This window comes from Pseudomonas sp. MDV22-iso1 (genome assembly GCF_058145095.1).
Genome location: NZ_JBYVMF010000033.1, coordinates 1 through 57,671, shown reverse-complemented (window position 1 = coordinate 57,671; position 57,671 = coordinate 1). Strand labels below are relative to the sequence as shown.

The following is a 57,671-nucleotide window of genomic DNA, read 5'->3' as shown; positions in this document are numbered from 1 at the left end:
CACGCGCGCCAGGCGGCTTTGTTGCAGCGGGCGTTCCAGGTGGCTGGTGAGCACGATGATCTGGGGTTGGCGCGGCGGCATGGCGAGCGGTTCTCTGGAGTGTTTCAACGGGGTTTCACAGTTGAGCGCAGTCGTTTCATTAATGCAACGAAGTTCATCCGTCGAACGCCGCGCCATCACCACCATGAATGTATGCAGGCCACGTGTTTCAAGGGCTTAGGCCGTTGAGTGAACGGTGTCGAAAAAGCTGGCCCGGCATTTGCTCTCACTCTGTCTCAAGTGAAATGCAGCCATCTTCAAAACAATTTCAACAGGTCAGGTGCGGCGTCTAATGAGTGGTCCGAACGTAGCGGCGGCGAGCGTATCGCAGCCCGAAGCACAAGTGAAAAAAACCAGACTTGAATTGTATCTTTGCGCCCAGGCCGGCGCGCGACGGGTGACCGTCAACAATCAGCAGCGCCTGTCTGGCGGCGCTATCCAGGAAAACTGGTTACTCGAGGTGAGCGTGGAGGGCGGTGGTTATGCCGGCAATCAGCGCTGGGTCCTGCGCAGCGACGCACAGTCGGTGGTGCAGGGCAGTCTCAGCCGCGCTCAGGAATTCGCGGTGTTGAGCACCGTTCACCGGGCCGGGGTCAAGGTGCCCCGACCGCTCTGGTTGTGTGAAGACACCTCGATCCACGGGCGGGCATTCTTCGTCATGGAGTGGGTGTCCGGGATCACCAGCGGCCATCGGCTCACCAGCCAGTTGGGCGCGCAAGGCGATCTGCAATTGGTGACTGACCTGGGGGCCAATCTGGCGCGTATCCATTGCATCCAGCCCGGCGAGGCCAGCCTGGCATTTCTGGGCAACCCGCAGCAGGTCTCGGTGCAAACGTCGATTGATGTCCTGCGTGCCGTACTGGATCGCCTCGGGGCGGCTCAACCCGTGCTGGAGTGGGGCCTGCGCTGGTGTGAGTCCAACGCGCCGAAAAGCACGGCCCGCTGTTTGCTCCATGGTGACTTTCGCACCGGCAATTACCTGGCCGAGTCCGGTAGCTTGCAGGCGGTACTGGATTGGGAGTTCACCGGCTGGGGCGATCCCCGTGAGGACATCGGCTGGTTCACCGCCCGCTGCTGGCGGTTCGCCCGGCCCGACCTGGAGGCGGGCGGCATCGGTACGCTGGAGCACTTCATGCGCGGCTACACCGAGGTGTCGCCCCTCACTATCGAGCCTGAAGAATTGATCTTCTGGCAGGTCATGGCGACGTTGCGTTGGGCGGTCATTGCCCAGCAGCAGGCCCAGCGGCATTTGTCCGGTGAAGAACCTTCGCTGGAACTGGCCCTGACCGGCAGGCTGGTGCCTGAGCTGGAACTGGACATATTGCGGTTGACCGGAGGACTGCGCTGATGACTATCCGTCCCGATGCGAGTGAACTGTTGGCGATTGCCCGCCAGACCCTGCTCGACGAATTACTGCCACAACTGCCGGCCAACCTGCGTTACCAGGCGCTGATGATCGCCAATGCCATGGCCATTGCCGGGCGCGAATGCGTTCAAGGTGAACCCGCTCAGGCCGCTGAAATACAGCGAATGGCGGAGTTGCTCGAGAAGGACCCGACACCCTCGACGGATGTCCGTCAGTCCCTGTGCCGGGCCATTCGTCAGGGCGATTTCGATACGCCCGGCGATGATCAGGAACGCCTGTTGTCGGCGCTCTCGGCGATCACCCGGGCGCGCCTGTCCATCAGCAATCCGAAGGTGCTGGGTCAATGAGTGCCGCAGCGGTTATGCGTCGTCGTTGCTACCTGGTCCGCCATGGTCATGTGGATTATTTTTCTGCCGATGGCCAGCCGCTGGACCCGCGCAGCGTGCCGCTCTCCGACCTGGGCGTGGAGCAGGTGCGGCAGCTGGCGCAAGTGATGGAGCCGATCAGCTTCGACCGTGCGCTGTGCTCCGATTACCCGCGCGCCGGCCAGACCGCTAAAGGGCTGCTGGGCGATCGCCCAATCGAACTCCAGGCATGCGCGCAGCTACGGGAAGTGCGTGCCGGGCGTTTGCGCGAGATTGCTCCGGAGCAACTGCAGCAGATGGTCGGCTATGCCTACGACAGCTTTACCGATCCTGAAGGCAGTTTCATGGGCGGGGAGCGCTGGAGCGATTTCGAGCGTCGCGTCGTGACGCGTTTCGAAGAAGTCCTGGCCGAGCCCGACTGGCAGAGCTTGCTGCTGGTCAGCCACGACGCAGTCAATCGGCTGTTGCTCGGCTGGGCGCTCGGCGGCGGGCGCGGATGCGCCGGTGCCCTGGAGCAGGACAACGCGTGCCTGAACATCATCGATATCGACCTGCAGGCCGGGCGCGTTCTGCGCTGCCACGTGCGTGTCGTGAACCTCACGCCTTACGACCTTCCCAAGACCCGCCAGCGACTCACCGTGATGGAGCGCATCTACGCGCAACTCGCACCGCTCGCCGAACAACGAACCTAGTCGAACAGACACCAGGACCACCATGAACTTTACGATCCCCCCAGAGTTGCTCGAACTGCGCGAAAAGACCCGCGCCTTTATCGCCGAACAGGTGATTCCGATGGAGACCGACCCGCGCCTGACCGCCCATGGTCCCACCGAAGAACTGCGCCAGGAATTGCTGGCCAGGGCCCGTGATGCCGGTCTGTTGTGCCCGCATGCCAGTCGCGAAATGGGCGGCGCAGGCTTGAGCCATGTCGCCAAGGCCATCGTCTTCGAAGAGGCGGGTTACTCGCCGTTAGGTCCGATTGCACTGAATATTCATGCCCCGGACGAGGGCAACATTCACCTGATGGACGAAGTGGCGACCGCGGCGCAAAAAGATCGCTGGTTGCGGCCACTGGTCAGTGGCCGGATCCGCTCCTGCTTTGCCATGACCGAACCGGCGCCCGGCGCAGGCTCCGATCCGTCGATGATGCAAACCGTTGCCGTGCGTGACGGCGACCATTACGTCATCAATGGCCGCAAATGGCTGATCACCGGGGCCGACGGTGCCGGGTTCGCCATCATCATGGCGCGTATGGAAGACGGCTCGGCGACCATGTTCCTGACGGACATGAGCAACCCGGGGATTATCCACGAGCGTCAACTCAAGACGCTGGACAGCTGTTTTTCCGGCGGCCACTCGGTGCTGCGTTTTGAAAATCTGCGGATCCCGGCCACCGATGTGCTGGGTGAAATCGGCAAGGGCTTTCGCTATGCGCAAGTGCGTCTGGCGCCGGCGAGACTGACCCACTGCATGCGTTGGCTGGGGGCCGCCCGGCGTGCCCATGACATCGCCTGCGACTACGCGCGAACCCGCGCTTCGTTCGGCAAAACCCTGGGCGAACACCAGGGCGTTGGTTTCATGCTGGCCGACAACCAGATGGCGCTGCACAGCACCCGTCTTGCCATTTGGCATTGCGCCTGGGTGCTGGACGAGGGCGGTCGCGGCAATGTCGAGTCGAGCATGACCAAGGTGCTGAGTGCTGAAGCCTTGTGGCACGTGGTTGATCGCTGCGTACAGATTCTGGGTGGGCGAGGTGTGACCGGCGAAACCGTGGTCGAGCGCATCTTCCGTGACATCCGTCCGTTCCGCATCTATGACGGCCCGAGCGAAGTGCACCGCATGAGCCTGGCGAAAAAAATCCTCGACGGACACAAGGAGTTTTCCTGATGAAACCTGCAATTGCTCAGCTGTTTGATCTGACGGGCCGTCGTGCCTTGGTCACGGGTGCCTCGAGCGGGCTTGGCCGACATTTCGCCCGCACGCTGGCGGCAGCAGGTGCCGAAGTGGCGGTGGCGGCGCGTCGAGTTGAACAGTTGCAAACCCTGGTCGATGAAATCGAAGGCAAGGGCGGGCGGGCCCGAGCGTTCACTCTGGACGTGACCGACCGGAGCTCGGTCAACGCCTGCCTCGAACGGATCGCCGAGGAGCTGGGGCCGCTGGATATTCTGGTCAACAACGCGGGTGTCAGCGACAGCCTGCATGTGCTTGAGTACACCGACGATGATTGGGATCGGGTAGTCGGCACCAACCTCAAGGGCGCCTGGATCGTCGCGCAGGAAGTGGCGCGGCGGATGGTCGAGACGCAACGCGGCGGGAGCCTGATCAACGTGACGTCGATTCTCGCCAGTCGTGTTGCCGGCACCTTGAGTCCGTACGTCGCGGCGAAGGCCGGTCTGGGCCATTTGACCCGTTCCCTGGCCCTGGAACTGGCGCGCCACGAGATCCGGGTGAACGCTATCGCCCCCGGCTATGTGATGACTGAACTCAACAGTGATTTCTTGCGCGGCGAGGCGGGGGAAAAGTTGCGCGCGCGAATTCCCACTCGGCGTTTCTGCACGCCGGCCGATCTGGACGGCGCCTTGTTGCTGCTCGCGTCTGATGCCGGTCGTGGCATGACTGGCAGTGAAATAGTCGTGGATGCCGGTCACCTGTGCAGCACGTTATAGCGCGACCTTCAGCGAGCGCTGCAAGGGTGAACCGACCGATCAGGACTGGAAAACCAAGATGAATGTATTGCACGAAAAAGTCGCGGTGATCACCGGGGCCGCCAGCGGCTTCGGACGCGAACTGGCCATAGCCTGCGCCGATGAAGGCATGCGTCTGGTATTGACCGATATCGATGAAGTAAACCTGCATGGCACCGTTCAGTTGCTGCCATCGGGCACGCAGGTGCTGACGATGACCTGCGATGTCGCCCGTGCCGAACAGGTCGAGCAACTGGCGGTGGCCACGTACGCGCGCTTCGGCGCTGCGCACCTGCTGTTCAACAATGCCGGGGTATTGGTCGGCGGTCCGCTGTGGACCACCACCGAACAGGATTGGGCATGGATGTTCGGCATCAACGTGATGGGTGTTGCCCATGGCATTCGCAGTTTCGTGCCGCGGATGCTGGCGCAAAAGGACCCGTGCCACATCGTCAACACCGCCTCGGTCGCCGGTTTGCTGTCGGTGCCGGGCAACGGCATCTACTGCGCCACCAAGCACGCGGTGGTGACAATGTCCGAATGCCTGCAACTTGAATTGCAGGAAGAAAACGCTTCGATCGGCGTCTCGGTGCTGTGCCCGGCTTTTGTCCCCACGGGCATTGCCGATGCCGGACGCAATCGTCCGGTCGAACTGGCTGCGTCCAATCCACTCAAGGAAAAGTACGAAGAGCAGACGCGCAAGGCGACCCTGGCGGGCAAACTCAGTGCGACTGATATCGCGCGCATCACCCTCGATGCCGTGAAGGAAAACCGCTTCTATATCTTGCCGCACCAAAAGATCAAGCGCCTGATCGAGGTGCGCATGGCCGACATCCTGGAAGAGCGCAGCCCGCGCAAAACCTCTCGCTGAAACAGTGGAACTACTGTAGGAGCGAGCCCTGCTCGCGATGGACTAAAGAGCGTCGCGTTTTACCCGCAAACGCGCGTTATCGTTGAAGACCATCGCGAGCAGGCTCGCTCCTACAGGTTAATAGTGCAGGCAGATCTTGCCGAAATGCCTGGCGGCCTGTTGATGGGCAAAGGCTTCGGCGATCTGTTCCAGCGGATAGCTGCGGTCGATGACCGGACGCCAGCTGAAGGTTTCCAGCGCACGCACCATGTCCTGTTGCTGCTCGCGGCTGCCAACGATCAAACCACGCAGTGTTTGCTGTTTACGCATCAATTCCAGGGTCGGCACGCTGCCGGCAAAGCCTGTGAGCACACCGATCAACGCAATGTGGCCACCCGCCGCGCAGGCGCGAATGGATTGCGGCAACGTGCCAGGGCCACCCACTTCCACCACGATGTCGGCACCGTGGCCGTCGGTAGCGGCGAGTACGGCGTCACCCCATTCCGGCTGGTCCTTGTAGTTGATGACATGGTCGGCGCCCAGTGCCAGCAGCTTGGCTTTCTTGGCCTCGGACGACGTCGTCGCAATGACGCGTGCACCCATGGTCTTGGCCATCTGCAAGGCAAAGATCGAGACACCACCAGTGCCCAGCACCAGCACAGTATCGCCGGCCTTGATGCGACCATCGACCACCAATGCACGCCAGGCGGTCAGGCCTGCGGTGGTCAGGGTGGCGGCTTCTTCGAAGGTGTAGCCCTTGGGTGCCAGGGTGAATGCATCGGTTGGCAGGTTGATCAGCTCACGGGCAAAACCGTCGACGCCATCGCCAGGCACAGTCTGGAACGTCGTGGGCACCACGCGACCGGATTGCCAGTGGGGGAAGAAGCACGACACCACGCAATCACCCACGGCGAATTCCGTCACACCTTCGCCCACGGCTGTGACCACACCCGCGCCATCGGCCATGGGGATGCGACCCTCCGCTGCGCCGGCGTGACCGGTGACGACGCCGAGGTCGTGGTAGTTGAGGGAGCTGGCGTGGAGGCGTACCTGGATCTCGCCGGCGGCGGGTGTGCCGGGGGCTGCCATGTCGACCAGGCGCAAGTTGTCCAGGCCGGCAGGGTGTTGGAGCTGGATGGCTTTCATGAGTGTCCTTGAGTCAGTCCGTGTGTCGTTAGGATCGGGCCTTGTTCGCCTGCGACAGCCACGTCTGCGTGCAGCATCTTGCCTCAAGGGGAGGCTGCGGTGATGCGCACCGCAGCCTCGGCATGATCACTGCGCTACGTCACGCAGGGTCGTCATGTCGATCACGAAGCGGTACTTCACATCGTTGCGTTGCAGGCGGTCGAAGGCCGTGTTGATGTCCTTGATATCAATCATTTCGCAGCTGGGCAACACCTGATGTTCAGCGCAGAAATCCAGGAGTTCCTGGATCGCCTGGATGCCACCGATCAGCGAACCGACCAGGCTGCGGTTGTTGCGAATCAGCAAGCCGCCATGGATGGGCTCAAGGGGTTCGATGGCGCCGACCAGCACCAGTACGCCCTCACGCCCGAGCAGCATCAAGTACGGGTTGACGTCGTGCCGTTTCGGAATGGTGTCGATGATGAACTCGAACCCGTTGGCTGCCGTCGCCATTGCCGCCGTATCGCTGGACAGCAGCACGTGATGGGCGCCGAGGGCGATGGCGTCATCGATCTTGCCTGCCGACGTGGTGATAACGGTGACATCGGCGCCCAGGGCTGCCGCCAGCTTCACCGCCACGTGTCCCAGGCCACCGAGGCCGACCACGGCAATTTTCGAGCCCTTGCCCACGTTGTAGCGGCGCATCGGGTTCCACACGGTAATGCCGGCGCACAGCAGCGGCGCGGCGAAGCGCGGATCGAGGCTGTCCGGCATGCGCAGCACGAATTGTTCGCGCACCACAATGTGCTCGGCGTAACCGCCATAGGTGATGTCGCCGGTGTGCCGATCCTTGCCGTTGTAGGTCGTCGTCGGACCGTGAATGCACAGTTGTTCCTGATGCTCGGCGCAGGGCGCGCATTGCAGGCAGCTGTCGACCTGGCACCCGACGGCAACCCGATCGCCCACCTTGAAGCGGCTGACGTTGCTGCCGACGGCCGTGACGTGTCCGACGATCTCGTGGCCGGGCACGATGGGGTAGACCGTGTTGTTCCAGTCGTTGTGTACCTGATGCGCATCGGTATGGCAGACGCCGCAATAGGCGATGTTGATGGCGATGTCGTCGGCACGCAGCGCCCGGCGTTCGAAGCGAAACGGGGCGAGTGGGGAGTCGGCGCTGTGTGCGGCGAATCCGAGGCATGTGGTCATGGCGAATTCCTGTAGAAATCAGTGCGTGCCCCTGGCGTTGACCAGGGGCACAAGGAAGGTCAGATCGACGGGCGCAGCCAGGGCGCAGGGGTGGTTTGCGGCGAAGCGATCTGGTTGACGATCCACTTACCCATGCGCCGCAGCGGCTCGATGGAATCTTGCGGTCCAGCCCATTTCAGCCCCGCCGCGTAGCCCAGCGAGACGATGCGCTGGGCGCCATACAGCGGCAGGATGTCCTTGAGCTGATCCTTGATGCTTTCCGGATAAACGCCGACGGTCTGGGTGTAGGCATCCACCGCGTCCAGCATCTCGCTGAGGTCATCAACCGGCACCAGGTTGGCGGTGCGGTCGTCGAGCCGGGGGGCGAAGGACACCGCTTCCGGAATCTGCGAGCAGATCACCGCACCTTCGCCGTCCTGGCCCCCGATCACGTGATACCACTCGTCATCCAGGCGCAGCGCATCGACCTCGGCCTTGAGGCCCTGGTCGTAGCGCTTGGGCACTGTGCTAAGGGTGTTGGGCAGCGTCTGCATGGCGTCGTAGACATAGCGACCGAAGGTGTTGAGCTGCGTCAGGCCTGCCTCGTCAGTGCCGCTTTGCACGTAGACCACACGGGCGCATACGCAGGCTTTCTGGTTCAGTGCGCCGATATCGCTGGCCAGGCGCACGGCGGCTTCGCGCATGGTCGCTTCGCTTTCAAAGGTGTCCTTGCCGATGATGCTGGCGCTGCGTTTCGGGTCCAGGGAAATCAGTTCCAGGCCCGGCTGGATGTAGCGGGTGACGTGCTTCATCGCCGCATAGCCGCCCCAGGCCACGATCTTCTCCAGGTTCTGCGGTTGATACAGACGTTCCTCGAACGCCTGATCGCCACCTTTCCAGTAGGCGACGCTGAGGTGTTTGGTCAGTGGATGGTCGGGCGCCATTTCGACCATCGTGCGGGCGATGGCGAGCGCGGTGAACGGGTCGTTGGACGGCGCCTTGATGATCGCGTCGCTGCGCAGGACCATGTTGCGCAGGATGGTCAGCAGTGACAGCCCGGTGGCATTGCCGGCGACGATATGCAGGGTTCGCGCGCCGAAGCAGCGCACCTCCAGTTCGGTACCGTCGAGCAACTGCTGCTTGACCCAGCTTTCCAGGTATTTGACACCTACCGAGTTTTCCACCTGCTCGGTGACTGACTCGCGGGTGAGCATATGGCGCAGTCCCATGTAGCTGCCCTTGACCATGCTCGGGGTGACGGGCGCAGTCAGATAGGACAGCTCGCAGGCTTCCTGCAAAAAGGGATTTTTATCGAACTCCAGGCGTTCACCGAGGGCTTCGGCGTAGTCGAGGATGTCCTTGAACGTCAGGGTGTACAGGTCGGCGAGCCGGGCCGGATTACCGAGGGGTAACTGGTCGATGTACTTGTGCGCATCCGGCGTCTGGAAAATCAGGTCGCCGCCACGGCCGCCCACGTCGATCAGGTTGTCGGTAATGACTTTGCCGCGGATGATCATCGGCGCGATAGGTTTGCTCATGGGGTCAGCCCTCCAGTGTGTTGAGGAAATCCATCGCCTGGCGATGGGAGTCTTCTGTTGCCGCGCAGGTGATCTTGTCGTCACCGCCATTGAGTTCGCTGTAGCGCTGAATCGGCCCGACCACATAGCAACTTGGCCGACCGCAGCTGCACGGCTTTTCCCATTCGATAGTGATTTCATCGCCGGTGATAAAACCGCCCCAGCGAATCTCCGCGCCGAGGTCGAAGAACGCCGCACGCCCGGTGATGCGACCATGGCGCGGCAGTGGCTTGCTGGTTTCGGGATCGAGCAGGTAAGGGATGACGGTCGGGGCGAAATGGAAGTGGCCTGCTTCGCAACGAGCGTGGGCGCCGCCGACGATTTCCGACATGGCATAGGATTCGTTGAGGGTTTTGGCACCGGTGAAGCGCAGCACCTCTTCGCGCCAGCCCTCGGGTTGCACCACACCCTTGCCACCGCCGGAGGTGTGCACGAAGGAATCCGGATGGAAGACGCCTTCCAGTCCGCGCTCAAGCCCGGCCTTGGCCATGCTGTGCAGCAGGTTCCAGGTGGCACCGACGTACACACGCTGGCCCTTGAGTTGGGTGGACATGTGATCGAAGAAGGTCGCCAGATGCTGAGGCATGTCGGCCTGCAACCGGTCGAACGCCTTCTTCTTTTCCAACAGCTCCGGGCTGATCACCAGGCGATCGAGGGTGCCTTTGGACTGTGCCGCGCGCAGCTTGGCGCCGAGGTGCAGCACGTCGGTGCTGAGGGTGGTCGGGTACGCCGCGTGGAAATGTGATTCGTCCGGCAGCAGTGCCGGGATCATCGCGGCGTGGACGCGCACATGGCTCAGGTAGCCCTTGCGGTAGTACGGGTAGATCGTGTGCAAGTTGGGCGAAGGCGTGTCCGGCCTCTCCATGTTCCACACCACCATCTTGCGCAGCTGGGCGAATTTGTCCCATTCGTGTACGCCCTGGGGCAGGAACGACAGGGTCCCGGAAGTGCCCGAGGTGTGGCTGATGCGCAGTTGCGGCACGCCTTCATCCATGGTTTCGAACCAGTCATCCAGGCCCTCGCAATCGCTGACGTTGACGGCGGCAATGGCCTCGGCAACTTCAGGGATCACCAGTTTGCCCATCCACTTGTTGATCTGGGCGAAGCTGCGTTTTTCCAGCAACGATGGCGGGTAAGACTTGTAGACCGTGTGTTCGAACAGCAGCGGTACGACGTCATCGAGTTGCTCGATCTGATCGATGCCCTGGGCATCGGCGAGTTTATTCAGCACCGGGATGCGCTGGCGCAATTCGGCGAAACGCTGCTTGAGTCCATTGAGCTGCAGGGCGTCGATGTCGGCGCGGGGCATCTCGTTCCAGGCTTGCTGGGAATAGTTGACCAAGGCTGCCGGATTGTTCAGCAGCAGCTGGGTTTTTTGTTCTATCGACAGGGGTGATGTGGGCATTGACTGGCTCGCTACTCGTTGGGTGGGACCCGGAGAGGCCGGGGGAGAGTGCGGCTCAAGTATGGGGAAGCCGTCGGGGATTTTGTTCCGGATTCCAGTGTTTGATGCGTCGTTTCAAGCTATTGATAAATAACGATAAAAAATCAAATTCAGGGCGGCTTTGCGGAGCATTCCGGATTCGCCGTGGGCGAGGTTTTTTCAGGCGAAATCCGGCGGTTTGCCGGCATACACTCAGGCTTTCTCCACCTGTTCATGGGCGAAAAATCTGCCAGCCGGCCCAAGGGTTGCGGTTGGCTCAAGTGATGTCTCGGCACCCTGAAAAAACTTAATGCAACACACCCCTTCGTGAGGTTTCCCATGTTGAAAATGGTATTTCAGACCACTCCATCAATGATCATCGAACGCGGTGCTGCGACCCGGCTCGCCGCGCATGTTCGCGCCATGGGTTGCAGGTCGGTTCTGGTGGTGACGGATGCGGGGGTTATTGCGGCCCGGCTACTGGAGGCGGTGCTCGCCGGGCTGGAGGGGCACGAGATAACCGTCAGCGTTTTTTCCCAGGTACAGGCCGACCCACCGGAGTCCGTCATCCTGGCCGCGGTGGATGCGGCGCAAGCCTGTGACGCCGATTGCGTGGTGGGGTTGGGCGGTGGCAGTTCGCTGGATGCCGCCAAGTTGGCTGCGCTATTGGCGCGCAGTGGCGAGTCGCTGGAACAGGTGTATGGCATCAACCAGGCCAAGGGCCCGCGCCTGCCGTTAATTCTGGTGCCGACCACCGCCGGAACGGGCTCGGAGGTGACGTCGGTATCAGTCGTGACCACGGGGGCGGGGGAGAAGAACGTGGTGTATTCGCCGATGCTGTTGCCGGACCTGGCCGTGCTGGACGCAGAACTCACCCTTGGTTTGCCGTCCCACGTCACGGCGGCAACCGGTATCGATGCCATGGTCCATGCCATCGAGGCCTACACCAGCAAACATCTGAAGAACCCGATTTCCGATTGCCTGGCGCGTGAGGCTCTACGGCTGTTGTCCGGCAGCCTTTTTCAGGCCTGTCAGGACGGACGCAATCTGCAGGCGCGGGAGAACATGTTGCTGGGGGCTTGCCTGGCCGGCATGGCGTTCGCCAATTCCCCGGTGGCCGCGGTGCATGCGCTGGCTTACCCGCTGGGCGCGCGCTTCCACATACCCCATGGCCTTTCCAATGCGCTGGTGCTGGGGCCGGTGATGCGTCTGAACCTCTCGGCGGTGGCGCCTTTGTACGCACAGCTGGCAAGCATTGTCCTGCCAGGCTTTCGTGGTTCCGATCAGGACAAAGCCCTGGCCCTGGCCGACTACCTCGGTGGCCTGGCGGGTGAGTTGGGCCTGCCGACCCGCTTGCGCGATCTGGGCATTGCCGAGGCCGACATCGAGCCGCTGGTGGTCGATGCCATGCGCCAGTCACGTCTGCTGGGCAACAACCCACGAGCCGTCAGTGAAGCCGATGTGCGCTCGATCTACCGGGAAATCCTGTGAGCGGCAAGGTCAACCGGCCACGCCGGGAACAGTTTCGGCGCTTCACCCAAATGCCTACGCGCTGGGGTGATCATGACGCCTATGGGCACGTGAACAACGTGGTCTATTACTCGTACTGCGAGTCGGCGATCACCGCGTTCCTGGTCGAACAGGGCACCCTGGACATTGCCGTCAGCCCGGTGATCGGCTTGATCGTCAACTCGGGCTGTACGTACTTCTCGTCCATCGCGTTTCCCGACCAGATCACTGTGGCGATGAAAATATCCCACCTGGGCAACAGCAGTGCGCGATACGAACTGGCACTGTTTCGCAACGACGAGAACGAAGCGTGCGCGGCGGCGCATATCGTCTATGTGTACGTCGACCGGGTCAGCAACAGGTCGGTGTCCATCCCGCCAACCATTCGAACGGTGCTCGCCAGGCTCGCTGACTAAGCGAGCGTGCTCGGTCATACTCCGGTTTGCCGCCGTGCAAAGGGCGGCATTCTGGAGAGGGCAACGTGATCAAACCACCCCAAGACAAGATGGCTGTGCAGGTCGAAATACCTGCACAGCCGCGCAAGGAACCGCGTCAGGCGCGCTCGATTGCGCTGGTCACGGCACTCAAGCAAACCGGTCGGCAGATACTCGAAAGCGAAGGGCGGGACGCCTTGAATGCCATGCGCCTGGCCGAAGATTCCGGCGTGGCGATCAGCTCGATCTACGAATACTTTCCGACGATGGAAGCGTTGATCGCTGCCGTATTTGATGATTATCGATCTGAAGCCCGCAGCGAGTTGTTTGCCGACATCATGGCCTTGCCGCCAGAGGTGACCTTGTTCGACGGCATTTTGCTGGCCTTTCGAGCCGTACTGGCCAGCCACCAGAAGAAGGCGTTGTTCGATTCGGCATTCAGCGTGCGCTCCACTCATTACGATGAGCTGGTGCGGCTGGATGTGGTCAAGGCCAAACAGCTGTGGACCACCACGGCCAGCTCAGCATTGATGACACGTTTCGCTGGCGAGATTCGGGTAGAGAATCGCGAGAAGGCTGAATTTCTGGTCTACCAGACGTTGATGGCGCTGCCTCGGGCAATCCTGCTGGAAAAACCCAGCTATCTCAGTGACGAGGACACCCCCAAGCTGATGGCGCGGATGCTTCACGCGATGCTGACGGACCCTGTGCCCTGACGGTTGGCCAGAACCCGGTGCTTACATGGCGCGGGGTGTGTGCGGGCTTTGTGTAGCAGCTGCCGAAGGCTGCGTTCGCTCCGGGGTCGCGCTCGACCGTAGCAGTCGCTTTCCAGCCCCTTTGGTGTTCGCTTGAAAAGCAGGGCCGCTTCGCGCCCCAACGCAGGCTTCGCCAGCTGCTACAAGGGGGCGGGGTGTGTGCGGGCTTTGTGTAGCAGCTGCCGAAGGCTGCGTTCGACTGCGAAGCGGTCGCTGTTCAGGCGCTGCGGTGTTCGCTTGAAAATCGGGGGCCGCTTCGCGCCTCAACGCAGGCTGGGCCAGCGGCTACCGAACACACCCACAGGCCACGCAAGAACGCTGTCACGCGTCAGCCGGCAGCCCAATCCATTTCTCGAAGCCGTCCAACAGGATCTCGATACCTGCGTCGTACGCAGCCGGACTGTCGAGTGCCGCGAACGGCGCGGCGAGATAGGCCGCGCCAGGAAAGCTGTCCTGGGGGAATTTTGCGACATATCCGCTGATGAAATCGCCGTGGGTCTGGGGCGATTGGCGGTTCTCTTTTTCGGCCGCGATGACCGAGACAAACAGCAGTAACAGGTGATAAACCATGGCGGCCATCGGACCTGGCAGGCCCATGGCTTTGAGGATTCTTCCGACGTGATCGAAATACGCCAGACCGTAATCCACTTCGCCTGACTGCACCCGCTGGAACAGCCTGAATTTGTTTTCCGTGAGGATATAGGTTGCCAGTCCCGGCCAGCGTCCCATCGTTTCCAGCGAGGACAGTGCGAACTGTTCAAGGTCCGTTCGCCACTTGCCTGTCGGCGGAGGCAATCGCTCCAGGCGCTCCTTGAAAGCTGCATTGATGACTGAGCTGATCAATTCATCCCGGCTACCCAGATGATAGTGAACCATGCCCGCAGCCACCCCAAGCTCCTTGCCGATTCTGACCATGCTGACCTCGGTCAGGGATTCGGTTCGGGCAATGTTGATGGCGCACTGGATCATTGCGTCCCGCGAAACATCCTGGCCGCTTTTTGGGCGACGACCGACTCTCTTGGTCGGAGACGCCTTGGCGATAGCAGCTGTTTTGTTTTTCTCAGACATCCGGTCTTTCCCTGGGTTTAATTGATACCGCCTCAGATTATCACCTGTTGCGGGATTTTCTAAACCTAAAACGCTAGGGCATGCCGGATTCTGTTAGTCCGGAATTATTTCCCTGCGGCTAATTGACACCCTCTCAGATTGTGATCTATCTTTGTTTCAGGGTTAATTGAGGCTATCTCAAAAAACGTCTTCAACGGTCCCCTCGGGATCATGCAGGAGGGCACCTGATGCCTAATCCCAATAACAAGAAAGTCGCGGTTACGGCAGGTTTACGCGGCGCGTCCTGGCAAGCAGAGCGAATGACCACGCCGTTCAGCTCGACTCCCACTCCGCTCACGACGCAGGACGGGCAAGGGGCTTTGGGCGTGCTGTTTTCCAGAGGAGGCGAGCGCAAAGTCGTCTTCATCATGCATCCCCGAGAGTTGGTGGTGACCCACTATCTGGTTCCGGATGCTCTGGATGCGGGCTGGGCATGCTGGGTTCAAGGCGCCCGATCCATCGGCAATGATCTGCGACTTGAGCACGAGTTTGCGCTGTATGACGTGGCTGCCGGCATGCGTCACCTGAGAGCGCTGGGCTTCGAGACGATCGTGTTGCTGGGCAACTCCGGTGGTGCTGGCCTGTTCGCTTTTTACAACCAGCAGTCGGTGTGCGCACCGGAAAAACGTATCGGCAAAACACCCGCCGGGCGTGCGACCAGATTCGAGTTTGCAGATTTTCCGGTGGCGGACGGAATCGCCTTGGTATCGCCCCATCCTGGGCAGGGTGTTTTGCTGATGAATTCGCTCGATCCTTCGGTGCTCGATGAGCGGGATCCGTTCTCCGTCGACCCTGAGCTGGACCCCTTCAATGAAGCAAACGGTTTCCGCCTGCCTCCAGACTCAGCAAGCTACAGCGCGGCGTTCATCGACCGCTACCGGGTGGCGCAGCGTCAGCGTGTGGCGCGCATCGATGTGCAGGCCAGGGCGCTGGTTGAGCGGCGCCAGGCAGCTCGCAATCGCTTGAAGTCCACAGGCGCCAAAGAGGACAGGGCGTTGGCAGGGCATAGCCCTATTTTTCAGGTGTGGCGTACTGACGCTGACCTTCGCTGCTGGGATACCTCGCTCGATCCCTCTGACCGTTTTGTGGGGTCCCTGTGGGGTAGTGATCCATTTGTTTCCAACTTGGGCAGTGTCGGTTTCGGACGAATTGTTACCCCGGAGTCATGGCTGTCGACGTGGTCGGGCCTCTCATCCAACGCCTCACTCGACAAGTGCGCCGCTGCCATCGAACAACCGACATTGCTTATTGAATACACCGGGGACAACTGCGTGTTCCCGGCAGATGCAAACAGCATTTACGAGGCAATCCCGGCTTCGAGTAAAGAGCGGCATCGCGTGCGTGGCAACCATCATGGTCAGGCGCTGAACGAGGGTGAGACGTCCGGCCAGATCCTCGCCGGAAACCACTTGGGACGTTGGCTTCAAGACAATTTCTAATAAAAAGAGCGTTCAATCATGACAATTACAAAAAATGAATCCGCTACCTCTTCATACGCTTTGAGTAACGAGAGGGTGAATCGCGTCAAGGCGCCGATCCCTGGGGTTGTCTACCCGAAGCAAAGCGAACTTGACCGTTACGTTGCGCAGGGTGCCCTGGGTTTCGAAACCCTCGTAGACGGGTTTCGTTCAGTTGTTCGTCAGTACCCCGACAATGTCGCTCTGCTGGGGCCGGACCTTCGAATCACTTATCGTGAACTTGATGGACGCTCCACGCGCCTGGCGGCGGCGTTCCTCAAACAGGGCTTGAAGCCTCTGGATCGCGTCATCTTCCAGCTGCGCGACAGCGAACAACTGGTCATTGCCTTTTTTGCCTGCCTCAAGGCCGGGCTGATTCCGATCTGTACGATGGCTGCTCACCGTGAGCGCGAAATCGGCTACCTGGCCGAACTGGGCGAGGCCAGGCTGCACATCGTGCAAGGTGACGACCCGAAATTCGACAGCATTGCGTTCGCCCGCAAGATGCAGGCGTTAACCCCGTCGTTGAACCTGATCATGCAGGTTCGTGGCGAACCGCAAGATGGCGTACTGCACCTGGATTCGCTGATCGCCGATATTGAGCTGGCCGACGCCGAGTCCCTGTTGCAACCCATTGAGCTGGATCCTTTCCAGGTTGCTGTCTTCCAGTTGTCGGGTGGCACCACCGGCGTGCCGAAGATCATTCCGCGTTTCCATAACGAATACCTTTACAACATGCGCAGCGTGGCTGACTGGCTGGGCTTCAAGCCGGACGACACGTTGTTCATGCCGCAACCCATGGTCCATAACCTCAACATGGGGTGCTGTTTCGGTCCGTTCCTGATGACCGGGGGCACGGTCACCGTCACGCCCGATCTCATGCCCGAGACACTCATCTCGCTGATTGCCGCCACCCAGCCGACCTGGTTGATGCTGGGCGGGCCAATCATTGCGCGTCTCGAGTCCGCCATCCAGGAAGGGGACGTCAGCCTGACGAACGCTCGTGGCGTGATCGTGGCCAACAGTGCAGCCAAGTTGCAGAAGCTGTTGGGTGTTCGCACGCACAACATCTTCGGTATCACCGAAGGGATCATCACGCTCACCCACAAGGATGACGCCGACGAAGCACACGACACCACCAACGGTCGTCCGGTATCAGCGTTCGACGAAATCCGCATTCTTGTGCCAGGTACCGAGCAGGACGCCAAGCCGGGAGAAATCGGAGAACCGGCGTTCAAGGGCCCCTACACCATCCACGGTTACTACAACGCCGAAGAGCGTAATCGCGAAACCTTCACCAGCGACGGGTACTACCGCTCCGGGGACCTCATGTACACCAAGGTTATCGACGGCAAGACTTATTACGTCTTCTGCGGTCGCCTCAAGGACCTGGTCAGTCGCGGTGGCGAAAAGATCAACTGCGAAGAAGTGGAAATGGCCGTGTCGGGTCATCCGGCGGTCGCCGCCATCGCGGCAGTGGGTTACCCGGACCCGGTTTTCGACGAGCGCCTGTGCGTGGCGATTGTCTTGCGCGACGGCTTCACCGCACCCACGGTCGCGCAGCTGGGCGAGTTTCTCCAGGACTACGGGTTGGCCAAGTTCAAGTGGCCGGAACGTATAGAGGTGCTGGCGACGTTCCCCCTGAGTGCTTCCGGAAAGCTCAGCAAAGAGAAGCTTCGCGAGATCGTTAAAGAAAACGTCGAGCGCGAGCGGGCTCAACAAGCCAATTGAAACGCCTTTCAGAGGAGTAGTTCACATGACTGTAAAACAGCCTGTTCTAAAAGGCGTCCACCATAGCGCCAGGCCCACCTGGAAGCTGCGTGAAACGGTGGAATTCTATCGGGACAAACTGGGCCTGCCGTTGGTACATGCCATCTCGGCGCGGGCCTGGGGGCCAGCCAATCACCCGGACTTCCTGCACTTCTTTTTTGACAGTGGCAACCACAGCACCATCGCGTTTTTCTACTACATCAATACCGAACAACCGGATTTCACACAGCCGGTGGACGATTACCGCTTCGAGGCAACCCACACAGCATGGCGCGTGGACACTCGCGAGGAATTGCTTGAATGGCGTGATCGCCTCGAGCGCCACGACATCCCGCTGATCTTTCAGATCCGGCACGAGTTGATCGAGTCGATCTACTTCAACGATCCAAACGGGTACTACCTGGAAATCACCATCCAGGAACGTCCGATGAACGCTCTCGACGCTGAAGATGCGACCCGTACGTTAGAGTCAGCGATGTCCAGGGAAGATGCGCACCTGAGCGGTGGAGTGCCTTTCAGCTGCATCGATCAGGTCTGGCTGGACAAGGCTGACGGGATCGCGCCAGACAATACCGATCAAGTCGTGTTGTACGTGCTCGATGCGCCCGAGTTCGCGCCGCTGGTGGACGCTGCCCGGCAGAACGCCGAATACGGTCTGGAGCGTCTCGAAAATGGCTACTGGAAAATCAGCGCCCAGGATGCCTTGGTGTTCGAGCGCAAGAAGCTGGGCTTTGTCCCGGCGCTGTGGAATGCCGCGCTGACCGGTGGTTTTGTGGGTGAAGTCACTGAGTTCGATCGCTATCGGCTGCAAATCAGCCCGGGAGCACGCTGATGAAAGTGGCGATTGTGGGCGGTGGTCCGTCGGGTCTGTATCTGGCCTTGTTGCTCAAGCGCAGCGAGCCGCAGTGGGTCGTCGAAGTTGTCGAGCAGAATGCGGCGGATGCCACTTTCGGTTTTGGTGTCGTGCTGGCAGATACCGGGCTTCAGCAACTGCGCGATGCCGATGCCGGCTCCTACGATGCGTTGTCCGCGGCCATTCGTCAGCACCAGCATCAGGTCATCGTGCAGGCGGAAACGCCCATCGGTTTCCGCCTGCCGGTCAAAGGTGGCGCGATTCCCCGGCTCACGCTGTTGCAGATACTTGAGCAGCATGCAGAACAGGCCGGCGTGGTCATTCATTACCGTGAGCGCATCGACAGCACCGAAGATCTGGCCCGCCTGGGCTTGCAGGACGCCGATGTGGTGGTGGGCGCCGACGGGATCAATTCGGTGATTCGCCGGGAGTTCGAGCAGGGCTTCGGCACCACGACCCAGACGCTGGGCAATCACTTTGCCTGGTACGGCACGCCGAAGGTCTTCGACGCTTCGGCACTGGTCTTTCGCAAGTATGAGGGCGGTCATTTTGTAGCGCATTACTACGCCTACAGCGATGAGATGAGCACCTTCGTCGCCGAGTGTGACGATGCGACCTGGGCGCGTCTGAACCTGGGTAGCCTGAGCGAGGAACAGCGCCAGACGCTCATGGAGAAAATTTTTGCGCCTGAGCTTGAGGGTGCGCCGCTGATCAGCGGTAACGCGCGTGTGGTTTGGCGTCAGTTCCCGGTGATCCGCAATGAACACTGGACCCACGGCCGCCATGTACTGGTGGGTGATGCGTTGGCGAGCGCGCATTTCTCCATTGGCTCCGGCACTCGTATCGCGATGAACGACTCCATCGCGTTGGCCAACGCGCTTCTGGCAAGTAACGGTGACGCTCTGGCAGGACTCGACGCCTATGAAAATACGCACCGGTCCAGCAAGCAGAAGCTTATCAGCGCCTCCGAGCGTTCCTACCTCTGGTACGAGCGCATGGGGCAGTGGATGGACAATTACTCGCCTGAGGAATTCGTCTATCAGTTCATGACTCGCACTGGCCGGGTGAATGAGCAGCGTCTGCGCGAACAATACCCCGAACTGATGGTTCGCTTGGGGCGTGCGAAATGAACGAGAGCACCGAGTTCGTCATCGCCCGACAGCCCTTCACGGTGCGGCGCACAGTGCGTTGGGTTGACTGTGATCCGGCCGGGGTCGCTTATACCGGCCGTTATACCGATTACCTGATTGGCGCTGTCATGCATTTCTATGCGCACATCGGCTGGGGGCCGGAATCAGAAAACGGCGGTAATGGAGGGCTGGCCTGCAAGCATATGTCTCTGACGTTTCACAAGAGTCTGCCGCCGGGCTCTATTGTCGACATGCGTATTCAAGTCGGGGAAATCCGCGGACGAACTTTCGACCTGCATGTGCAGGCGTTTTTGCCTGATGGCCAGCTGGCGTTCGAAGGCGTCTTCTCGCCCATCTGCATAGCGCCTGATGAGAGGCGCAGCCTGTCGTTACCTCAGGCATTGCGTGAGGTCTTGGGCGCGCACCAAAGGGCAGGGGCCGGAGGCGATCATGCGTGAAGCCGTGATCGTTTCCACCGCGCGGACCCCCATTGGCAAGGCGACAAGGGGTTCGCTGAACAACATCAAATCGCCGACGTTGATGGGGCATGCCCTGCGTTATGCGGTGGAGCGGGCGGGTATCGATCCGGCACTGATCGAAGATGTGGTGATCGGGACCGTTCTGGGCGCTGGCACTGCCGGGTCGAACCTGGCCCGTCATGCCGTGTTCGCCGCCGGTCTGCCGCTCTCGGTTAGCGCGATGACACTCGATCGCCAATGCTCGTCCGGGCTCATGGCGATCGCAACAGCCGCCAGGCAAATCGTTCACGACGGCATGCAGGTTGTTGCGGCGGGAGGGCAGGAAAACATCTCGGCCGTGCAGGCGCAGTATTTCCAGTGGGTCGCTGACGAACTGGATCCTGCGGTCCTGCAGGCAGTGCCTCATGCCTGCATGCCGATGCTGCAAACGGCAGAACACGTCGCGCTGAAGTACGGCATCTCCAGGGAGGCGCAGGACCAATACGCGCTGACCTCGCAACAGCGCACTGCCAACGCACAGGCGCATGGCCGCTTGCGCGAGGAGATTGTGCCGGTCAACGCCTTGCAACGTTTCGTCGACAAGGTGTCGGGCGCGATCAGCCTGCAACCGGTCTTGCTGGAGCGCGACGAAGGCAACAGGCCGAACACCACGCTCGAGAGCCTGTCGCGTCTTGAACCGGTAATTGCCGGCGGCAGTGTCACAGCGGGCAATGCCAGCCAATTATCCGACGGCGCCAGCGCGTGCGTGCTCATGGACAGCCGTCTTGCCATAGAACTTGGCATAACGCCACTGGGTCTCTATCGCGGGATGGCGGTTGCCGGGGTGGCGCCGGAAGAAATGGGCATCGGCCCGCTGTTTGCCATCCCCAAGCTGCTCAAACAGCACGGACTACGGGTTCAGGACATCGACCTCTGGGAGCTGAACGAAGCATTCGCCTGTCAGGCTCTCTATTGCCAGCAACAACTGGGTATCGATCCTGAACTGTGCAATGTCAACGGCGGTGCCATCTCCATCGGGCACCCCTATGGCATGACCGGGGCGCGCCAGGTCGGCCATGTCCTGATCGAAGGTCAGCGCCGAAAAGCGCGCTACGCCGTGGTGTCGATGTGTGTCGGTGGCGGGATGGGCGCTGCGGGGTTGTTCGAAATCGTCTGACCTGCCAAGTCGGCGAGTTTCCTGAGGTGGATTTTTGCGTGCATGAAGAATGCCGTGGACCTGCACGGTGAACCTGAAAACACTATCCAACAACAAAGGTGGTATGCGACATGTCCTCACAACAACAAGAATACAAAGTGGAAACGCTGGCCAGCGGTCTGTTCTTCGGTGAAGGCACGCGTTGGAGAGGAGGCAAGTTGTATGTCTCCGACATGCTGGGCAAAAAGGTCTACACCATCGACGCGGCAGGCAACAAAACCGTTATCGCCGAGCAGCCGCACAAGCCTAATGGCATGGGTTTCCTGCCCAATGGCGACCTCATTCTCAGCTCGATGCACGAGACCAAACTGTACCGCTACCTGCCCGACGCACCGGTTGGCAACAACCTGGAATTGTATGCAGACCTGTCCAGCCTGTTCACCGGTTACATCGGTGACATGGTGATCGATGACAACGGACGCATCTACGTCGACGACGTCGGCGCACGTGTCTTCGAAGGCGAAGGGCTGAAACCTGGCCGTATCGTCGTCGTAGAGCCCGATCGGACGATTTCGGTGGGGCTTGAGGATTGCCAGTTTCCGAACGGCATCGTGATCACGCCGGACAAGAAGCGAATCGTGTTCGCTGAGACCTTCCTCGAGCAGCTGACAACGGTCGACATCGTCGACGGGAAACTGGTGAACCGACGGGTCTTCCTGGACATGACAACAATCTTCGCCAGCGAAGAGGATCGAGCCCAAAAACGGGGTTGCGTGGACGGCATTACCATCGACGCCGAGGGCGGTATCTGGCTGAGCGTTTTGCGAACTGGAACGTACGTGCGCGTCGACAGTGAAGGGAACGTCACGGACCGGGTACATGTTCCAGGCCATGAAGCGGTGGCCTGCACCTTGGGCGGTGAGGACGGCAAGACCCTGTTCATGTCTGCCACCCGGCTCAAAGGCAATCACAAGACCATTTTCGAGGCCATGGTCGCACTGGATGTTGAAACCACGATCTTCACCACTCGTGTTGCAGTGGGCCGTGGTGACGGGCGTCCATAAACACCTGTGATTGCCAAGGGGCAGTGTTGCGAACTACCCCGCTCTAAAACCTTGAATCGTGTCCAACGGCGCCCGCCCTCAAGCAGGTGTTGCGGGTTCGGCTTGTCCGACGCAAGGCCACGGACATTGACCTGTTCACAATAAAAATAAGGAATCAGGGGTCATGAAAAAGTTGTTTGGACTCGTCCTTGCGAGTGCGATGGTTCTATCGGCCCGTGTTGAGGCTTCCAATGGTGATCAGTACGCAGGTTATGGTACTCAGGCCATGGGTATGGGAGGCGCGTCCATTGCCAACCCCACGGATTCAACGGCCGCTATCAACAACCCGGCCGGCATGGGCGCAGTCGGAACCAGGGTCGACGGCAGCCTGATGGCAACGGCTGGACAATTACGCTCCAATGTTCACGGCTCGAAAAACAGCGACGACGTCCTGGTGTTCCTCCCGGGCTTTGGCGTGAACTATCAATACAGCCAAGACATCACGCTTGGACTCGCGGTCTCCGGTTACGGCGCCGGGGTCGACTACGGAAAACCTATCCCGGCCTTCGGTACATCGAACGTCAAATCAACGCTGGCTCAGATGCTGATTTCCCCGACAGCCACGTATGAGTTTGCGCCAGGTCACTACTTTGGATTGTCGGTGAAGCTTGGTTATGAAAGCTTGATGTTGAATGGTCTGGAGAACTTTGGCGCGACCAACGACACCGATCATGCATTGGGAGTGGGTGTGGGGGTCGGCTATCTGGGGACCGTCGCACCAGGACTCAGGGTCGGCGTTACCTACTCATCCCCCGTATGGTTCCAGAAACTGGATGCGCACGAAGACATCATCCCTGATGGGCGTTTGAACGCGCCGCAACAGGCGGGTGCGGGACTGGCCTATGACATGGGCGACTGGACGTTCGCCTTTGACTACGTCTGGATCAACTGGGCCAGCCAGAAGACGTTCTCCAACTCTCTGACGCAAGGGGGCGCGCCGGGTGCCGGTAATGGTCCGGGGTTTGGCTGGCGTGACCAGAATATTTTCCGGTTCGGGGTCAATTACACAGTCAACGAGCGCCTGCAGGTCCGTACCGGTTTGTCGCTGGCCAACCACCAGGTGCCTGATGGTGAAGCGACATTGATTGCCGTGGCGCCATGCAACCAACCCAAAAGCGCCCATCTCGGCCTGACGTACCAGGTCAATGACGACATTGAGGTCACCGGGGCCTATATGTACGACTTCCGTCATATCACCAAAGGGACCGGCGCCAGTGAAGGAACCGAGGCGGGAGGGGAGTTGCACATGCTGGCTGTGGGAGTTGGCTACACGTTCTGAGGTAATACATGCCAGTGTCCGGCGCCACCTGCGCCGGACATTTTTTCTTTACGGTCTTTCTGGATGGTCCGCTGTATTCGTGAGGACTTATTGCCCTTTGAGCAAGTGCTCCAGGAACAATCTGGCAGCACCCGACAAAGCCTCTTGCGACCTCACACACACGCAGAGCTCCCGAGCCGCCCAGGTCTCATCCAGGCTTATCACCGTCGCCCCGTCCATCTTGTAAAGCTGCGCACTTCCGGCAGGCATGATGCCAATGCCTAATCCGGCCTGAACCATCAGGCACAGCGCATCGTAGCTGGAAACTTCCATGCGTATTTTCAGCGAGCGCCCCAAGTCGTTGGCCGCTTTGATCAACTGAAAATTGAGGTGGGTGCCGCTGCGCAACGCGATGTATTCGTGCTCGAGGGTTTCACTGAACTTGACGGATGAGTGCTCAGCCAGTGGATTGCCATTGGGCACCAGCAGCACCAGCCGATCCGTGCGAAAAGGGAAGACCTCAATGTCGGCGCCATGGGGCAGGCGCGTGAAAATACCGATATCGGCCTGGTTCTCCGCCACGTTTTTTATCACGGCCAGGCTGGTTTTTTCTTCGAGGCTGACGTTAATCAGTGGGTACAGATCCATGAACGACCTGATCAGATCGGGCAGGAATTGGGTCATGGCGGAAATGTTCGTCACAACGTTCACCGAGCCACGGCGCCCGTGAGAGTAGTCGCGCATCTGCACGACAATCTCATTGAGGTTGTTGAGCGCACTGCGCGCCATGTACAGCAGTGACAGACCGGCGTCGGTCGGGGTGATGCCCTTGTTGGTGCGGTTGAGCAGTTTCGAATCGAGCAGCTCCTCCAGCTCGCTGAGCCGCTTGCTGACCGCCGCCGCCGCGATGTGCTCGCGCTTGGCGGCAGCCGCAATGGTGCCTTCTTCGACGACGCTGACGAAGAGGCGCAACGAGACCGGATCGAGTTTCATGGGAGGTACCGGATAGCTGATCTGAACGGCCAGCATAGTACCTTCATATTCACGCGCTCAAAATGCCCCGGACAACAGGTGGCCGGCATTAGGCACCCTGGCTTCGAGGCCGAGGGTTTTCAGTATCTGGTAGGCAGTCGCGACGGCGGCTGACAGCACGGGTTTGTCGAGACGATCCTGCACCACCTGAATGGCTGGCAGCGAAGGCATCTGCACACAGCACGACAGCACCACACCATCAGCTTGGCCGATATTCAGCTTGTCAGCGTGGGCCACAAGATTCATCGGGTCCAGACGACCGACTTCAAGGTTATCGGACACCTCCAGGCTGATGGAGTCGACCACCTCAATACCGGCGGCCTCGATGTAGTCGATGACCTGCTGAGTCAGCGGTTTCATGTAAGGCGTAATGATCGAGATTTTCTTGTAGTCGAGCATGTTCAGGCTGTCGATCAGCGCGCCGGCGGAGCTGAGCACCGAAGCATTCGACCGGTTAGCAGCAACCGTTTTGCCCAGGCGATCCTGCGAGACTTTGTGATAGCCCGGACCCTGACACATGATCGCGACCAAGCACGCGTAAGCCATGACATCCACCCTTGCGTCACTCAGTTCCAGCGCACATCGATCGCTGTCGATGTCCATTTTTTTCAACTCCTCGGCGCTGACATGCATCATGCGCATGCGTGAGGAGTGGAAGGTGAAGTGCTCTTCGGGAAACAGTGAGTAACGCGAAGTCAGCATCGCCGGGATCTCGGTTTCCATTGTGGTGTTTGAGCTGGGTACGATTTGGCCGATTCGGAAGTTTTTCATGGAGCGCCCTCTGTAGTGATGCTGAGTGCAATCGATTGTAGGAACAGGGAATGGCCTCGTACATCAAGCATTTACGAGCCTGCCATCGCGTATGGCGATGGCAGGGGAGGCGGTATGAGTCGGTGCCAGAGGGGGGGATGCGGGACGGGTTGGAGAGCTGTCTTCCTCTATAGCGGGAAAGCGAATTGCACCCAGAACTTATCGCCCTCGGCACGGTTTTCTACGGCGAACTCATGCTGGTACTTGGCGACCAGCGCGACAGCAGGCGTAATGTTGTAGCGAACCTGCGGTCCGATAGCGGCTGATTGCCCCCTGAAACCATCCTGGTAAGTGTGCCCATCCAGCTTGTCATCGGTGACCTGCTTGGAGTAAAAGCCCTGGATACCCACCTGCCATTTCTCGTTCAGTGAATACCCCGCCATACCTTCGGCGCTCAGCACGGTACCGGACTGATAGTTAGTGTCGTGATTCTTGGTGTAGAACTCAGCGGTGAACGCTGTGGAGACTTCAACTTTCGGCGTGGGAAACCAGGTGGACATGATGGTTGGCATGAAGGCCAGGTGGTTCTGCCCGGGGTTGGCCAGCCGGTTTTTGTCGTACGCACCCGTAGGCAGCGCCATATCAAAAGGCGCGAGGAATGTATAAAAGTTGTGGGCGTCATTTGTATAACCGAACATCAAAGGATGGACGATCATGTCCCCAATATCGTTTTTCGATTGCCTCATCCCTCCTGCAGCGATCTCTGTATGGAAAATCGGCAGAATGACACCACTCGCCAGCGAAAACGGCCCAAGGGTTTCAGTCCAGGTGTGGACGATCCGAGGCGCATCGACAATCACTTCTGCGTGAAACTTCGGCACCGAGCTGTTTCGATTGGAGTCATTGAATTGCTCTGCTCGGTAGTATTGGAAATAGTTATAGAAGTATGTTTGGCCAGGGGCTGGAAGCAGGCCGTTAAGCGCTGTATTAACACCCACTGGAAAGTTTGTGACGCCATTCTCAGTGGCCATTGCAACATGAGTACTCATTGCAGAAAGAAATACGCATGAAGCCATCAAGCCATGATTCGCTTTAGACATTGTCAGGGTACCGTTTTTATTTTTGTAATATGGCTCACCTTGATTCGTGTGCGCCTGTTCTGTTGCCTTTAATTCACACAGGTTTGAAGAGCTAGCATTGGTTTTCACCGTCCGAATACCCAGAGCGCTTGCCTTGGTTATTCGTAGCGTCGTAACAGACTGAAAACACAAGCTCAGAGAGAATCGCACCAGGCATTTTTGCAATGATGTTCAGCATCTTTAATTCTCTTGTTGTTATAAGCAATGGTCGGGCGATACTGTGCATCCCGCTATCTAAAGGGCGGCATGTAATATTTAAGTATTGTCTGGTTCCGTCTCGAATTAGTTTTCGAATGGCTCCGGCGCTGATTCAGTATTCAGTACGAAGTATTCGGGAACAGCAGGTCCCCATAAATACAAAGAATTTTCCGGAGGGAAATCGCCAGCCGGCCAATGGCTTCCGGCGTCGATAAAGTCCATGTCTGCCGAGTATTCGCAGAAGGAGCCCCAAGGGTCGCGGACGTAATGGAAGTAGTTCGAGCCCAAGCAGTGACGCCCGGTCCCCCAGCCCTCGCGGTAGCCAGCATCAGCCATCTGCTCAGCGCCGTTGCCAACGTCGTTGACGCTGTCCACTTCCCAGGCCGCGTGATGGAATCCCTTGGTGTTGCTTTTGCAGAATGCGACCAGATGATGGTCACAGCCATGTTGAGCATGCGTGGAAGCAATCAAATCCTGGGAATGGTCGGAAAGGTGCAAGCCTAAGGCTTGCTCATAGAACCTCAGTGCGCGTGGCACGTCAGGGCTGAATAGCAGCACATGGGATAAACGTCGCGGCCGAACCGGAGTGACTTCGTCGCGGGTGCACGCACCACGCACAGTGCTCTGCGCAGGTACCACTGCGTGCTTGTGATCGGGCATGTGTTTGGTGCCGACCTTTACCTGTAAGAGGTTGTTTTCAGGGTCGCGGAACCAAAACCCCTCACCGTCGCCTGGTTCGAAGCGAGCGCCAGCGGCTTCGGCCTGTTGACGCAGGCATGCATAGTCTTCCTGGAAGCAATTGAAACTGAGGTAGGCAAGGTGCTTGCGTGAGTCCGGTAAAACACGTGCCCAACAATGACCATCGGCCGCCGCCAATTCCAACCCGTCGGAGGTTTCTTTTACCTCCAGCCCGAAGCTGGAAAAAAACGTCCGCGCGACGTCCAGTGACGGTACGAAAAGCGCGTAATGATCGATCGAATGCACACCACAGGTCGTGATACTCATGATCGCCTCCATTTTTTTGTTATCGAAGCCTCGGAGTGGGAGACTTCGATCAGGACAGGATTATTCGGTTCAGGCTTCGTCTACAACCGGATTAACCAGCGTGCCGATGCCTTCGATAGACACTTCCACCAGGTCGCCGGCTTTCAAGTACACCTTGGGATCCATACCGAAGCCGACACCGGCTGGAGTACCACTGACGATCACATCACCGGCTTCAAGTGTCACTGCTTCGCTGAGTGTGGAAATAATGGTCGCCACATCGAAAAGCATGTCTTTGGTATTGGCCGACTGGACGATTTTGCCGTTCACCCGAGTCTGCAGCAGCAGGCCCTTGCCTCCGGCAGGCAGCTCATCAGCAGTCACCAGGTCGGGGCCGAAAGCGCCGGTGTCATCGAAGTTCTTGCCGACGGTCCACTGCGGTGATTTGAACTGGTATTCCCGCACAGAGCCCTCATTGAACAGAGCGTACCCTGCAACGTGGTTCAGCGCTTGCTCCTTGGTGATGTGCCGCCCACCACTCTTAAGCACTACAGCCATCTCGCCTTCGTAATCCAGTGTGTCGGAAATACGCGGACGAATCAGTGGTTTGTTGTGGGCGGTAAGGCTGCTGTTAAAGCGCGGGAACAAGGTCGGGTAGTCCGGTTGCGCATAGGGCGACTCTTTTGTGTGATCGGCATAGTTCAAACCTACGCAAATGATCTTTCCTGGCTTGCTCATCAGTGGCAAGTATTCCTGCTCGCCTATTTCCACCAAGGGGCCTTGTGCCTTAGATCCGTACGATTCGAGATCTACGCCGCGCTCAAGGAGCGACTCCAGTGTTTCCTCCCCGACGATCCTCACGCCTTCACTGGTGCGAACGCCAAGTACAGGACGGTTGTGGTGTGTGAAGCGAACGTAGCGCATGGAACTGACCTCATTTTTTGTCTTGTGGGCAACCGCCAGGCAAGCGGTATGTGCCACTTAAGCTAATCCTGAGAAAATATAACGTCAACAGAAAAATATATTTTATCGGTGAATGTCATAAAATCCTGTTGATGTAACATACGGAAGAATCATCAACCGCCGGTCACCCATGAACCTCATAGAAAACACGCCAGAACAACCCGAGGTCGTTGAAAAGCGCACGATGGCTTCGCAGCTTGAAGCCAGGGTCCGACAAGACATAATCAACGGTCGTTTGGCGCCGGGTAGCCGTTTGCGTCTTAAGGAATTGGCCAGCCAATATGACGCGGGAGTCATCCCGCTGCGTGAAGCTTTGTCACGTTTGGCGGCGAGCGGCTTTGTCTACGCGGAGGATCAGAAGGGCTTCAAGGTGGGCAGTATTTCTGCTGAGGAGATTCGCGACATCACGCGCACCCGTCTCTTGATCGAATGCGAGATATTGGTGGAGTCCATCCGCTATGGGGACGTCGAATGGGAAAGCAATCTGATAGCCGCTCACCATCGCCTCCTTCGACTGCCCATCGTCGAAGGCCCCGACCGTTTGATGAAGCCGGAGTGGGATAAGGCTCACGAGGCTTTCCACCTCGCGCTGATTGCCGGCTGCCGATCACCCTGGTTGCTGCGCTTGTCGCATATGCTGCGTGACCAGACTTCGCGCTACCGAATGCTTTCTGTGCATTATCAGAACGGCACGCGTGACATCCCTGGGGAGCATACGGCCTTGCTGGACGCCGCCCTCAAACGAGACACCGCCAAAGCGTGCGATGTCTTGACGCAGCACTATGAAGCCACCATGAGGAGTGTCGTTGATAACGCGGCGCTCAAACTCAATGGATCTGCCTGACCGGCACTTGCCAGCAACGACCTGAGACTCAAGCGCTGGGCTTGGCGTCGTCGTGGTCCTGGAGGTCGGGAAGGGGAGTGCGAGCCAACTCTGCAGCTTCCGCCCCGGGAACTCCATACATCCGAAGCATCAGTTCGATCATTTCGAACACGGCCTCATGCCCCGCGCGCCCCTCCAGAATTCGCCGTGTTACCGACACCAGCGAGCTCAATGTAATGCTGATGGCACTCTCAAGGCTGTTCTGGCAATCAAAGCGTTTGGCTTCAATGCCACGCAGGATGTCGCTCCTGCCTCGATCCCGGAAAGTTTCCTCGTTTTGACGAAGACTGAATTCAGCGTGGATCACAAACCAGCCCCAAACAGGGTCTGCCAATGCGCGTTCGATGTAGGTTCGCTGGATGAAGACAATCACCTTCGCGGGGTCTTCGATAGTGCTGCTTATCTGGTCGAAGGTCTTGCCCAGTTCTTCGGCGCGTCTAGCGAATACTGCCTTGGCAACCTCTTCCTTGGTTTTGAAGTGGTTGTAGAACGTCCCCACCGATAATTCGGCCTCCTCGACGATTTCCTGGATCGTCGCCCCCTCAACACCTTTGCTGGACATAACGGCCTCGGCCGAATTGATCAGTCGCAAGCGTGTGCGTTGCCGAACCCGGCTCTGTTTCACCTCGGTTTCGTCGTCTAGAGCAGGCGGCGTTGCAACGCTTTGCCGTCTCGAGGTTATACGGTTGTCGGAGGTGAGCGTGTTCCTGGGTGCCTCTGTTGATAGCTTCGCCATGGGAGGTTCCTGATCGAGGAGCGGCAGTATATCTAGAAATCCGGGTACTTGAGGGGGCAAAAAAACTGAGGTAGTATTCATTAACTGAAGCATGATTCACAAATGAACGCATCCTCAATAAAAGAATAATTCTATAGGTAGCACCATGGTTGAAACAATTTTTGATGTGGTTCAAATCGGCTATGGCCCTGTCGGTCAAGTGCTTGCCGCGCAGCTTGGCAAGCGTGGACGCAGTGTTGCTGTATATGAACGCCATCCTTCGTTGTATGCCCTGCCGCGCGCAGGCCATTTCGATCACGAGATCATGCGCATATTCCAATCGATGGGATGTGCAGAAGAGATTGAGGTTGATGCTTTCCCTGCGACTAAATACCAATGGCGCAATGCCGAGGGTGAGCTGCTGATCAGCTTCGACTGGGATCAAGTCGGTGTGTCAGGCTGGATGTCGGACTACCTCATGTACCAACCCCACATTGAAAATGCGATCCATCGTGCAGTCGATAATTGTCCGTCCGTCAGCATTAATCACGGCTGGGAAGCGATTGATATCGACCTCCGTGACGATCATGTCGAAGTCACGTTTGAGCAGCCATCGACGGGTGAGCGCAGAACGGTAAAAGCACGCTATTTGGTCGGTGCGGATGGTGCCAACAGTTTCGTGCGCAGGCATCTGGATTTGCCCTGGACTGATCTTGGATTTAACGAGAGCTGGGTCGTCCTGGATTTCAAGCAGAAGCGCCCGCTGGAATTCGAATTCGACAATGGGCAGATCTGCGATCCCAAGCGGCCGCTATGCCTGTTCCAGCTTGGCAAATCTCATCGCCGTTTCGAATACATGGTGATGCCCGGTGAGTCTCGCGATGAACTACTCACACCCGAACATGCCTGGAAGGTGATCGAGCCGTGGATTACGCAGGATGATGCGCAATTGATTCGGCAGGTGATTTACACCTTCAAGTCGGGGCTGGCCGGCCGCTGGTCCAAAGGCCGGGCATTTTTGGTCGGGGATGCGGCGCACTTGATGCCCCCATTTCTTGGGCAAGGGATGTGTTCAGGGGTGCGGGATGCGATGAACCTGGCCTGGAAGCTGGACCTGGTGCTCTCCGGCAAAGTCGCCCCAGAACTCCTCGAAAGTTATGAGCCGGAGCGATCCCCCCACATTAAGGAAATCATTGATCTGGCAGTACAGGTGGGCAACATCTCATGCATGGTTGACCCTGAAGAAGTGGCGCGTCGAGACAAGGCGTTCCGCGACGGTGATGTCCCGCCACCGCCACCCTTTCCCATTCTCAGAGCGGGCCTGATTGACACCGCAACCGATGCCCATCCTGTGTCCGGTCAACTTGGACCTCAAGGTCAACTCGAGTTGGATGGCGTCAGCAAACGTAGCGATGACATTCATGGAACAGGCTGGCAAGTGATATGCGACTTCGACGCTTATGAAGTGTTGGACGAATCCTCGTCCAGGTTGCTTGAGCAACTGTCCATCCAGGTTATTCATCCACTCGTCAAAAGCGCTGACGCCGATGGCCAGGGAAGCGTGATCGATCTCAATGGAAGCTACCGCGATTACTTCTCAAAAAATCAGGTTCGGGCTGTCATCGTCCGACCGGACTTTTATGTATTTGGTGGTGTAAGCGACGCGTGTGCGTTGAACACGCTGTTTGCTCGTCTCGGGGCCGGTCTGGGTCATCTGGCAGGTTGACCACTACCTCACCAATAAACCATCGCATGCCGGTTGAAAGCCGGCATCGGTCACGAAGTCAGAGAGGTAGAACATGTCAGTAACCTATCTAGAGCCACTTCTAGGGCACGGTAGCGCCAACGCGGGCCAAGAGGCGCTGCAAAAAGACAATGAACGTCATGCCCGGGCGATGCCCATGCAGAGATTACTCGGTGGCGGGATGGAATACGCAGATGCGGTTGCTCTGCATGAAATGGGCGAGCGTGATGTTTCTTGGGTTGACGCGGCTTGTGCACTGGCCCAAAGACACCTTGAGAACGCAAAGAGGGCTCAGACCGAGGGCATGTCAGCGACCGCAATGGCCGAGTACCGCTTTGCATCGGCATGTTTTCGCTTTGGCCACAGCGCAATCTTTACCGACACAGTAGAGAAACGTGACATTTACAGGCATATGGTCTCAGCCTTCGCTGATGCTGCAAGACTGGATCGGCTCTATGTGGAAAAGGTCTCCTTTCCACACAGCCATGGAGCTCTTTGTGGTTGGCTCATTCAACCGGATGCAACCGGACGCTGGCCTCTGGTCATTTGCCTGGGCGGGTTCGACGGTTGGCGAGAAGAGTATTTCACGGGCGCTCAATATCTCGCCGACCGGGGGATCGCCATACTTCTGCTGGATGGACCAGGACAAGGCGAGACCCGGCTGTTCCACAAACTCTATTTAGACGTCGATTTCACATCGGCCATTTCCAAGGTCATCGACCATTTGGAGGCGCAGGACCAGTTTTCGTCATATAGCGTTTGGGGCAATAGCATGGGAGGGTTCCTTGCTGCGGCTTGCGCTATTGCCGACCAGCGCATAAAGGCTTGCTGCGTCAACGGCGGCACTACACACCCCTCTGAGATTCTTGAGCGTTTCCCTCGATTCACCAGCAAGGTCCAGGCGATTCTCGGTGTATCTGACCCGGAACTGGCAAGAGAAAAACTGAGCCAGTTCAGCATCGTTGGGTCTGAACAACAGCTTTCTTGCCCATTGCTGCAATTGCATGGTGAGCCGGACCAGATATTCCTTTTGGAAAATGCCCGGCGAATACACGATGGCGCAAGCAGCGAGGATAAAACCCTGATTATCTGGCGGGACGGTGATCACTGTATCTACAACCATACCCACGAAAAATATTGTCAATTAGCGGATTGGTTTGTGAAACAACTCCGTCTGCCAGCTGGATCCCATATATAACGCTGCTGAGCAGGTCGATGTCAGGTATGCCGGTCGACGTGTTTTCCCATGCAGGCGATGAAGATGCGTCTGGATTGCCACGGTATCTCAGTATGAACGGTGGATTCGCCGTCGATGAGTGGAGTGTATGGTCTCTGAGACAGGAATTTGAGACGAGGCTGTCTTCCATGATAACGAGGCTCACGGGGCAATCTGGAACGCATGTCAGTTTTAACGTTTCTGCAGAAGAGGCCGCCACGGCGATTCGAAAGAATCCCAATGTGTTCAGCATTTTTTCTATCGAGTACCGGTGCATGTGTATTTTGTCTGCGATCAGAATGCGCATACGCTTACCCATCATCTTGTCACCCTGGTGTAGAGCGTTACACCGTTGAGCTATCGCCTCTTACAGGCTAGGTAAAAGAACTGACTCAGTCCGCTTCGCAGCGTTGCTCGGCAACGTCGCTATTGATTTTTATATAGTTTACAAAACTCTCTAACGGCATCGGCGTTGCGAAGTAATAGCCCTGTGCGATATCAACGCCTAACTTGCAAATACGCTCGTAGTCCTCTTTTGTTTCAATGCCTTCAGCAATGACTTTCAGTCCCAGGTTATGCGCGAGCGCAACGGTGCTTTGAAGCAGCTTGCTGCCTGCCACGCTGGACCTGGCTCTATGGATAAAACCCCTGTCAATTTTTAATTTATTGAAAGGCGTCGTCGCCAGGCGCTCCATGGAGGAGAAACCTGTACCGAAGTCGTCAATGGCACAATGAAAACCGCGTAGCCTTAGCTGGGCAACAGCACCTGCCAGCGACAACTCGGAACGTTGGGAATGTGACTCGGTAATTTCAACGGTTAACTGCTGGGGGTTAAGGGCGGACCGTCGAAAAAAGTCTGCCAGGTGTTCCGACCAGTCCACTGAACTGGCGACATCCGCGCAAACATTAACGGCGAGATTCAAGGCTGAGCCCTGTAGTCGATGAAGAGTAGTAGCAGCGTTCGTGAGCATTATCTGCCATAAAGCTTCACGCTGTCGGGATGTTTTAAGCACCGTGAATATATCGAGCGGGCCCAATACGAAATGCTCTTTATAGTTCCAGCGCGCTAATACTTCAGCGCCGTAGATCCTTCCCGTAGCCACATTAATCTGGGGTTGATAATACGAAATTATCTGTTCCAGGCAGCCATTCGCGGACACGTGATCAAGCTGCGCAGAGTGTGCCAGCGATAGATCGATGAGCGGCTTGTCTGTTGGGATAACAGATAACATCTTTCTTTCGATTTCCTGGGTTACGGAAGAAAGACCGTTCAATAGCGTCACTGAGATTTTTTTGTGCACGGCATGGGCTTTTACCGCATCAACAATACACGGGGTGGGCATCTGAATAATGAGTAACTGAGCGTCCGAACCAATGGCAGCCAAAGCGTCTATGACCTGAACTCCCGTTATTTCAACAAGAGTGGAGTCTAAGATAATGCTGTTCCAGGGATACCTTATTAAAGATTCCAGTGCATGGTTGCCCGTATCTGAATGACAAAGGCAATCAGGAACAGAGGCTCTAAGCAAACCTGCAATACTCCCGCGGAGTAAGGGGTTATTAGAAATAACCAGCACGCGAAGGTTTTTCACAGTATAGATCCGCCGATAATAAGGCCAATATCAATTCAATTCACGCTGTGCGGTTCAGCTAGCGTGACTGGCAACGTTTTCCAATACTGCCCCACGAGCCATGTTTATTGAATTGCCAGAAGTCTTATTTTGTTATGCGGTGCTGTCCTATATTTTACCTGTTATTAAATGTCCCGGAGTAATCAATAAGACAGATAGGCATAACAAAAAAGTTTGGCTGGATAGGACAAATCCTAGTGCAATATAGGACAGGTCGATAGTTGTTATTAGGTGTTCAGGAGATGTGCTCGCGGCCGATGTTATCTACTATCGCTGCAGGGTTTGTAAGGTAAGCAAGTCCGACTGATCCTCTGCTGAAAGTTAACGTGATGTCATGTCCATTAGAAAGTAATCGAGGCGAGTGTATGTGCAATAATCAACAGCAGGCGCAACCAATAAATATTGTTGTTGCTGATGATCACCCCGTGGTCGTCATGGGCGTGAGCAAGATGATTAACGAGTTAGATAGTTTTCATGTGGTCGCGACAGCGACAACTATTTCACAGCTGTTTAACAGGCTGTCCGAATCCCATTGCGATGTTTTAGTGTGCGACTATTCCTTTGAAAATGATTCTGAGCCCGATGGGCTGCTTTTACTTGAGAAGGTGCGACGGTTGTACCCAGGTGTAAAAATAATACTACTGACCGCCCATGATGATCTTGTCATTGTACAGCGCGCTTTAAAAGTAGGGGTCTCAGGTTTTCTAAGCAAGTCGAGCAACGATGCGTCAGTCATTTCCAGCGTCATTGCGCGTGTCTATGGGGGAGAAAAATACCTTGATCCGTTGACTTCGAAAGTAATGCTTCAGCATATGATATCGAGTGATATTTCATCCCCGACGTTACTGACGTCTCAGCTTACCGCCAGGGAGTTGGAAGTCGTTCGAATGTTTTCAAGAGGGATGTCGGTCACTGATATTGCTCAGCACACCGATCGCAGTGTCAAGACAATTAGCACTCAAAAAAAACAAGCAATGTTGAAGTTGGGTGCTTGTAACGATATAGAACTGGTAACTGCGTTTAGCAAACTTTTTTGAGTATGCTGGCGAGGGAAACGCTGTGAGCATTTCAAAATATATTCAACGATCCAGGTCTCTTAGTTCTCCGACAAGCGTACTGTCACATCCCGATTTATCAGTTCGGTATTCAAGGCGATTATTGTTTGTGGGCGGTGTGGCCGCCACCATCACTGTGGTGGCGATTTTTTCTGTTAGCGGTACCATGTTGCTTATCGATTTTTTTCAAGATCGAACGAACGTGTTTGAACATCTTCGCGATAAAGTAAAAACAAATGTTGAACGCAATCAAGGGCGTTTGAAACAAGCCGTCGAATCATATGAGCTATTGCAGCATGTTCACCAATATGCAGGAAATGCTCAAGAATGCAGTGACAAAGAACCAGGGCATGAACCTGTCATTGACGTGGCAGGCCGTGCACTCACAGTAACACCGGCGATGATTTTTTCGTTTCTAAATTACGACATCGCTAATAGAGATGTCACAGGTGATCCACACATCACGCGGGAACTGTCCTCGGCATCTTTGTTGCACTATCGGGATGTTGGTTACTCCTTAAGTGGCTTTGTATATTCTGCCGATCGTAAGCTGCTGGCATTATCTCCGCCATTGAGCGTCGAGCAAATGAGTAATCTCAAAAATTACGGAGTTGTCAATTACGTGGACTTTACCATTGATATGGTTGAGGCGGAGTTGTCGAAATTATCACCGGATTTTATACGGCAGAATCGAGTTGTCTGGTTGCCTATTTATAAATCTCCCGTCACCAGTGAGTTGATCGGGCACTATGCAGCGCCTGTTTATTGTGGCCAGAAGCGCATAGCCGTTATCGTGGCAACGTTTCCTGTTGATAAGTTTTCAGTGCTCTTTCAAGACACTGAGTATCAGCCCGGTTTTTTTTTACTGTCGCGAAATTTCGGTCATGTGCTGGGGGGGAGAGGGGATCCTGCCGAAGACAAGCTTGCGAGGTTGGCGCTAAAGTACAAAGCTGATTTTGATAAAGCAGGGCGAGAGACGGTAGTTTTACGTCGCGGCGGAATTTTTATCTATTCCAAACTGATACCGGGGCCTGACTGGGTCGCCATCTATGTATTCGATTGGTATGCAGTGGCGAGTGCTCTGAAAAAACCGCTTATCAATAGCACTGTCTTAATGTTCTTGATACTTTCTGCTCTGTGGGGTTTTATTTTATTTTTTGACAGGCACTTTTTAACTCCCTTGACGGCACAAGCCCGAATCATCTATGACAGCGATGAATTTAACCGAGTGGTGCTAAACACAGCCCCAGTCGCACTGACCATTTATGAGCCGACAAACGACATCGTTGTCCTTCAAAACAGGCAAGCAATAAAACTGTTAGAGTTATCATCTGAAGGGGAAAGTTTATATAAGCGCGTACTCCTGGAAGACGATTTCTGGAGTGACTCTGACTGCGTGGAGCGTGGACCTTTCGGTGCAGGCGAGGTGCGCGAATTTGAAGTTGATATTCAGGATGACAAGGGTAGGCGTCGCGAAATTTCGGTAACGTACTCAAGGGCACGTTACAAACAAGTCGCCGTCGTGCTACTCGGAATGACTGACATCAGCGAACAAAAATCCACCATGCGCTACCTGCAAAAAGCGAAAGAAGCTGCTGATAATGCGAATAGTGCGAAATCCATGTTTTTGGCCACCATGAGCCACGAAATACGTACGCCTTTGCATGGGGCGCTAGGCAATCTGGAATTACTCGCCCTTGAGCGACTTACCCGCAATCAAAGAGGCAGGGTATCCACCATTCACCACGCTTTCGACTCATTGCTTGCGCTCGTCAATGACGTGTTGGACCTGTCCAAAATTGAAGCTCAGGAGTTCAAATTGAACACTGAGCTCTTCCTCCTGAGTGAGGTCATCGAACGGTGCGCTCGAACATTTTCTCCCGCCATTTTGCAAAAGCGCTTACGTTTTCTTTGTCTGATAGATCCCCGACTCGGTGGCTCATGGCGCGGCGACGCCAAGAGACTCTCCCAAGTGTTGATGAATCTACTAAGCAACGCCCAAAAATTCACTGAGCATGGCTCCATCACCCTCAGAGTGACATTGGGTAAAGTGGAGGATGATGGGCAGTGGGTACATATTTCCGTAAGCGACGCCGGTATCGGGATCTCGCAGGAAGGCCTTGAAAACCTGTTTGAACCTTTCGCGCAAGCTGATCAGACCATCGGGGGGCGTTTCGGCGGTACCGGACTGGGGTTGGCATTGTGCCGCCGGATTACAAGCTTGATGGGTGGACACATCTCTGTTGATAGCGAACTGGGCGAGGGTTCCATATTCAAAGTCGATTTACCCCTCAAGCCGGAAGGTGCGATAAGTACGGAGCCGGCCGAGCCAGCGTTCAAGCGTTTCGATACAGTGGTGCTTGTCTGTGATTCGCCGCTGTGGGAGTTGAGCCTGGTCGAGCACATAAGCTTCTGGTTTCCTGACGTGAAGATCATAGCCAGCAGCGGCTCGAGCGAACCAGCGATTAACAACCAAGCGGCCATCTTGGTTCTGGCTATTTCAGGAAACTCAAAACCTGACTGGTGCGATACTTTGCGTAATCGTTACGTAGACGTTGTCAATGTTTCTGCTGACGGCCCGCTTTACCCGGAGCGCCGGGAGGAGGTTTTGTGTGTTACTTCGTTCTCGACATCAATGTTGAAGCTGGCGTTGTTAGCATGCACCGAATTTGAGAACTTAGACGAACTAACTCCCCTTCATACATTCAGTTCAGCCGTCTCGCGAAACGCACGAGTACTGGTCGCCGAAGATGATGCTTTATGTCGAAAGTTGCTACAGTGCCAGTTGAATGCGTTGGGTTATCATAACGTCGATTGCGTCACCGATGGTGCGCAGGCGTTAGATAAGTGCCGTGTCAGTGACTATGAAGTTGTTATTACCGATCTCGGTATGCCGATAATGGATGGCTATACCTTTCTCAAAAAGCTTCGAATTGAAGGTATAGGTACTCCGGTCATAATAAGTACAGCAGATGTGGGGGAAGAGGCCTGCTCGTCTTACAATTTCGAAGTGCTGTATAAACCCACGACTATGGAGCAATTGAGCCTGCTGTTGGAAAAAGTCTTGGGTGATTTCGGGGCAGTGAGTGAATTGAAAACCTTTGGGCCATTACCAGCGACGACGCTGGTCGAATTACAAACATTGTTTTCGATTGAGTGGGAGGCTGATGCGAATTCACTGCGTGATGCGTCAAACACCCGCGACCCGAAACGACTTATGGGGTTACTTCATCGTTTGAAAGGCGCTCTATTGGTGCTCAATGAGCCTGCGGCCGCCGGAATGTGTGATGAACTGCGAGTGTGTTTAGAGACGCATGATATGGCCTCGGCGTGGTCGAAAGTCAACGATTTGATCGATAAAGTATCTTTTATTGTAGATAACTACGAATCACAATCTTGAACGACTGATCAGTGTCCCAGTAATTGCAGGTGTGCCTTTCGATAAGTTTGATAGGGCTCAGTCTGCGCTCGCAGCGGTGAATGTGATCATTCATATTTAGCGAGCGCGGGCTGAGAGGGTGATTATGAAAGGTTTAGTACGCGTCCTTTGTTTTTGATAGCGCTATTGGCGGCTGGGCGTGGCACGATTTTATTGCTTTCAATTATAAGTAAATGTGAACGTGGCTGTGCCATTCGCTTCACCTGCAGTAACCGTGCTTTTTGTTTGGTAGTAACGAGCTACCATTTCAACGCGACTACTTCCGCCAGGGGCTGTGCCAATCGTAATGGGTGCTCCAAGAGTTACCGGGTTATTGTTGTTCAACAGTTGTATTCCAACCCCGTCTGCAACAGTGCCTCCGCTGGCTGGGTTTAGTGCGATGACACCAGGTGCTTTAGAACTGTCAGAAGTGGCAGTTAGCGTCATTTTTATATTGGTTGAGGCGTCACAGTTAAGGAGAATATTAAAGGTCTTGTTTGCTGCAGTGCTGCCTACTGCAGTAAATTCGCTTCGTTTTACATCTCCCATCGGCACGGTAATAGATTTATTTTCGACTTCACAAGCAGTTGTGGAAAAGCTGCCTCCATTAGTAATGTTGATGGTTACTATTCTGTTGTCGTCCCAATCTAATATGCCGCCGTACACCCCTGTCCGCAACGTGCCAGGTGATATATCCCCATATTTATACAATGCAATCTGAATCCCGTCATTCCATACCCATTTTTTTACCGTATCTGGGGGGGAGGACCAACGCTTAATGGGAGTGGCAACGGACCGAAGGTACGATGAAAACGGTACTTGGTCGGCAATACTATAAAGTCGGATGCCAATGCCTGGCACGTTGGTTTTTATCCCGTTACCGAACCCATCATGGTTACTTTGTGGCAGGTACATTGCCCACAGCGCATACCCACCACAGAGGTCTGTAAATGCTTCTTCTCCAAAATAAATCAATTTGGACCAAAGCAGTGTTCCATTAGGTGTGTCGCGAGGAATCACTATTTTCGGGACCGCAATATTATACGCCTTGTTAAACCAGCCATTTACCGGCTGGCAAGCTGCGTTTGCCAGCAATGACCATCCGCATGAGGTGGCTGATAAAAATAATATAGCGAGAGTCTTCCAGGTTAAATATTTAATCAGGATATTCATGATTGATCCTTATATAAAGCGAATCGCCGCATTATTGAGTGATTTAGACATGGACGGACATCAGGTAAGTGCTTTTTCGCGCCATCGACCGCTCATCACTGCCCATTGTGGCTAGTAATGGGTGGCGCAAAACTTTGAAGGGCACACCAAAAGCTTTGAACCTGTGCCTTCGCATCCATTTCGCAAGCCGTCACTAAATGATCTTCCTTAAATACACGTTTGCTTCATTACTCTAATTGATGACACCGCATCCGCCTCAGGTAATCTGAATTCAGTCAAACATTGCTGGTTAACTCCCTTTCCCCATTTCACCTGCAGACTTCCTGTGTCCGCAACACCGCTCAGGTATACCTGTCCATCTGTTCCAACAATTGCACTGTTTTCTGGCGCGTTGACGTCTCGTGCCAACGTAGCCGTAGCACCAAAAGGTACGGGTTTATCACGGTGTATCAATGTCATCAGCACACGGCTACCCACTCGGGTCTGGAAGTTGGCTACTACCACTGCGCCGCGGGTCGGAATGACGGTTTGCGTTTGTGTCTCAATATCGACATCGTCGCCCAGTGTTTCGGTATCGAGCGCAATGCGGTTCCTGCGATAAGTACTGACGTAAGGGACGACGGCATATCCCCGCCAATCGGTACGCACGCCAGTGTTATTCTGCACTTGGGTATTGCTGGCGCCTGGCGCCTTGACCAACGCGATCGTTTCACCCAGTTGTTGGGAGAAGGTCACGCCGTTGGGGTGGGCGACAATGCCTCCTTGCAGACCGTAGTTAACCTGTTGCGAGTCGTCTGTATAGTTATAACCCGCCCGGGCCTCTCCGTAGGTACCCAGATAGTTGGCGCTTAGATTGCCGCTGGCACCCGTACCCTTGTTTGTATAACTTTGGTCGATACTGTAGTTCAGATTGTTGTCGGCCAGGGCTGTACCGCTCAGACCAACCTGCTGGTTGGTACTACCGCCCTTGGTAGTGTTGATGTTGTAACTTGCCCAGCTGTGCGGTAGCAGCTTATCGAACGGTACTTGCACGTTAAACGATAGCTGTTGATCCTTATGATTTCGCTCAGGGGATTGACTTAGCGTATAACTTAATCCGTATGTTACCCCGCGGTTGCCTAAGCTATAACCCAGGCTCATGCTTCGTTCGACACCGCTTCGACCCCAATAGTCTTGTTGATAGGCGTTGATGTATAAGTTGCCGTAGTCCTGCAGCGACTGATTGATATTGAGTTGAGCCTTGCTGCGTTTGTTGTAGTTTTCCCGCCATTGGTTGTCGCGCCCCATTGACCCTATCTCGTTGGCTTCCTGGAAATCGTAGAAGCCGCTGGTCGAGTAACGGTAACCGGCGAGGGTGAAGTTAGTGTTGGTCGCTTCGATATCCTTGGCATATTGAAAGCGATAGGATTGCCCCGTTTTATCCTGACCGGTGCTTAGTTCCGTCTTGGCCTGTGTGATGTCCATTGAGAGTGAGCCCCAATGGCCGAAACCATGACCGAACCCCACGACCTGGGAATTGTATTTGTTGGCGATCAATACCCCACCATAGACGGTAGTGGCATAAGGTAAACCGTAGATCAAGGTGCCTAGGCCAAAGTTCGGTGTCGATGCACCAGTGTTTGTGGTCCGGTATTCGCCCGCCGTCAACGCATACTTCAGCCGCCCTTCACGCAGCATCACGGGCACGGCGGAAAACGGCTGCACAATGCTGCGTTCCGAACCATCGGCTTCGGTGATTGTTACGTTCAGATCACCGCTAGCGGAAGTGGGATAAAGGTCCGTAATGGCGAACGCCCCAGCGGGAACATAACTTTGATAAATGATATAGCCATTCTGGCGCACGGTTACCTGGGCGTTGCTGCGCGCAATACCTCGTACGATGGGAGCGAAGCCTCTGAGGCTATCGGGGTACATATTATCGTCTGAAGCCAGTTGCGCGCCCCGATATTGAAGGCTGTCAAATATATCGCCTGGGGTCGTGCTATCACCTAGCGTCAGTTGACCTTTAAATTGCGCGATGTCGCGCTGCAGGTAAGTATTTACGTTATCCCAACGCGTCTGGCCGTTGTTGTCGTTGAAGGTGGAGTAGTTGCGCAAGCGCCAGTCCCCCAGGTTCAACCCGCTGCGCAGGTTGAGGTAATAGCTATCACTCGTTCCGGCGCGACCGTCATTTTTTGTATTGGCGCCACTGAAATTGTAATTCATAAGCGCGGCGCTTACGCCCGAATCCCACAGGGCAGGGTCCACATACCCACGGGCTTCGTTGTTAAGGGCGGCTTGCGGAATGCTCAGATCCAACCGTTGCTGTGCAAAGTCCAGGCGACTGCTGGCATCGGGAATATAGTGGCCAAGATTAGTCACTGTTTGTTCTGGCGAGAGATGCTGCAGCGCTGGAAAGCTGTTGAGTTTTACGCCCATTGCGCTGAGTTGGCCGACAGTGAGTTCAGGTTTCAAGCTGTCTTCAACACTGACAAAAGTGACATTACGCGTATCGATTTTATCGTTGTTCAGGTAAATATCGACCCGGTAAGTTCCTGGCATTTGACTGCCGTTGTTTGAAAATGATTCCAGGTCGAGCTGGGACGGATCGCCGGTGTTCATTTCCAACGCTGATGGGTTGAAGTAATCGCGCGCGAGCAACAGCGGCGCGTGTGCCAGTAACCCTAGCGTCAGCAGGGAAGGTATCAGTGGGAGGCGGGCAGGACTGAATTTGGCCCACGGTTCTTTCTTAGTGCCGGGTACAAAGGTGCGCATGAGTTTATTCATCACATATTATCTCCACCCGGAGTTGCGAAAGAGTATCTCCTCCTGACTATTACCGGGCACGACATTGAAGTAGCATCATGAAAAGTTGCTGGCGTGAGTTGCGTTAGATTTACGGTGTTTCGGTAGTAGGTTCGCTAATACCGCCATAATCATTAATAGCCTGCCAACTAACCTGGCCAGTAGCACCCGTCGGCACAGTCAGATTATGTGTGCTAAATGGGGCAATCATCCCAGCGTCTTTAATTTCGCTGGTTCCGACTTTCACGTTGTGGAAAGACACGTAGTAAGGGCTGGGGTTGTTGACCGTCAGTTGGTTGTTGCTAAGAGCGAATTTAAGGGTTTTGTAAGCCTGATTAGCCTCGCCCGGTAAATCCGCAGGGCGATAAAATAATTTTATTCGTGTTTTTACTGAGATCTGTAGTGTATTGGTCTCCGACTGCTCGCTCGACGGAATAGACTTGATACTTAGCCAGTAGACACTCTCTTTATTGGTGGGCAGTTGCCCCTTGATGTGTACAATTCGCAGAATGTTTTCTTGTCCGGGATCCAGTCGAAACAGCGGAGGTGTGATAATAAAAGGTGGTTTCACACTGGATGAATCGCTTTCACCCTCAACCCACGACTGAATCAAATAAGGAACGGACTTTTGAGGGTTTATTACAGAGATGGATGTTTCCTTTTTTCCGCCGTCATAAATGACGCGTGTACCGCCAACTACTATTCCGGCCTGCGCATTGTTTGTCATGCTTGACAAAAAAATAGCCAGCCAGCCGAACTTTAGCCACAGAGACACGGCGTGCTCCTTAGTTTCTCGTACATCTTCAAAAGGTGGAGCCGAGGGATGCTGAATACAAACAGCAGAGCGCCTCAGCTCGGTGAAGACATCATGATCCCGCTGAACATCCGGTCGGAATCTATCTGCCGATATAGTTAGTTGTAGGAAACGGTGAAGTTACTTACTGAGTTTGCCGTGCCAGCTTTTACGGTTGCCGCGGTGGAGACGTATTTCGCCACAAACTCAATGGTAGTATTGGCGCCCGAAGCCAGCGTTTTTGTTTTTGCACCCGCACCCACCGGAATCAGATTCGAATTGTCGACTTCATAGATACCGATAGCCACTCCTTCGGCCACCCCTGTAACGGGGGTCAAGGCAAGCAAATTACTGTTGGCAGTACTGGTTGGCCCGTCAAACTTCAACGTAGCGGTTGTTACTGCGGCAGGGCAAGAGGTCAGAGTGATACCGAAGCGAGTAGGTGCTGCTACACTACCCGCAGGACCAAAAGCGCCCGTTCGTACCGCACCGAGTGTTACAGTTTGGTTAGCGGTTGCCGGGTCGATCGTGCAGGCTTGATCGGTAATTCTACCGACGAAGTTGATAGTACCGTCTGCCGCGTTAGCGACTGAAGCAAAAGCAGAGCCAACGAGCAGAGCCATCATAGCGAATTTGCTGTTCATATTATTTCCTTTAAGTATTAACAGTATTTAATGACGCGAAAAATCCAAAGCGGATTTTTGGTCTTCAATCGCGGCGGCCGAATGGTTGGTCAAGCGTTTCTAGAAGCCTTGGGTAAATCTCTTGTCAGTGCTTCGGCTCGCCGTTGTAGCCCATCTACCTGATGTTAGAATATTGCCGAGGATACTTGGCATCAGAGGTCTATGTTCTCAACCCTGGTTGCCCGCATCGTACGATTTTAACGGGAGGCGTGAGTATATTGACTTTAGGTTGAAACAATTTGTATTCGGGCTTCTCTTATAATTGACTAGGAGTAGTCTTATTTTTTATTAGGCCGGAAGAAGCGGCAGAAGTTAAAGTGTCCGGCGCGCTGGTGTTGGTCGCGGAAATACATGGGTGATGGTCTTTGAAAGATCTTTCTCTGCGCATCGTCGTCGGGGAAGTTAAGCTAATTGTTTATCGCGCGCACCACAGATCGTGAATATATGAGTACTCCGATTGGGTGACACGACTTCAACTAATAAATCAGCGGCTATGGGCGAACGGGGCGGCCTTCCGTTGCATTGGTGGAGTTAGGGATCGTCATCCGCCAGCTGGGGAGTGCACGGATTATGTGTAGCAGCTGCCGAAGGCTGCGTCCGCTCCGGGGGCGCGCTCGACCGAAGCGGTCGCTGTCCAGACGCTGTGGTGTTTGCTTGAAAAGCAGGGCCGCTTCGCGCCCCAACGCAGGCTTCGCCAGCTGCTACAAGGGGGCGTGTGTGTGCGGGCTTTGTGTAGCAGCTGCCGAAGGCTGCGTCCGCTCCGGGGTCGCGCTCGACCGAAGCGGTCGCTGTCCAGACGCTGTGGTGTTTGCTTGAAAAGCAGGGCCGCTTCGCGCCCCAACGCAGGCTTCGCCAGCTGCTACAAGGGGGCGTGTGTGTGCGGGCTTTGTGTAGCAGCTGCCGAAGGCTGCGTCCGCTCCGGGGTCGCGCTCGACCGAAGCGGTCGCTTATAGACGCTGTGGTGTCCGTTTGAAAATCGGGGCCGCTTCGCGCCCCAACGCAGGCTTCGCCAGCTGCTACAGGGGGCGGGGTGTGCGCGGATGCTATGGGGTGTGCCCGGAGGGGATGAGGATGACCAGGTCCGTATCACCTACGTCGACGCCCGCCTGTGAAAGCAAGGTCGTGACTTGTCCGCGGTGGTGCGTTTGATGGTTGAAGAAGTGCATGACCAGGCCATAAAAGTCCTTGTCGGCCGGTACTCCCTTCATGCTGGCGTAACTCAGGACGTGATCCAGATCTGACTCTGCAATGGAGCGTGACCACTCGACAATCATCTGATCGAGCCACACCCGTTGTGCGGAAAGCTCGCGGATATTGGGGTACAGCAATTGGTCGAGGCTTGTGGGGTTAGGGCGCTGAAGAATGGGTTGCAGAGCCAGGTGGTTTGCCGGGTGCCTGGCGAATCGCTGCAGCCAGACGGTATCGCCGGCCACCAAGTGATTCAGCGTGCCGAGGATTGAGCCAAAAAACGCTTTCCGGTCCGCAGAAAGCTCCTCATCTGGCAGGCTTCTGGCGGCTTCATAGATCTTTGCGTTCATCCACTCGTTATAGGTTGCCATCAGGCAGATAGGGCGGATTCGGCTCATTGTGCTCATCCTGAAACCCGGTCTGGTGCCGGGATTGTTGTTCTGGCGGACAACAAGTTTACCCGGCCAACGTCATCTCCATGTGCGTAAAACGCGTTATCTCAAAACAGACTGAACGGATAGTTGACGATCACCCGATTGTCATCGAACTCGTTGCTGCTGTAATCGCGGCGGATGCTGGCGTTGCGCAGGCGCACGTTGAGGTTCTTCAATGAACCGCTCTGCACCGTGTACGCCAGCTCGGTTTCGCGCCCCCACTCCTTGCCATCGGTGACCGTGCCGATGTGCACGTTGTCGCCGCTGACATAGCGATTCATCATCACCAGGCCGGGTATGCCGAGCGCGACGAAGTTGTAGTCGTGGCGCAGTTGCCATGACTGTTCCCTGGCGTTGTCGTAGGTGTTGTTAAAGCTGTCATTGGCCAGTGAAATGCCGGCGGTGCCATTGACGCGCATCCAGGGGTCATCGCCGGTCAGTTTCTGCAAACCGACATAGAAGGTATTGCCGCCATAGCGAGCGGACAGCAAGGCCGACATCGTACGGTTATCCAGCTCGCCCGCCCGGGCGCTGCCGTTCTCGCGGCCCTGAAAATAGCCAAGATTGGCGCCCAGTGTCCAGGCGCCCAACGGTTGGCTATGGACGACCTGCAGGTATTGTTGCTGGTAGATGTCTTTGAGTTCGGCGTTCCATACGCCGACCATCGTGCGCTTGTCGTTGAAGCTGTATTCACCGCCGACGAAATTGAAGCGGTCGGAGACGAACGCCGTCTTGCCCAGCATGAACATGTCCTGCTGGCTGGCGTCGTTGCGCGGGCTGTTCTGGCGAAACTGACCGCCGTACAGGGTCAGGCCCTCGATTTCTCGTGAGGTGATTTGCCCGCCTTCGAACGTCTGCGGCAGTGAACGCCCATCGTCGGAGCGCAGGATCGGCAGTACCGGCATCCACTCGCCGACCTTGAGTTCGGTCTTGCTGATTTTCATTTTTCCCGCCAGCGCCAGGCGCCCGAAATCGTCGGCGGGGCGTCCGTCGCGGTCGATCGGCAACAGCTGCGTGCCGCCGCTGCCCTTGCCGCCATCCAGCTTGATCGAGTAGAGCCCCAGGGCATCCAAACCGAAGCCTATTGCACCTTGAGTGAATCCGGAGCGGGCATCGAGGATGAAACTCTGGGTCCACTCTTCGGCCTTGCCCTGGGGCGATGCAGGGTTGGAAAAGTTGCGGTTGATGTAGAAGTTTCTCAGGTTGAGGGTGGCGCTGGCGTCGTCGATTAAACCGGCTGCAATGGCCTTGAGTGGCAGCGTGCCGACGATGGAAAGCGTGAGGGCGATTCGAAGATTGGCGGTCATTTTCATTATTGTTTTTATCCAATTTCTGGCTGTAGAAATCCGCTGCATCCGCCAGCGCGAATGCAGTGAGTTCAAATCGAATGGCGTGCGGCAGCGGCCCTGAACGAGCCGCTAAAACTCGGTGGTCATTGCACCAGTAACAGTGATCCGGAGACGAAGGCGAATATCAGGACAAACCGGCGCAGGCGCGCTTCATTGATGAAGTGCCGGGCCCAATGGCTGGCGATCACGCCAAGCGCCAAGGGCAGGCACAGGCTCAATACCGGTGTCACCTGCGCGGCGTGCAAATGCCCGCCGAGCGCCAGCACCACGAGGGAAATCACTTCGCCCACCAGGAAGCACAGGGCGACCGAGCCTCGCAAAGTGGCCACCGGCGAGTGCTGATACACCAGCGCCAACGGCGGACCGCCTACGCCGGTAGCCGTTTCGGTGATGCCGGTGATCAGTCCCGTGGAAATCAGCGCACGGCGTCCCGGTACGAAGGAGGGCGCCATCCAGGTCGCCAGGCACGCGGCGATCGTCGACAGGCCTATCAGCACGTTGAGTTGTGAGAGCGGCAGCCAGAACAGTATCCAGACGCCGCCGAACGTACCGACAAAACGCCCGACGGTAATCCACGAACTGCCCCGAAAGTCGATCGCCTCACGCTCGCGCCAGGCGATTGCCGCGTTCAAGGGCAACATCAGAATCAACAGGCTGACCGGCAGGGATTCGGGCGCCAGCAAGCCCATCACCGGCGCAACGATGAGGGCGAAGCCCATGCCCGTTGTCCCCTGGATCAGCGCACCGCACGCCACGGCGAGCGCAATGAGGTAGAGCGGGTCGAATGGTAAGGTCATCTTTTACCCAATAACGAAGAGTGTTATGCCACGGAGGGCAGTGGATGGACTTTATGGATCGGCGCCTGGCTGACGATGTCCCGCGCCAGCGCATCGACCTGTCGCATCAGCTCACGAGCGTCCCAGTCGGTCGGCCAGCCTTGCCACAGACGGACTTTGCCCTGCACCACGACAGCGTGGATCTGATCCCTGTTCGCCAGGCGCACCAGGTCCCATGTCAGGTTCCAGGACGGCAGCAGTTCCGGCACCGCGAGGTCCACAAGCAGGAAATCAGCGGCGTGGCCGGGCGCGATCTGTCCGGTGAGTTGGCCGAGGTGGAGCGTCTGCGCAGCGTTTTTCGTGCCCATGTCGAGCCACAGTTGCCCACCGCCACAGACCGAATCCCCGACGGCGATACCGTGGGCAAAACGCTGGGCGGCTTCGGCGTAATCCAGAAGGCGGAAGCCATCACCGCGGGTGCCGTCCGTCCCCAGTGCCACCGGGATGCCCAGGCAGTGCATCAGGTGTGCCTGGGCCACGGCGTTGCCTTTCCAGGCACTGGCCACAGGGTTGTAACTCACTGCGGCGCCGCTATCACGCAACAGGCAGATCTCGTTTGGCGTCAGTAAGGTCGCGTGGGCCAGCAGCGCCGCCGGGCCTAGCGCGCCGGCCCGGTGCAGTTGCTCCAAGGGCCTGACGCCGTAGAGTTCCAGGGAGCGTTCGACGGCGACCAGGTGCTCGTTGACGTGGCTCTGGAACACCCGCCCGGACTCTTCGCATAAGCGGTAGACCGCCTTGAGTGTCGAGTCAGTGGCGATTTCAGGAATAGGCACGGCCAGCGAAGGCGTGATCAGCGCGTCGTTATTCCACTGGGACAAATGCCGTTCCGCCGCCGCGAGAATCTGCCGCGCATCCAGCACTTGCTTGCCTTGAATGTCGTTGCAGGTCTTCGCCAGTACGCAGCGTATGCCGACTTCATGAACGGCCTTGGCAATGGCTTCGACGCCTTCGGTCGAGCGCGTGCCGGCATCGCACACCGTGGTGAAGCCGCCGCGCAGGGATTCGAACGCCGCGAGTTTGCTCGTCAGGTACAGCAACTCCGAATCGAGCGAGCCTTCGAGGGGTATCCAAACCCGGCGAAAGATTTCCGAGGGTTCGCCGAAGACCAGGCCTTTGCCGAAACTCTGGCTGAGATGGTGGTGGGTATCGATGAAACCCGGCATCAACAACTGCTGTTCGAGACGCTGCACCTGATGCGCGGGATAACGCGCCTGCAACAGTGGCAGCGGTCCGACGTCGGCGAATTTGCCCTCGACCACCAGCACGGCCTGACCGCGCTGCGGGCCATCCGGCAGCATCAACCAGTCCGGTGCCAACAGCTGTTGCGGTGCAAGCAGTTGTTCAGGAGAAGAGGGCAGGTGCGTAGTAACTGTGCGATCCATGGAGCAACCTTAGTGAGTATGTGGTGAGTGGGTCAGATCGGCCTTGGCGTCCGCGCCGTTGTCCTGGCGACCCACGCAATGGAAGAGGAAATTCATCACCGCGGCGGTGACGGCGCCCATGGCGACGCCATTGCCGAGCAGCCCGGCCAGGCCGTTCGGGAAATGGCTGTAGACCCCTGGCACCAGAATCGGCAGCAAGCCCACCGCCAGGGCCACGGACACCACGTACATGTTGCCGTGGTGCCGCAGGTCCACTTTGCGCAGCATGTCGATGCCCATGGTGCCGACGATGGCGAACACGATCAGGCTGGTGCCGCCGACGACCGCTTCCGGTACGCCGCCGATCAACCGCGCCAGGGGTGCCAGTAGCGCAAACAGCAGGAGCAGCACGCCGGACACCGCGGTGACATAGCGCGAGCGAACGTGGGTGGCACGGATGACGCCGATGTTTTCGCCGCTGGTGATGATCAGCGACGTGCCCATGAATCCGCCGAGGATGGATGCCAGTGCGTCGCCGCGAATGGTGCGGGTGACGTCCCTGTTGATATCCAGCGGCTTGTCCACGGCTTCGCTGATCGCCACGGTTTGTCCCGTCGCTTCAACCATGGACACCAGACAAAAAAGCATCAACGGGATCGAGGCAAACAGATCGAATTGAGGCACGCCGAACGGCATCAGTGCCGGCAGGCTCAGCAACGGCCACCAGCTCAATTGGGAGCTGTCAAACGCCCCCAAGGCGACCGCCAGCAGACTGCCGCCAACCAGGCCGAGCAAGATGGATAACTGGCCGAGCGTTCCTCGCAACAGACGTGAACACAGCACCGTGATGACGATCGTGGAGAACGCCAATAGCAGTTGCTGCGGGGCGGCGAAGTCGGCGCTGCCAGGCCGGCCGACGATCAGCTCGCCCGACAGCTTGATCAGGTTGACGGACACCAGCAGCAGCATCGTGCCAACCACCACCGAGGGGAAGAAACGCAGCAGCCGACGAAAGATCGGCAACACCACGAAGTAGAAGACGCCCGTCAGAATGACCGCACCGGAAGCCGTCGCCACGCCGTTTTGCTGGGCAATCAGAATGAACAACATGATCGGCGCCCCACCGGGGAGCATGATGAAAGGCAAGCGCGCGCCACAGCCGCGCAATCCTAACGACTGGATCAGCGTGCCCAGCCCGCAAACCAAAAAGGTCGCGCTCAGTAACTGCAGGGTCAGCTCGCTGGAAAAGCCTAAAGCCGTGGCCATCAGGAAGACCGAGGCAACTGGCGAGGCCGCCATCACCAGTACATGCTGCGCGCCAAAAATCAGCAGCTGCCGCCAGGGCAGTCGCTCATCAACAGGGGAAACGGGGTTTTTCTTGTTATCCGGCATATCCCACCTCTACGTAAAGCCAGCATCAACGGCTTTTTGATTATTGTTTTAAACGTCACGTAGTTTCGGTCGGGATCGTGCAGGTAAATCCCAAACCAAATCGATTTTGGTATGTGCCCAAATCGATTTGGGTGAAATGTATTCCCGTTCTGAAAGGCTGTCAACGGTCCATCCGTCGCCGATGACCCTGAGTGGCCGAGAACCGTCGGTGCGCGTATAACTCGGCAGCATTGCTGACTGAGTTGCCCCAACCGATGCCAAATAACGACAACCACCGCCCTACCATTGCCGACGTCGCCGACGCTGCCGGCGTATCGCGCACCACCGTTTCCCACGCGCTCAACGACCGCGGCCAGGTCGATCCGCTGACCCGCGCGCGCGTCAAAAAAGTCGCCGCCAGCCTTGGCTACACCCCCAATCTGCGCGCCCAGCGCCTGCGCACCGGCAAGGCCAATGCCATTGCGCTGCTGTCCTCGATGCCGTTTGCCGTAGCAGGCGGATCGTCACGCCTGGGCTTTTTGATGGAGATCGCGGCGACCGCGACGGAAGCGGCCCTGCGTCGGGGCGTGGCACTGGTGCTGGTGCCGCCGATGGACGAGGCCAAGGCCTTGCTGGATACGCTGGATATCGACGGCGCAGTGATCATCGAGCCGGTGGCCAACGACCCGCACATCGCGCGCTTGCGTAAAAGAGGGGTGAAACTGGTATCGATCGGACGCCAGCCCGAGGCCGGTTTCGACTTGCCGTACATCGACATGCACGGCGCAGCGGCGGGCGCCTTGCTGCTCGATCATTTGCACGAGCAGGGCGCTCAACGGATCGGCCTGGTGATCGGCATTCAGTCCCGGCATTCCTACCTCGACATGGAGCAAGCGTACCGCGCCTATTGCACAACCCATGGCCTGACCCCGGCGATCGTTCGCGCCGACGAAGCGGGTGGCGAAGCGGCCGGCGCCGCTGCCTGTGCGCAATTGCTGGACGATTATCCGGACCTGGACGGTCTGTGCGTGCCGGTTGATGCGTTCGCGATTGGCGCGGTGCAGGCGCTGAACGAAAAAGGTCTGAAGGTGCCGCAGGATGTGAAGGTGGTCACCCGTTACGACGGCTTCCGCGCACGGGAATGCACACCGCCCCTGACGGCGTTGAACATGCACCTGGAAGAGGTGGCTGCGTTGGCGATCGAGTTGCTGTTCGAACAGATCAATGAGTCTGGCACCGACCAGCGTCAGCGCATTGATGCGCCCATGGCGACGCTTGTGGTTCGAGAATCGAGCGCGGGTTTGCGGGAGAAAAATGGTTGAGACGAGGCAAGCCCTGACAGGCAGTCGGGGCTTGATAGAAGAAAACCGGTGACAGGATGAAGTACGTCACTTTTGCGCAGGGGTGCCCCTGGCAATGGACGCAAGAGATCAGGGTCGGTGTTAACGCTGTTGATGCCTTGATCGTGCGTATCGACCAAGCGGGCCTGAAACGGACCAAGCTTTAAAAGCCATACACAACCTCCTACACTGCTGACACCCGCTCACACCCAATCTGCGCAGCCTCGCTCTCCTGCCGGCGTCTGCATCGCCTCCCATTAGGATTATTGACATGCGCCTGTCTGATTTCATTCTTGAGAACCTTGAGCCGATTCTGCAGGCTTGGGAAGATTTCGCCAGAACTATCGAGACGCCGGGTGAGGACCTCGATAGTGAAGCTCTGCGAGATCATGCCGAACAAATGTTGCGGGCAATTGTGAGTGACCTGCGGACAAAGCAGACGAGGCGAGAGCAAGCTGCCAAGTCTCAAGGCCAAGCCCCGGTAAACGATGAAGAAACAGCAGCTGAAACCCATGCAATGACGCGGTTGATGGCAGGTTTCACGATCGATCAAATGGTGTCGGAATATCGAGCACTGAGAACGAGTGTCGTCAGTCAATGGATGAGGCAAGTGAAGGATGGCGCGCCGATCAATGTCGACGACATGACCCGATTCCACGAGGCCATCGATCAGGCTCTCGCCGAATCCATCGCCAGTTATTCACGCGCCGTTGAGGCGTCACGCAACGTATTTCTAGGCATTCTCGGCCACGATTTGCGCACTCCGCTTGGAGCGATCTTGCTGGGTGCCGACATGTTGAGGCGCTCGGAAGGGGCCGGAGACCGCAATACCAAGGTTGCCAACCAGATATACACAAGCGTGCGGCGAGCGAGCCAGATTGTTGGAGACCTGCTTGATTTGACCCGCTGCCAAATGGGCCCAGGCATTCCCGTCAAGAAGACGGATTTGGATCTATCGCGCGTCTGCGAACGTGTTGTCGAAGAAATCCGAGCGTTTTATCCAGAGGCCGTGGTCATGTTCGAAGCGAAGACACCAGTTCAAGGGCAATTCGATGGCGCCAGAATGGAACAAGTCTTCTCGAACATAATCAGCAACGCTGTACAGCATGGCGATAATCAACTCCCAATCAAGGTGGAGTTAAAGGCCTCGGAAGACAGCGCTATTTTCACCGTTCACAACAGCGGTGAGCCCATACCAGAAGACGTTCTCCCGTTTATATTCAACCCTTTGGGGCGTTTCTCTCAGCGATCTGCAATTGATCACGGGCCGACAGAGGGGCTGGGCTTGGGCCTGTTTATCGCCTCAGAGGTTGTGGCCTCACATAACGGATCAATCGATGTCAGCTCCGACTGGAGTGGCGGCACCACTTTTCTGGTCAGGCTTCCAATGACTGAGCCGGCCGCACATTCGTAGACCTGTTCGAGAGAAGGCTTCTGGCCGGCCGATCATCGTTCAGCGATGGATATTCACATTGGCGGGGGCTGACAGACACCGGTTGCTTATGACAAGGCGGGTACGTCCTGGTACGGCCAGCCATCGGGAGCGTTGGACATGATCCATCCTTGTAATCATGCGGGCGGGGAATAACCCATGAACAAAAGAATCCCTCTGAAGGGCGAGTGAGATTTCAGCGCTACTGCCGCATGGATGGGCACCATCCAGGATCTACTAATTCACCTGCCGATCTGAAACATCATCGCTGCACGGCGATGCATTTGATCTCCACAAGCAGCCCCGGTCGAGCCAGTTCCGCGACACCTATGCATGTCCATGCACACGTGCCTCTGGGAAAGACGTCATCCTTCACTTGTCTGAAGATTGGCATGTGGCGTTGCATGTCGACGTGATAGGTCGTCATTTCGACGACATCCTCAAATTCGCAGCCACCGGCTACCAGGACGAGCCGCAGATTCTCCCATGCGGCTAAGAACTGTTGCTCAGGATCTTCGATAACCGCTAATTCCGGCGTCCGGCCTACCTGGCCCGCGCAGTAGAGCGTTTTTCCTACCTTCACAGCTGGCGCATAACCCGCCTGCTCGCTGAGCAATTTCATGCTGTCTGGAACGATGATCTGGCGATCAGTCATGGTCGTGGAGCCCAAAATATAAGCGGATACGAAACCTAACCCAGGTGCCAGAGCGCCGTCCACTCGGGGCCCTTTGCATTAAGCAAACAACCACACTCAGTCGCTCATCTAAGCCAGCGCTCCGTGAGTATCGTTGACGTGTAAACCTCCATGAAGTTGCTGGTCGGCATGATACGAGGAACGCACCAAGGGCCCCGACGCGACGTTCTTGAAGCCCATCCGCGCGCCTTCCTCGGCAAACCACGCAAACATATCCGGGTGCACGAAACGCTGCACCGGCAAGTGGCTGCGCGAGGGTTGCAGGTACTGGCCGAGGGTGAGCATGTCGATGTCGTGCTCGCGCATCCGCTGCATGACCGCTATGACTTCGTCGTCGGTTTCCCCGAGACCCAGCATCAGACCGGATTTGGTCGGGACCTGCGGCACCCGGTGCTTGAAGTTCTGCAGCAGGTCCAGCGACCACTCGAAATCCGAGCCCGGTCGCGCCGCTTTATACAGGCGCGGCACAGTTTCCAGGTTGTGGTTGAACACGTCGGGAGGCTCGCACGCGGTGATGGCCAGGGCGACGTCCATCCGTCCGCGATAGTCCGGCACCAAGGTTTCCAGCTGGATGCCCGGCGACAGCTTGCGGATCTCGCGCAGGCAGTCGACGAAGTGTTGGGCGCCTCCGTCGCGCAGGTCGTCGCGGTCCACCGAGGTGATCACCACGTATTTGAGGCGCAGTTCGGCGATGGCCACGGCGAGGTTGGCTGGCTCGTTGACGTCCAGCGGTTTCGGCCGTCCGTGGCCGACATCGCAGAACGGGCAGCGCCGGGTGCAGATGTCACCCATGATCATGAAGGTCGCGGTGCCGCCGGAAAAACATTCGCCCAGGTTCGGGCACGAGGCTTCCTCGCAGACACTGTGCAACTTGTGTTTGCGCAGCAGTTGCTTGATCCGGTCGACCTCGGGGGAGGTCGGCATGCGTACCCGGATCCATTCGGGTTTGCGCGGGAATTCATCGGTGGGGATGATTTTTACCGGAATGCGCGCGACCTTTTCTGCGCCGCGCAGTTTGGTGCCGACTTCCACTTTGGCGGGGCTTTTTTGCGCTGCTTCAACAATGGCAGTCATGGGTTTTCCTTGTGCAGGCAGCTAATCAGGCAGGACACGGAACCTGTGGGAGCGAGCTTGCTCGCGATGAGGCCGTGTCAGTCGAGATCAATGCTGACTGTCATGCCGCCATCGCGAGCAAGCTCGCTCCCACAGGGTTCCATATTGTTTGCTTAGTCGCGGTAGACCGGGAAATCGCTGCACATCGCGGCAGCCTGGCGGGCGACCTGAGCCTCGACATCGGCATCGCCAAGGTGGTCGAGGATGTCGCAGATCCAGCCGGCCAGCTCGATGCTCTGTGCTTCCTTGAAACCGCGGCTGGTGATCGCCGGGGTGCCGATGCGCAGGCCCGAGGTCACGAACGGCGACTGCGGATCGTTGGGCACGGCGTTCTTGTTCACGGTGATACCGGCACGGCCCAGCGCCGCGTCGGCGTCCTTGCCGGTCAGGCCCTGGCGGATCAGGCTGACCAGGAACAGGTGGTTGTCGGTGCCACCGGACACCACGTCGTAACCACGATCGATAAAGACTTGCGCCATCGCTTGGGCGTTGCGGATGACCTGCGTCTGATACGCCTTGAACGCCGGCTCCAGCGCTTCCTTGAAGCACACGGCCTTGGCCGCGATCACATGCATCAGCGGGCCGCCCTGGCCACCGGGGAACACGGCGGCGTTGAGCGTTTTCTCGAGTTCAGGATTGGCCTTGGCCAGGATCAGGCCACCGCGTGGACCGCGCAGGGTCTTGTGGGTCGTGGTGGTGACCACGTCGGCGTAGGGCAGTGGATTCGGGTACAGACCGGTGGCGACCAGCCCGGCGACGTGAGCCATGTCGACGAACAGGTAGGCGCCCACCTTGTCGGCAATTTGGCGGAAGCGCGGGAAGTCGAGGGTCTTCGAGTAAGCGGAGAAACCGGCGATGATCATTTTCGGCTGGTGCTCGACGGCCAGGCGTTCGACTTCGTCGTAGTCGATCAACCCGGTCGCGGTGTCGATGCCGTATTGCACGGCGTTGTAGAGCTTGCCGGAAAAACTCACCTTGGCGCCGTGGGTCAGGTGACCACCGTGGGCCAGGCTCATGCCCAGTACGGTGTCGCCGGCCTGTAGCAACGCCAGGTAAACCGCAGCATTGGCCTGGCTGCCGGAGTGCGGCTGGACATTGGCGTAGTCGGCGCCGAACAGCTGTTTGGCGCGGTCGATGGCCAGTTGTTCGACCACATCGACATGCTCGCAGCCGCCGTAGTAACGCTTGCCCGGATACCCTTCGGCGTACTTGTTGGTCAGGCCGCTGCCCTGGGCTTCCATGACCCGTCGGCTGGTGTAGTTTTCCGAGGCGATCAGCTCGATGTGGTGCTCTTGCCGCGCGTCCTCGGCGTTCATCGCCGCCAGCAGTTGGTCGTCGTAGCCTTTGATCTGGTCGTGCTTGCTGAACATGGTGAAAGTCCTCTGTTGTTCTCAAAATGGGGGTTCACCCGTAGGAGCGAGCTTGCTCGCGATGGTTGTGAACGATGACGCGTAAACCCGGGTGCCCAGCGGCGTCCTTGGGTTTTTCGCGAGCAAGCTCGCTCCTACAGTGGGTTATGCGGTGTTCACCTGTAGGAGCTATCGAGTGCAACGAGGCTGCGATTTTTTGATTTTTGAAAACAGGATCAAAAGATCGCAGCCTGCGACAGCTCCTACAGGGGGTTATGCGTAGTCGGCGATTGAAGGGCAGGCGCACATCAGGTTGCGGTCGCCGAAGACGTTGTCGACGCGGCCTACGGGCGGCCAGTATTTGCTGTCGATCAAGGTGTCCAGCGGATACACCGCCTGTTCACGGCTATACGGATGCGACCACTCGCCCACCAGCTCC

At 57.1% G+C, this 57,671-nt stretch carries 50 protein-coding genes (1 of these 50 running past the window's edge); 24 read left to right on the top strand and 26 right to left on the bottom strand.

Going from position 1 to position 57,671, the window contains the following annotated elements:
• A protein-coding gene (gene prpR, locus AC3ZVB_RS26305; RefSeq protein ID WP_490148172.1) for a propionate catabolism operon regulatory protein PrpR crosses the window boundary here: on the bottom strand, nt 1-81 show its 5' portion. The gene continues 1,872 nt to the left of window position 1, outside the view; the window shows 81 of its 1,953 coding nt (coding positions 1-81); its start codon is at nt 79-81; the stop codon falls past the left edge of the window.
• Nucleotides 82-331: 250 nt separating this feature from the next.
• Here prpR and AC3ZVB_RS26300 point away from each other — a divergent pair, with 250 nt between their 5' ends.
• From AC3ZVB_RS26300 to AC3ZVB_RS26275, 6 genes are read left to right on the top strand one after another with little or no spacing between them, the layout of a single operon-like run.
• A complete protein-coding gene (locus AC3ZVB_RS26300; RefSeq protein ID WP_490148171.1) occupies nt 332-1,387 on the top strand; it encodes a phosphotransferase family protein in 1,056 nt (351 codons plus the stop codon).
• A complete protein-coding gene (locus AC3ZVB_RS26295; RefSeq protein ID WP_490148170.1) occupies nt 1,387-1,752 on the top strand; it encodes a DUF6285 domain-containing protein in 366 nt (121 codons plus the stop codon). The genes AC3ZVB_RS26300 and AC3ZVB_RS26295 overlap by 1 nt, the downstream gene beginning before the upstream one ends.
• A complete protein-coding gene (locus tag AC3ZVB_RS26290) occupies nt 1,749-2,462 on the top strand; it encodes a histidine phosphatase family protein (protein WP_490148169.1) in 714 nt (237 codons plus the stop codon). Before AC3ZVB_RS26295 ends, AC3ZVB_RS26290 begins: the two co-directional genes overlap by 4 nt.
• A gap of 22 nt (nt 2,463-2,484) precedes the next feature.
• A complete protein-coding gene (locus tag AC3ZVB_RS26285; protein ID WP_490148168.1) occupies nt 2,485-3,657 on the top strand; it encodes an acyl-CoA dehydrogenase family protein in 1,173 nt (390 codons plus the stop codon).
• On the top strand, nt 3,657-4,436 hold the full coding sequence (locus tag AC3ZVB_RS26280) for an SDR family NAD(P)-dependent oxidoreductase (protein ID WP_490148167.1): 780 nt from the start codon (nt 3,657-3,659) through the stop codon (nt 4,434-4,436). The genes AC3ZVB_RS26285 and AC3ZVB_RS26280 overlap by 1 nt, the downstream gene beginning before the upstream one ends.
• A gap of 58 nt (nt 4,437-4,494) precedes the next feature.
• The gene (locus tag AC3ZVB_RS26275) at nt 4,495-5,325 is read left to right on the top strand and encodes an SDR family NAD(P)-dependent oxidoreductase (RefSeq protein ID WP_490148166.1); all 831 of its coding nucleotides are present in this window, start codon (nt 4,495-4,497) and stop codon (nt 5,323-5,325) included.
• 117 nt (nt 5,326-5,442) lie between these two features.
• On the opposite strand, the gene AC3ZVB_RS26270 is transcribed toward AC3ZVB_RS26275, so the two are convergent.
• The 4 genes from AC3ZVB_RS26270 to AC3ZVB_RS26255 form a co-directional block, all read right to left on the bottom strand.
• On the bottom strand, nt 5,443-6,450 hold the full coding sequence (locus AC3ZVB_RS26270) for a zinc-dependent alcohol dehydrogenase family protein (RefSeq protein ID WP_490148165.1): 1,008 nt from the start codon (nt 6,448-6,450) through the stop codon (nt 5,443-5,445).
• A 126-nt stretch (nt 6,451-6,576) separates the two neighbouring features.
• Nucleotides 6,577-7,635, bottom strand: coding sequence for an NAD(P)-dependent alcohol dehydrogenase (locus AC3ZVB_RS26265; protein WP_490148164.1), 1,059 nt, complete (start codon nt 7,633-7,635; stop codon nt 6,577-6,579).
• A gap of 59 nt (nt 7,636-7,694) precedes the next feature.
• Entirely contained in the window at nt 7,695-9,152 is a 1,458-nt protein-coding gene (locus AC3ZVB_RS26260) for an acyl-CoA reductase (protein ID WP_490148163.1), read from the bottom strand.
• Nucleotides 9,153-9,156: 4 nt separating this feature from the next.
• Complete coding sequence (locus AC3ZVB_RS26255; RefSeq protein ID WP_490148162.1) at nt 9,157-10,596, bottom strand: phenylacetate--CoA ligase family protein; 1,440 nt, start codon at nt 10,594-10,596, stop codon at nt 9,157-9,159.
• Nucleotides 10,597-10,953: 357 nt separating this feature from the next.
• Here AC3ZVB_RS26255 and AC3ZVB_RS26250 point away from each other — a divergent pair, with 357 nt between their 5' ends.
• The 3 genes from AC3ZVB_RS26250 to AC3ZVB_RS26240 all read left to right on the top strand — a co-directional run bounded on the left by AC3ZVB_RS26250 (nt 10,954) and on the right by AC3ZVB_RS26240 (nt 13,273).
• Complete coding sequence (locus AC3ZVB_RS26250) at nt 10,954-12,105, top strand: iron-containing alcohol dehydrogenase (protein ID WP_490148161.1); 1,152 nt, start codon at nt 10,954-10,956, stop codon at nt 12,103-12,105.
• Entirely contained in the window at nt 12,102-12,539 is a 438-nt protein-coding gene (locus tag AC3ZVB_RS26245) for an acyl-CoA thioesterase (protein WP_490148160.1), read from the top strand. The genes AC3ZVB_RS26250 and AC3ZVB_RS26245 overlap by 4 nt, the downstream gene beginning before the upstream one ends.
• 89 nt (nt 12,540-12,628) lie before the next feature.
• Nucleotides 12,629-13,273, top strand: a complete 645-nt coding sequence (locus AC3ZVB_RS26240; RefSeq protein WP_490148179.1) for a TetR/AcrR family transcriptional regulator — start codon at nt 12,629-12,631, stop codon at nt 13,271-13,273.
• A 360-nt stretch (nt 13,274-13,633) separates the two neighbouring features.
• Here the strand turns inward: AC3ZVB_RS26240 and AC3ZVB_RS26235 are convergent, their stop codons facing one another.
• Nucleotides 13,634-14,380, bottom strand: coding sequence for a TetR/AcrR family transcriptional regulator (locus AC3ZVB_RS26235; RefSeq protein WP_490148159.1), 747 nt, complete (start codon nt 14,378-14,380; stop codon nt 13,634-13,636).
• 227 nt (nt 14,381-14,607) lie between these two features.
• Between AC3ZVB_RS26235 and AC3ZVB_RS26230 the strand changes: the two genes are divergently transcribed.
• From AC3ZVB_RS26230 to AC3ZVB_RS26195, 8 genes are all read left to right on the top strand, one after another.
• Complete coding sequence (locus AC3ZVB_RS26230) at nt 14,608-15,858, top strand: alpha/beta hydrolase (RefSeq protein WP_490148158.1); 1,251 nt, start codon at nt 14,608-14,610, stop codon at nt 15,856-15,858.
• A gap of 18 nt (nt 15,859-15,876) precedes the next feature.
• Nucleotides 15,877-17,607 (top strand): AMP-binding protein, encoded by a 1,731-nt coding sequence (locus AC3ZVB_RS26225; protein WP_490148157.1) that lies wholly within the window; start codon nt 15,877-15,879, stop codon nt 17,605-17,607.
• Between the two features lie 25 nt (nt 17,608-17,632).
• Entirely contained in the window at nt 17,633-18,478 is an 846-nt protein-coding gene (locus tag AC3ZVB_RS26220) for a VOC family protein (protein WP_490148156.1), read from the top strand.
• Complete coding sequence (locus AC3ZVB_RS26215) at nt 18,478-19,629, top strand: FAD-dependent monooxygenase (RefSeq protein WP_490148155.1); 1,152 nt, start codon at nt 18,478-18,480, stop codon at nt 19,627-19,629. Before AC3ZVB_RS26220 ends, AC3ZVB_RS26215 begins: the two co-directional genes overlap by 1 nt.
• Nucleotides 19,626-20,087, top strand: a complete 462-nt coding sequence (locus AC3ZVB_RS26210) for an acyl-CoA thioesterase (protein WP_490148154.1) — start codon at nt 19,626-19,628, stop codon at nt 20,085-20,087. Before AC3ZVB_RS26215 ends, AC3ZVB_RS26210 begins: the two co-directional genes overlap by 4 nt.
• Nucleotides 20,080-21,264, top strand: coding sequence for a thiolase family protein (locus AC3ZVB_RS26205; RefSeq protein WP_490148153.1), 1,185 nt, complete (start codon nt 20,080-20,082; stop codon nt 21,262-21,264). The genes AC3ZVB_RS26210 and AC3ZVB_RS26205 overlap by 8 nt, the downstream gene beginning before the upstream one ends.
• A 110-nt stretch (nt 21,265-21,374) precedes the next feature.
• Nucleotides 21,375-22,307, top strand: a complete 933-nt coding sequence (locus AC3ZVB_RS26200; RefSeq protein ID WP_490148152.1) for an SMP-30/gluconolactonase/LRE family protein — start codon at nt 21,375-21,377, stop codon at nt 22,305-22,307.
• Nucleotides 22,308-22,470: 163 nt separating this feature from the next.
• The gene (locus AC3ZVB_RS26195) at nt 22,471-23,625 is read left to right on the top strand and encodes an OmpP1/FadL family transporter (protein WP_490148151.1); all 1,155 of its coding nucleotides are present in this window, start codon (nt 22,471-22,473) and stop codon (nt 23,623-23,625) included.
• 87 nt (nt 23,626-23,712) lie between these two features.
• On the opposite strand, the gene AC3ZVB_RS26190 is transcribed toward AC3ZVB_RS26195, so the two are convergent.
• From AC3ZVB_RS26190 to AC3ZVB_RS26170, 5 genes are all read right to left on the bottom strand, one after another.
• A complete protein-coding gene (locus AC3ZVB_RS26190; protein ID WP_490148150.1) occupies nt 23,713-24,597 on the bottom strand; it encodes a LysR family transcriptional regulator in 885 nt (294 codons plus the stop codon).
• Between the two features lie 57 nt (nt 24,598-24,654).
• Complete coding sequence (locus tag AC3ZVB_RS26185) at nt 24,655-25,407, bottom strand: maleate cis-trans isomerase family protein (RefSeq protein ID WP_490148149.1); 753 nt, start codon at nt 25,405-25,407, stop codon at nt 24,655-24,657.
• A 167-nt stretch (nt 25,408-25,574) separates the two neighbouring features.
• Nucleotides 25,575-26,594, bottom strand: a complete 1,020-nt coding sequence (locus tag AC3ZVB_RS26180; RefSeq protein ID WP_490148148.1) for a SphA family protein — start codon at nt 26,592-26,594, stop codon at nt 25,575-25,577.
• 213 nt (nt 26,595-26,807) lie between these two features.
• On the bottom strand, nt 26,808-27,728 hold the full coding sequence (locus AC3ZVB_RS26175) for a VOC family protein (protein ID WP_490148147.1): 921 nt from the start codon (nt 27,726-27,728) through the stop codon (nt 26,808-26,810).
• A 69-nt stretch (nt 27,729-27,797) separates the two neighbouring features.
• Nucleotides 27,798-28,631 (bottom strand): fumarylacetoacetate hydrolase family protein, encoded by an 834-nt coding sequence (locus tag AC3ZVB_RS26170; protein ID WP_490148146.1) that lies wholly within the window; start codon nt 28,629-28,631, stop codon nt 27,798-27,800.
• A gap of 169 nt (nt 28,632-28,800) precedes the next feature.
• On the opposite strand from AC3ZVB_RS26170, the gene AC3ZVB_RS26165 reads away from it, so the two are divergent.
• The gene (locus AC3ZVB_RS26165) at nt 28,801-29,514 is read left to right on the top strand and encodes a GntR family transcriptional regulator (protein ID WP_490148145.1); all 714 of its coding nucleotides are present in this window, start codon (nt 28,801-28,803) and stop codon (nt 29,512-29,514) included.
• 28 nt (nt 29,515-29,542) lie between these two features.
• Here the strand turns inward: AC3ZVB_RS26165 and AC3ZVB_RS26160 are convergent, their stop codons facing one another.
• Entirely contained in the window at nt 29,543-30,289 is a 747-nt protein-coding gene (locus AC3ZVB_RS26160; protein ID WP_490148144.1) for a TetR/AcrR family transcriptional regulator, read from the bottom strand.
• Nucleotides 30,290-30,434: 145 nt separating this feature from the next.
• On the opposite strand from AC3ZVB_RS26160, the gene mhpA reads away from it, so the two are divergent.
• Together mhpA and AC3ZVB_RS26150 are read left to right on the top strand one after the other, a co-directional pair.
• Nucleotides 30,435-31,994 carry a bifunctional 3-(3-hydroxy-phenyl)propionate/3-hydroxycinnamic acid hydroxylase MhpA gene (mhpA, locus tag AC3ZVB_RS26155; protein WP_490148143.1) on the top strand — a complete coding sequence of 520 codons (1,560 nt, stop codon included), beginning with the start codon at nt 30,435-30,437 and terminating at the stop codon, nt 31,992-31,994.
• A 73-nt stretch (nt 31,995-32,067) separates the two neighbouring features.
• The gene (locus AC3ZVB_RS26150) at nt 32,068-33,210 is read left to right on the top strand and encodes an alpha/beta hydrolase family protein (RefSeq protein ID WP_490148142.1); all 1,143 of its coding nucleotides are present in this window, start codon (nt 32,068-32,070) and stop codon (nt 33,208-33,210) included.
• A gap of 410 nt (nt 33,211-33,620) precedes the next feature.
• Here the strand turns inward: AC3ZVB_RS26150 and AC3ZVB_RS26145 are convergent, their stop codons facing one another.
• Nucleotides 33,621-34,820: an EAL domain-containing protein gene (locus tag AC3ZVB_RS26145; RefSeq protein WP_490148141.1), complete on the bottom strand. Its 1,200-nt coding sequence runs from the start codon at nt 34,818-34,820 to the stop codon at nt 33,621-33,623.
• A 404-nt stretch (nt 34,821-35,224) separates the two neighbouring features.
• Here AC3ZVB_RS26145 and AC3ZVB_RS26140 point away from each other — a divergent pair, with 404 nt between their 5' ends.
• Nucleotides 35,225-35,896, top strand: a complete 672-nt coding sequence (locus tag AC3ZVB_RS26140) for a response regulator (protein ID WP_490148140.1) — start codon at nt 35,225-35,227, stop codon at nt 35,894-35,896.
• A gap of 136 nt (nt 35,897-36,032) precedes the next feature.
• Complete coding sequence (locus AC3ZVB_RS26135; protein WP_490148139.1) at nt 36,033-39,314, top strand: ATP-binding protein; 3,282 nt, start codon at nt 36,033-36,035, stop codon at nt 39,312-39,314.
• Between the two features lie 198 nt (nt 39,315-39,512).
• On the opposite strand, the gene AC3ZVB_RS26130 is transcribed toward AC3ZVB_RS26135, so the two are convergent.
• From AC3ZVB_RS26130 to AC3ZVB_RS26090, 9 genes are all read right to left on the bottom strand, one after another.
• Nucleotides 39,513-40,505, bottom strand: a complete 993-nt coding sequence (locus AC3ZVB_RS26130; protein WP_490148138.1) for a fimbrial protein — start codon at nt 40,503-40,505, stop codon at nt 39,513-39,515.
• Between the two features lie 207 nt (nt 40,506-40,712).
• The gene (locus AC3ZVB_RS26125; protein WP_490148137.1) at nt 40,713-43,271 is read right to left on the bottom strand and encodes a fimbria/pilus outer membrane usher protein; all 2,559 of its coding nucleotides are present in this window, start codon (nt 43,269-43,271) and stop codon (nt 40,713-40,715) included.
• A 109-nt stretch (nt 43,272-43,380) separates the two neighbouring features.
• On the bottom strand, nt 43,381-44,064 hold the full coding sequence (locus tag AC3ZVB_RS26120; RefSeq protein WP_490148136.1) for a fimbrial biogenesis chaperone: 684 nt from the start codon (nt 44,062-44,064) through the stop codon (nt 43,381-43,383).
• A gap of 137 nt (nt 44,065-44,201) precedes the next feature.
• Nucleotides 44,202-44,726 (bottom strand): fimbrial protein, encoded by a 525-nt coding sequence (locus AC3ZVB_RS26115; RefSeq protein ID WP_490148135.1) that lies wholly within the window; start codon nt 44,724-44,726, stop codon nt 44,202-44,204.
• Between the two features lie 1,082 nt (nt 44,727-45,808).
• A complete protein-coding gene (locus AC3ZVB_RS26110) occupies nt 45,809-46,351 on the bottom strand; it encodes a DinB family protein (protein WP_490148134.1) in 543 nt (180 codons plus the stop codon).
• 101 nt (nt 46,352-46,452) lie between these two features.
• A complete protein-coding gene (locus AC3ZVB_RS26105; protein ID WP_490148133.1) occupies nt 46,453-47,700 on the bottom strand; it encodes an OprD family porin in 1,248 nt (415 codons plus the stop codon).
• A gap of 119 nt (nt 47,701-47,819) precedes the next feature.
• Entirely contained in the window at nt 47,820-48,533 is a 714-nt protein-coding gene (locus tag AC3ZVB_RS26100; protein ID WP_162438992.1) for a sulfite exporter TauE/SafE family protein, read from the bottom strand.
• A 23-nt stretch (nt 48,534-48,556) separates the two neighbouring features.
• On the bottom strand, nt 48,557-49,954 hold the full coding sequence (locus AC3ZVB_RS26095; protein WP_490148132.1) for an amidohydrolase family protein: 1,398 nt from the start codon (nt 49,952-49,954) through the stop codon (nt 48,557-48,559).
• Between the two features lie 9 nt (nt 49,955-49,963).
• Complete coding sequence (locus tag AC3ZVB_RS26090; protein WP_194692242.1) at nt 49,964-51,325, bottom strand: uracil-xanthine permease family protein; 1,362 nt, start codon at nt 51,323-51,325, stop codon at nt 49,964-49,966.
• A gap of 254 nt (nt 51,326-51,579) precedes the next feature.
• On the opposite strand from AC3ZVB_RS26090, the gene AC3ZVB_RS26085 reads away from it, so the two are divergent.
• Both AC3ZVB_RS26085 and AC3ZVB_RS26080 read left to right on the top strand, forming a co-directional pair.
• Nucleotides 51,580-52,626, top strand: a complete 1,047-nt coding sequence (locus tag AC3ZVB_RS26085) for a substrate-binding domain-containing protein (RefSeq protein WP_490148131.1) — start codon at nt 51,580-51,582, stop codon at nt 52,624-52,626.
• Nucleotides 52,627-52,915: 289 nt separating this feature from the next.
• Nucleotides 52,916-54,058 (top strand): ATP-binding protein, encoded by a 1,143-nt coding sequence (locus tag AC3ZVB_RS26080; protein WP_490148130.1) that lies wholly within the window; start codon nt 52,916-52,918, stop codon nt 54,056-54,058.
• 280 nt (nt 54,059-54,338) lie between these two features.
• Here the strand turns inward: AC3ZVB_RS26080 and AC3ZVB_RS26075 are convergent, their stop codons facing one another.
• From AC3ZVB_RS26075 to AC3ZVB_RS26060, 4 genes are all read right to left on the bottom strand, one after another.
• Nucleotides 54,339-54,731, bottom strand: coding sequence for a RidA family protein (locus AC3ZVB_RS26075; RefSeq protein ID WP_490148129.1), 393 nt, complete (start codon nt 54,729-54,731; stop codon nt 54,339-54,341).
• A 108-nt stretch (nt 54,732-54,839) separates the two neighbouring features.
• Entirely contained in the window at nt 54,840-55,844 is a 1,005-nt protein-coding gene (gene lipA / locus AC3ZVB_RS26070; RefSeq protein ID WP_490148128.1) for a lipoyl synthase, read from the bottom strand.
• Between the two features lie 152 nt (nt 55,845-55,996).
• Nucleotides 55,997-57,253 (bottom strand): serine hydroxymethyltransferase, encoded by a 1,257-nt coding sequence (glyA, locus tag AC3ZVB_RS26065; protein ID WP_490148127.1) that lies wholly within the window; start codon nt 57,251-57,253, stop codon nt 55,997-55,999.
• A gap of 252 nt (nt 57,254-57,505) precedes the next feature.
• A partial coding sequence (locus tag AC3ZVB_RS26060; RefSeq protein WP_490148178.1) for a hypothetical protein occupies nt 57,506-57,671 on the bottom strand: 166 nt, incomplete at its 5' end.

Bases quoted from the DNA above. Each gene is read 5' to 3' on its own strand.
- AC3ZVB_RS26240 (WP_490148179.1), top strand. From the start codon at position 12,629: ATGGCTGTGCAGGTCGAAATACCTGCACAGCCGCGCAAGGAACCGCGT.
- AC3ZVB_RS26280 (WP_490148167.1), top strand. From the start codon at position 3,657: ATGAAACCTGCAATTGCTCAGCTGTTTGATCTGACGGGCCGTCGTGCC.
- AC3ZVB_RS26205 (WP_490148153.1), top strand. From the start codon at position 20,080: ATGCGTGAAGCCGTGATCGTTTCCACCGCGCGGACCCCCATTGGCAAG.
- AC3ZVB_RS26160 (WP_490148144.1), bottom strand. From the start codon at position 30,289: ATGGCGAAGCTATCAACAGAGGCACCCAGGAACACGCTCACCTCCGAC.
- AC3ZVB_RS26210 (WP_490148154.1), top strand. From the start codon at position 19,626: ATGAACGAGAGCACCGAGTTCGTCATCGCCCGACAGCCCTTCACGGTG.
- AC3ZVB_RS26175 (WP_490148147.1), bottom strand. From the start codon at position 27,728: ATGAGTATCACGACCTGTGGTGTGCATTCGATCGATCATTACGCGCTT.
- AC3ZVB_RS26300 (WP_490148171.1), top strand. From the start codon at position 332: ATGAGTGGTCCGAACGTAGCGGCGGCGAGCGTATCGCAGCCCGAAGCA.
- AC3ZVB_RS26225 (WP_490148157.1), top strand. From the start codon at position 15,877: ATGACAATTACAAAAAATGAATCCGCTACCTCTTCATACGCTTTGAGT.
- AC3ZVB_RS26220 (WP_490148156.1), top strand. From the start codon at position 17,633: ATGACTGTAAAACAGCCTGTTCTAAAAGGCGTCCACCATAGCGCCAGG.
- AC3ZVB_RS26080 (WP_490148130.1), top strand. From the start codon at position 52,916: ATGCGCCTGTCTGATTTCATTCTTGAGAACCTTGAGCCGATTCTGCAG.
- AC3ZVB_RS26290 (WP_490148169.1), top strand. From the start codon at position 1,749: ATGAGTGCCGCAGCGGTTATGCGTCGTCGTTGCTACCTGGTCCGCCAT.
- AC3ZVB_RS26095 (WP_490148132.1), bottom strand. From the start codon at position 49,954: ATGGATCGCACAGTTACTACGCACCTGCCCTCTTCTCCTGAACAACTG.
- AC3ZVB_RS26195 (WP_490148151.1), top strand. From the start codon at position 22,471: ATGAAAAAGTTGTTTGGACTCGTCCTTGCGAGTGCGATGGTTCTATCG.
- AC3ZVB_RS26235 (WP_490148159.1), bottom strand. From the start codon at position 14,380: ATGTCTGAGAAAAACAAAACAGCTGCTATCGCCAAGGCGTCTCCGACC.
- AC3ZVB_RS26230 (WP_490148158.1), top strand. From the start codon at position 14,608: ATGCCTAATCCCAATAACAAGAAAGTCGCGGTTACGGCAGGTTTACGC.
- AC3ZVB_RS26100 (WP_162438992.1), bottom strand. From the start codon at position 48,533: ATGACCTTACCATTCGACCCGCTCTACCTCATTGCGCTCGCCGTGGCG.
- AC3ZVB_RS26165 (WP_490148145.1), top strand. From the start codon at position 28,801: ATGAACCTCATAGAAAACACGCCAGAACAACCCGAGGTCGTTGAAAAG.
- AC3ZVB_RS26250 (WP_490148161.1), top strand. From the start codon at position 10,954: ATGTTGAAAATGGTATTTCAGACCACTCCATCAATGATCATCGAACGC.
- AC3ZVB_RS26275 (WP_490148166.1), top strand. From the start codon at position 4,495: ATGAATGTATTGCACGAAAAAGTCGCGGTGATCACCGGGGCCGCCAGC.
- AC3ZVB_RS26265 (WP_490148164.1), bottom strand. From the start codon at position 7,635: ATGACCACATGCCTCGGATTCGCCGCACACAGCGCCGACTCCCCACTC.
- mhpA (WP_490148143.1), top strand. From the start codon at position 30,435: ATGGTTGAAACAATTTTTGATGTGGTTCAAATCGGCTATGGCCCTGTC.
- AC3ZVB_RS26285 (WP_490148168.1), top strand. From the start codon at position 2,485: ATGAACTTTACGATCCCCCCAGAGTTGCTCGAACTGCGCGAAAAGACC.
- glyA (WP_490148127.1), bottom strand. From the start codon at position 57,253: ATGTTCAGCAAGCACGACCAGATCAAAGGCTACGACGACCAACTGCTG.
- AC3ZVB_RS26075 (WP_490148129.1), bottom strand. From the start codon at position 54,731: ATGACTGATCGCCAGATCATCGTTCCAGACAGCATGAAATTGCTCAGC.
- AC3ZVB_RS26130 (WP_490148138.1), bottom strand. From the start codon at position 40,505: ATGAATATCCTGATTAAATATTTAACCTGGAAGACTCTCGCTATATTA.
- AC3ZVB_RS26125 (WP_490148137.1), bottom strand. From the start codon at position 43,271: ATGAATAAACTCATGCGCACCTTTGTACCCGGCACTAAGAAAGAACCG.
- AC3ZVB_RS26140 (WP_490148140.1), top strand. From the start codon at position 35,225: ATGTGCAATAATCAACAGCAGGCGCAACCAATAAATATTGTTGTTGCT.
- AC3ZVB_RS26170 (WP_490148146.1), bottom strand. From the start codon at position 28,631: ATGCGCTACGTTCGCTTCACACACCACAACCGTCCTGTACTTGGCGTT.
- AC3ZVB_RS26085 (WP_490148131.1), top strand. From the start codon at position 51,580: ATGCCAAATAACGACAACCACCGCCCTACCATTGCCGACGTCGCCGAC.
- AC3ZVB_RS26115 (WP_490148135.1), bottom strand. From the start codon at position 44,726: ATGAACAGCAAATTCGCTATGATGGCTCTGCTCGTTGGCTCTGCTTTT.
- AC3ZVB_RS26200 (WP_490148152.1), top strand. From the start codon at position 21,375: ATGTCCTCACAACAACAAGAATACAAAGTGGAAACGCTGGCCAGCGGT.
- AC3ZVB_RS26270 (WP_490148165.1), bottom strand. From the start codon at position 6,450: ATGAAAGCCATCCAGCTCCAACACCCTGCCGGCCTGGACAACTTGCGC.
- AC3ZVB_RS26090 (WP_194692242.1), bottom strand. From the start codon at position 51,325: ATGCCGGATAACAAGAAAAACCCCGTTTCCCCTGTTGATGAGCGACTG.
- AC3ZVB_RS26110 (WP_490148134.1), bottom strand. From the start codon at position 46,351: ATGAGCCGAATCCGCCCTATCTGCCTGATGGCAACCTATAACGAGTGG.
- AC3ZVB_RS26150 (WP_490148142.1), top strand. From the start codon at position 32,068: ATGTCAGTAACCTATCTAGAGCCACTTCTAGGGCACGGTAGCGCCAAC.
- lipA (WP_490148128.1), bottom strand. From the start codon at position 55,844: ATGACTGCCATTGTTGAAGCAGCGCAAAAAAGCCCCGCCAAAGTGGAA.
- AC3ZVB_RS26185 (WP_490148149.1), bottom strand. From the start codon at position 25,407: ATGAAAAACTTCCGAATCGGCCAAATCGTACCCAGCTCAAACACCACA.
- AC3ZVB_RS26215 (WP_490148155.1), top strand. From the start codon at position 18,478: ATGAAAGTGGCGATTGTGGGCGGTGGTCCGTCGGGTCTGTATCTGGCC.
- AC3ZVB_RS26295 (WP_490148170.1), top strand. From the start codon at position 1,387: ATGACTATCCGTCCCGATGCGAGTGAACTGTTGGCGATTGCCCGCCAG.
- AC3ZVB_RS26190 (WP_490148150.1), bottom strand. From the start codon at position 24,597: ATGAAACTCGATCCGGTCTCGTTGCGCCTCTTCGTCAGCGTCGTCGAA.
- AC3ZVB_RS26260 (WP_490148163.1), bottom strand. From the start codon at position 9,152: ATGAGCAAACCTATCGCGCCGATGATCATCCGCGGCAAAGTCATTACC.
- AC3ZVB_RS26255 (WP_490148162.1), bottom strand. From the start codon at position 10,596: ATGCCCACATCACCCCTGTCGATAGAACAAAAAACCCAGCTGCTGCTG.
- AC3ZVB_RS26105 (WP_490148133.1), bottom strand. From the start codon at position 47,700: ATGAAAATGACCGCCAATCTTCGAATCGCCCTCACGCTTTCCATCGTC.